Origin of the sequence: Thalassotalea sp. HSM 43, from assembly GCF_004752005.1 — a bacterium.
GTDB lineage: Bacteria > Pseudomonadota > Gammaproteobacteria > Enterobacterales > Alteromonadaceae > Thalassotalea_A.
The window spans coordinates 3,170,126-3,227,796 of sequence record NZ_CP038493.1 but is presented as its reverse complement, the minus strand read 5'-3'; the positions used below and the strand labels follow the sequence as shown (position 1 = coordinate 3,227,796).

The following is a 57,671-nucleotide window of genomic DNA, read 5'->3' as shown; positions in this document are numbered from 1 at the left end:
TGGTGATGGTTCCATCAGTCAACTATCGCCATTAAGTACGCCTATTCACTTAGGTGCAGAACGCATTTTTATTGTTGGTGTTAGCCAGCCACAGCAAAACATTCATCAAGCGGTTGATTTTAACCAACCACCAACCAGCGCTGAGATTGCCGGTCATTTGATGGATACCGTATTTACCGAAGCGCTTAACAGTGACCTTGAACGGCTACAACGCATCAATCGTACCCTGTCTTTGATCGAAGAAAGTAAGCGCAGTTTGCAGTCACCGTTAAAGCATATTGATACCTTTATGCTCAGCCCAAGTAAAAACTTCCATGTCATTGCCAACGAGCATTACGAAGAACTGAAGTGGGCGTTACGGTTTATTTTGCGTCTGATGGGCAGTGGTAAAGATTCTGATTCGAGTTTGATGTCGTATATCTTATTCGAACAAAATTACTGTAAACGATTGATTCAAGTAGGTTATGAAGATGCCATGATGCAAGAGCAAAACATTCGAGAATTTTTGCAATTGTAACCCCCTTGGCAAGCTGTTAATACGCTAGTGTTGAAACGATAAACGCAATGACGGCAAGGCTGATTATTGCTTATCTGCGCCAAGAGCGCGCGCCTTATTACGGCGCAATAACCAACTGGCGGTTAACACCGCGGCGACTTCAAGAATAAAATAAACATACATAATGATTGCAGCGTCAGGCATTAAGAGTAAACCGATAAGTCGTGTTGCTGCCATTGCCAGCATGAGAGTCAACACGGCAATTAAGGCAATTGGTAACAACTGTTGCTTGGCAAGTAGCCAAAATAACAGTATCGCAATCGCCAGCGATAAACCGCCATAGGTGGCACGCAAGTCAACAATCGCCGTGGCGCTGGTTAATGTTTGCCCAGTTGTCAGCGTTAAGGCGTATTCAGGAGCAAGGATAAAGGCAACAGCAAACAATAAGAATGCCAACGCCATTACCATAACAAACGCTTTATCTAACGCCATAAATCCCTCTTTTATTATTGCTTTTTACTGTCTATTTACGCTGCTTGGACTATTTAGCTGCGTCGTTTTCTTGCTCTAACAGTGACACAATCTCTAATGGATTAAAGCTGTGAGTATAATTGTACCAGCTAGACCAAATACCTATATCGTAACCGTAAGACATGGTCACTCGAATAACGTCTTTGTCTTTCGATTCAGGGTATGATGCAACCAATGACTTTGCCAATTGTTGCGCAATATAATTATCTTCTACGATATTCTTAAACATGTATGCTTGACTATCAATGTAATGACTGGTGCTTTCACCACTTTCTGATGAGGTAAAGGTTGAACTGCCGGAAAAAACACTGGCGTAGCGTACATGTTTATTACTGTTCATTGCATTTTGAGCAGCGGTTAAATTGTCAAACTCTTGCATATCAACCACGCTGGTCACCATCGCAGGCATCAGTAGACTGACTAAGCCAATGCACAGTACCGCAAAATAGTGAGGTCGCCAAACAGCTTGTACTGATGCCTGTTCAACTTGGCAATTTACCACATAACTACCCACCACAAGGTCATGCAGAGTTTGTCGCGTACGACGATTAAATAGATATAAATAGAGGATGGTAAACATGCCACCAATGACGATAAGCGACAATGGATAAACAATGAAAGAGGAGGCATCATCCCCTCCTATCGGTAAACCATTTAAGTAGGCCGGTATGCCCAAAGGTAAATATCTCAACATGGCACGTGGTAACGATAAGGTTTGGTTGTTCTCGTCAACCACGCGAATATTCATCGCTTGCTTGCCTAATGTTTGCCCAGCAAATAGACGTGAATTCATCACCGCAAAATAGCCAAACGAGACAACGAAGCCGAGAAGTTTTGCCCAACTTCCCCACTGCACAAATTGCTCTTCAAAAAACAAACCTAATCCGGCACCGAATATGGCGAGAATGATGGCATCAATAAATAATGCCGCAATGCGGCGCCAGAACCCGGCTATCCATGGTTGTTGTGATGGCTGTTGTGATGGATGTTGCATAGGCTGTTGCATAGGTGGTTGCGAAGAGTGTTCAGGTGCTTGTTCCGCAGGCTGTTCTGAGTTTTGATGAGAAGATTGCAAAATAACTCCTTTGCGGCAACACCTGTGGCACAACAAGTCGTCATTGTTGATTTACACGGCTGGTGTTGCAGTAATTTTTATTATGTTAAATGACAATAAATTATTGCACAGACCAACAATAAAAATAAACGTAGTTTTACATTATTACCGCGAGAGGTTTAGCGCATTAATGCTATAAGCCTTGTTGCAATAATCTTTCTAGGCGTTCAACCCGTCTCGGTTTACCTTGTAATATCAGGGTGTCCTGCGCTTGCATAACAAACTCGCCGTCAAAGTCGGTGATTTCGTCATTACCTCGACGAATGGCAAGGATATCAACGCGACGCCTCGGCAAGTCCAGCTCAGCGACACATTTGCCATTGGCCCAGGCATCATCAAGCAATAACGTTGGGTGAACAAATTCAAGGCGCTCAATAGCGTCAGAGCTCATATTGGTATCGACACCAGGGTAAAACCCGTGCAAGCGATTGTAATGGTTTTTCCGTTCTGTGCGCACACTGCGAACGATTCGAGTAAATGGCACACCAGATAAATTAAGGACTTGGGATACCAACATCAAACTGCCCTCAAGTGATTCAGGGACCACTTCATTCGCGCCGGCGTCTTTAAGCAAGGTTAGCGAATCATCATTGCGTGTTCTTACCAAAATTTGTACATCTTTTGAAATAGAGCGCACCTTGTGCACCACTTCAAGTGATTGGTCAGCCGCACCATAGGAGACAACGACCAATCTAGCTTTATGAATACTGGCAGCTTCAAGTACCTCTGTTTGTCTGGCAGAGCCAAACAAGACATGCTCACCGGATTCCCTTGCCTCATTGACCCGCAAAGGATCGATATCAATGGCAATACACGGTATTTTTTCTTGCTTAAGAAATCGGCTTACGGTTTGACCAACACGGCCGAAACCACAAATAACAACATGATTAGCCATATCTTTGGCATGATGCTTTTGTTGCTCATCCTGATCATCTTGTTTGCCATCATAAGCCAAAGCAACCGACCATTTACGAGCATTTTTGATCATATATGGCGTGATACCCATTGAGATAATACCAGCACCGAGTAAAATCGAAATCTGCTCTTGGCTCAATACGCCATGAGTTGCCGCCAAAGAAATCAACACAAAACCAAACTCGCCCATTTGCGCCAGCATAAACGCCGACGCCCACGCATCTTTTGTGGACTCGCCCGCTTTTGCCGCCAAATAACGGACAATAACGATTTTAACCGCCATAAAGCCAATCACCAGAAACAAAATGGTAAACGGTTGGGTGAGCAACGTTATCGGATTGAGCTTCATACCAACGGTAACGAAAAATAAGCCCATTAATATGTCACGAAACGGCCTAATATCCGCCTCTAATTGGTATTTATACTGACTTTCACCAAGCATCATACCTGCCAAGAACGCGCCCAAGGCCATCGACAAGCCAAAGGCTTGAGTAAGACCTGCGGTAAATAAGGTGACGAATAAGGTGGTCAGTACAAACAATTCATCGGTACGCACCGACGCCACTTGATTGTAAACCCGTGGCAATATCCACTTACCAACAATCATCAATAAGCCGATGACAAATACGCCTTTTAATAAGGCAAACAGTAAAGCGACAATCATCGAGTTGCCACTTTGATCCGATAATAAAGGAATGATGATTAACAATGGCACGACGGCAACATCTTGGAATAACAATACCGCGACGGATATTTGCCCAGACTTGCGCTTAATAGAGCCGGTTTCACTTAACTGACGGATAACGATTGCGGTAGACGATAAGGCGATAATGCCGCCAATGACCATCGCCGCTTCAAAAGAAATGCCGAGCAACAAAGCAATCAGCATGAACACCAACAGCGATAAACCAACTTGCTTGGAACCAACGCCGATTACCAAATGCCGCATGGCCATAAGTTTTGGTAAGGAAAACTCCAAACCCAAGGTAAACAATAAAAAGACGATGCCTATTTCGGCGATGTGGTCGTAATCAATGCTGTTGCCTGTGGCGCCTAAGACATGCTCCCCCACCAAGGTACCGGCAACAAGGTAGGCAAGTATCGCCGGCAAGTTAAGGCGTCTGAATATCCAAACGCAAATCACCGCGGCGACTAAAATAGCTAAGATTTCAGACAAATGCCCCACATTAGTTCCTTTAACAACTGATTAACAAAGCAACTTTACCATTAATCGCTGGCAATTGCAGATCAAAGTTGGCTAGGGCTATTGTTTACCAAAATATAGAGAGAGGCAATGAAGATGAAATAATTTCAATCACTTATAAATTGCAAATCACTAAGCAAATACCATAATTACTTAGTGCCAAACAGAAAATTGCACGGATGAACTAAATAATTGTCTGACGAATTAACGCCATCGAATAAAACTAATACGCCCGATACGTCTGCTGATGTGTCGCAGGATCCTGCGACCGTACAAAAGCTGCATCAAGGTTTTTGCTTGGGCAATGTTATTGTTGAGCCTGACTCAGGGATCATCATCCGCGATGGTGCTCGCTACCATCTTGCACCTAAAGCGATGGAAATATTACTGTTCCTATCAAGCCAGCAGTGCCAAGTAGTAAGCCGTGAAGATATTCTCAACTTTGGCTGGGGTGAAGGCGGGACCACCAGTACCAATGTCACCCATGTGATCAGCGAAATTCGTCATGCATTGGGCGATCATAAAGAATGCCCTACATTTATTCAGACTATTCCTCGTCGTGGTTATCGCATGATGTTACCGGCTGAGGATAAACCGTTAACCAGTCTATTTAACTTAGCAGAAGATAATGAACCCGTAGCCCGCAAACGCAAATGGAGCCTCACCTTTTCGATTCTAAAAAGTAGCCGGTTATTTAAAGCCAGTGTTGCTTACGTTATTTTTAGTTGGGTAATGCTACAGGTATTGTCTATTGTCTTACCTATCTTTCATGCCCCGCAGTGGGCATTAAAATTATCGACTCTTTTACTGATCATTTGTTTTCCAGTACTCATTAGCTTTCATTGGTTTAAAGAGCTGCGAAAACGGCGGCGCAGCGTTGCCGAACAACAACGGCGTACGCGTTTTTTCTATCAACAACTGGCGGTTGACTCATTGTTCGTTGCCATTGTTTTGGTGGTGATCTACTTTCTGTCGACCTATCTCATCGCCTATATCGACTTAGAGCAAGAGAATGAGTCTAAAAAATTAGCCGAGACCATCATAAGTAAACCGTTGACCAACAACGCCATCGCTGTGATGACCTTTCGTATGCCACCGAGTGTTAATAGAGAACACGACTATTTGGTCAACCAAATACAAGATGAGATGATAAACATCATCGCCAACAAACCTGAATTTAAAGTTGCCTCTCTTAGAGCAACCATGGGCATTAAAACCAACGCCTCGATTAACGATATAAAAGATACGTTAGGAGTACGTTATATCGTTGAAGGCCGAGCGCAAATCATCAAACAACAAATCGTTGTTGAAGCACAGTTAATTGATACGGTGTCCGGTTTTCAAGTGTGGGGGGCGAAAATAGAAGCGCAAGTTGATCAAGGTTTAGACTTGTATCAAAAATTGAGCCGAAAAGTGATCAACGCATTACATTTATTACTGCCTAGTCATTATGAGCCGAGTCAGAGTACCAATATACCAACCAAAAATTTCGAAGCGTTTGACGCCTACTTGCAAGGTAAGGATAAACTCAGTACCAGCAAAAGCATTGCTACTTTGGTTGAAGCCATAGCCTTTTTAAAGCAAGCGGTGAATGCCGATCCAAACTTTATCGAAGCCTCAGCATCCTTGTGCCAAGCGTATATGGAAGCCTACTTGCTGAGCAGTGAAATCAGTCATTATCAAAATGGCGTGCAAGTCTGTGAAATGACCGCCAACGTCGAGCGGACTAGTGTCAATTCACATTGGTCATTAGGGAAACTTTATTTGACCGATGGTCGCCTTATGCAAGCCGAGCAAGAACTGCGCAAAGCATTGTCCATTGACCCCGAATCAGCACCCGTTTTGATCACCTTAGCCGGCGTACTGGAACAGCAAAAGCACTTTACTCAAGCGGAAGACGTCTACCAGCAAGCACTGGCATTGGAACCAACATTTTGGAAAAATTATTACGATTATGGTCGCTTTCTCTACAACCATGGTAAATACCAGCAAGCCATCGAACAATTCAAAAAGTCGGTGTTACTTAAGGATGACGTCGCTATTGTCCACAATGCCCTGGGCGGTACCTATTATTTATTAATGGATTGGGAAAATGCCAGCGTCAGTTGGTCAAAAGCCATGGCAATTGAGCCAACGGGTATGTTGTATTCTAATTTGGCGACCAGTTTGTTTTTTAATAAACAATTTGATGATGCTGCTGAATTGTATCAGCAGAGCCTGAAGCTTTCGCCAGAGGACGATTTAATGTGGGCTAACCTTGGCGATGCCTATAAATACTCGCCAACGCAACATAATCGTGCCAAGCCGTCATTTGAGAAGGCTTTGTCACTGGCGAAAAAACAGGAAATCATCAACCCGAAAGACTTATCGTTGCAATCGCAAATTGGCCGTTATCATTCTGAACTTGGCGATTGTCAGGCAGCGAACTCATACCGGGTTAATATTCTCGAGGCGACAGTCTCTGACCCTTATATTTACTACTACTTAGCGCTGTTATCACTTAACTGTCGAGATATTATTTTAGCGGAGCAATATCTCATTAAATCAATAGAATTAGGCTACCCCAAACCGCTTATACTGGCGGATCCGCAATTTATAGCCTATAAAGAACAACTTAGCGAAGTTTTTAATTAACCCAAACTCTGCGGTATCGAGTTTTAATCCCGATAAACTGATACCCTCCACCAGGGAATGGCAACTGTGGCAGTTTATTAATAATAACCCTAGGAAACTGTTATGAGTCATTCATTCGCTGTAATCTTGCGTTTTATCGTCGTTATCGTCAGCATTCTTGGTGCGTCATGGGCGCTGATCAATGTTGCCGATGCTGCCGATGCCAATCAAGCAGAGCAAATCGACAAAATGAAGAGCACAACCATCACCATAAATCTTGATGCCGACAATTGCGTCATCGAACCACTCGAGCCTGATGTTGATAACTGTGCATTGCAATTTGGTGCGGAAAATAGCCCGTGTAAAGGTAAGAAAGATTGCATCTGTTCTAAGAAAGACAAACGCATAGTCTGGAAAACATCACCAGGTAAAGAATTTGAAATACTGTTTACCGCATCCACCAATGACAAACATAAAAAACCATTTCACAATTGTGACTTAAAAGCCGGTGGTGATGATATTGTCGACTGTAAAGTCAAACATAAAGGTACTTATACTTATGATGTTGCGGTTAAGGATTGTGCGGGTTCAAACTACGATCCAGTGATCATCATTCAATAATTTAATCTTGCTGATTCGCGGTAAGTTCATTTAGCAGCTGCTGGCGCTCTTGTGGGGTAAAACCAACACAAGTTCGCGCCAGTCGTATCGCTTTGGCAAATTGCTCGGTACCGATAATGTTAAGCACAGCGAGAATAAACGGGTTATTCAGATCATAAGTCTTAGCGAAAAAATCAACCGCATGGTAGATATCAGGATAAGTCACGCCATCAAATTGAAAGCTCATGCCTTGATAAATACTGTCGATTTGTTGTCCCGATACCACTAACGGCCAGGCTTTAAAATTAACTCTATCGCGAGCCACTTCAAACATAAACCACGCACTTTTGGCAAATCCAGCAAAGTTTCCATCTTCAAAACCGGCGTCAGCTAACTCTTGCTTGGTCCAGTTTTGCCCTATCGCTAAATCTTTTTGATAGGCTTTTAATAACGCTTGTTTAACTTCTTGGCGCACGGAAAAAATAGTATGGCCTTTGGCTTTTTTGGCAAACTTGGCACATTCACCACAAGCGTTAACGTTCAAGTGTGGGTGCGGGCAATTAAGGTGCTCACTATGAGTTGGCGGAAAGGAAAATACTTGCGCATAAGGTTCGCCGCAAAACCAGCATAAATGCCGAAAATGAAACGGTACTTCGATATCTTGGTAGTCCATCGCCAACTTAAATCCGCTTATTTGCTTGAATAACGACTGCGTTTTTTCGGTTTAACCGCTTTTTTCGTGGTCTTTTTGCTTTGCTTTTGCGCAACAGAGCGATTTTTCAATTGCTGTGATTGATAGCGATTCTTGCTCGACTTTTCAGGGGCTTGCGTCTCGGTCTGATAATCCGTTGGATCGAAATCATAGCCAGGTAACTTAACCTGAACAATTTTTTGACCTATGGTCTGTTCTATATTGGCAAGGAATTTATTGTCTTTTGGTGACAATAAAGAAATCGCCGTTCCTGTTTTACCGGCACGCCCTGTACGACCAATACGATGTACATAATCTTCTGGTAAAAACGGTAAGTGGTAGTTGACCACATACTGTAAATCCGCGATATCGATACCACGAGCAGCGACATCCGTAGCCACCATAACTCGCGCTCTACCCTCACTAAAATCCAGCAACGCTTTATTGCGTGCACCCTGTGATTTTTCACCATGACACAGCACCGCTTTGATGCCATCTAACTTGAGCTCTTTGGCGATTTGATTGGCACTTTCTCGAGTCCCGGCAAACACCATCACTTGTTGCCAGTTGTTAACACCAATTAACTCCGCCAGCATTTCACTCTTACGCTTTTCTTCCACCGGATAAACAAAGTGTTTTATCTTGGCGTTCGTTGCATTTTGCTTGGCCGTTTCAACGATACGCGGGTTCTGCAAAATTTGCTTAGTCAGTGTTTTTACTTTATTTGAAAAGGTCGCTGAGAATAAGCAAGTTTGATACTGGTGCTTAAGGGACGCTAATAGCTTTTCAATATCAGCGAAAAAACCCATATCCAACATACGATCGGCTTCATCGAGTACCACATGTTTAACTTGTGCCAGATTAACGTTGCGCATTTGCACATGTTCTAATAAGCGACCCGGTGTGGCGACCAAGATATCTGCGCCAGCCTTAAGTTTTTTCTCTTGTCCTGCAGAGCCAACGCCACCAAAAACCACCAAGGTTTTTAATTGCGTGTAACGACAATAACTTTCAATATTGTCGGCAACTTGCTGCGCAAGTTCACGTGTCGGCGTTAAGATCAAGGCTTTAACCACAGGGGTTGACGATGTATTCGTTTGCAATAGTTGCTCAATGATAGGCAATGCAAAGGCCGCGGTTTTACCGGTACCGGTTTGGGCACTGGCTAACACATCTTGACCACTTCGCACCGCTGGGATCGCCCGTTGTTGCACTGCCGTCATGTTTTTATATCCGCATTCCTTTACCGCTTTTAATACGGGTTCAGGTAAGCCTATGGTATCAAAGCTCATTGAGATCCTTGTCTATCGTCAAATTTCGGGGCAAGCATAGCAAAAACCCCCAATATAATAAAACAATAAAGCCGGCTTCTGACCGGCTTTATTACGATTGTATAGCCTGGCACCTACCTTATTTAGGCAAACGGGTATTTTCTTCGCTCCAGATACCAGCCGTTAGGTTCATGTCTTTAACTTGCTTCTCACTGGCGACAAAGCGCGGTACATCACCTTTATCAATATGTTCATTATAGTCTTTGGCTAAGGTGACTAAATGCTTACTCAAAAACATAATGGCGATAACGTTAATCACCGTCATCAAGGCCATAGCCAAATCAGCGAGACCAAGGACCTCGCCTAACGTGGCCACAGAACCATAAAAAATCATGCCTAAAAACACCGCTAAAAAGATGGCTCGGCCAATCTTATTGTTCATTTTTAAAAACGGCAGCGAATTTTCTGCATAGGCGTAGTTGGCGACCATTGAAGTAAAACCGAAAAAGAATATCGCTAAGGCAATAAAGTCACTCCCCCAAGAACCGACCTGATTTGCCAATGCTTGCTGGGTAAGCTGAATACCAAAGGTTTGGCCTAATTCAATACCGCTCAAAAGAATAATCATCGCCGTACAGGTACACAGTATGATGGTGTCAAAGAATACGCCTGACATTTGCACATAACCTTGCGATGCAGGGTGTGGTGGATACGGCGTTGCTGCAGCGGCAGCATGTGGTACCGAACCCATACCTGCTTCATTTGAATACAAGCCGCGTTTAATGCCTTGCATCATAGCGACACCAAGCATACCGGCACCGGCTTCTTGTAAGCCAAACGCTGAGTAGATGATTTGTTTAAAAACGCCTGGGATTTCAGGCAAACTGGTTAAGATCACCCACAGCGCAACAAGGAAATACGCTACCCCCATAAATGGCACAACCATTTCGGAGAAACGAGCGATTTTTTTCATCCCGCCCATAACAATGACACCCGCCAAAATGGTGATTACCACACCGGTAATATACGGGTCTACGCCATAGGAGTAGTCGAGAGCTTCAGCAATCGAAAACGCTTGCGGAGCTGAGAAAACCATGCCGTAACCGATAAACAAACAGACAGAGAATATCAACGCCATAGCGGGGCTTTTTAGACCTTTAAGCATGTAAAATGCCGGACCACCACGGTAGTTACCGCTGCTATTTTCTTCTTTGTACAATTGACCTAAGGTGCTTTCTGCAAACGCGGTGGCCATGCCGACCAAGGCAATCATCCACATCCAGAATATTGCCCCTGGACCACCTAAGGAAATTGCCACGGCAACGCCCATCAAATTACCGGTACCAACGCGTGCCGCTAAGGACGTACACAAAGCCTGAAAAGATGAGATACCATGACCGTCAGTATTACGACTATGTCGCATAACACTGAACATGTGGCCAAAGTGGCGAAACTGAATTGCTTTTAAGCGGATGGTGAACCACACACCGGCGATTAATAGAAGTGGTACTAAAATCTGCCCCCAAAGTAAGCCATTAAGAAAATTTACAACGTCAGTAAACAAAACCTAGCCCTTATAATTTAACGAGTGCCATAGGGCGTCATTTTGCTACCGACAACCACAGACAAAGCACCTGTCGCTACAGCTCAGGTGCAAGATAATGAGATTTAAACTTTGTTAATGATAGTGGTTGTTAATGTAAAATGATATAAATCAATTGTGCTTTTCTGTTATTAATTTTTGTAAGTCACTGATTTGGTTCTGTAACTGTTCAATTTGTGCACGGGAGGCAGGTTCTCCGCCATCGCCACTTTCGCCGTGTGCGCGAGCCCTTTCTAACTCGTGCTCTTCTGCCATTACTTCTAGAATCGTCCCCACCATCATATTAAGAAAAATAAACGCAGTGAAAAAGATAAAGCTAATATAGAAAATCCAACTTAGCGGGTACACTTCCATTGTTTCGTACATAACGTCGGTCCAATCTTCAAAAGTGGCAACCCGAAACAAGGTAAGCAGCGCGATGCTAACGTCACCCCACAGCACGTCATTAATACTGGCAAACATGATGCTGCCAATCGCCGCATAAATATAAAAGATTACGAACATTAATAAGGCGATGTAGCCCATTTTTGGGATGGCTTTAAGCAGTGCGTTTATCAAGGATCTTAATTCAGGGATCATCGATACCAAGCGCAACACACGGAACACTCGAAGTAAACGCGCCAACAGCACACCAGAACCACCGGCGGGAATTAAGCTGCCAATAACAATCAATGTATCGAAGATGTTCCAGCCATTCTTAAAAAACTCTTTATTTGAGTCCGTTGCTAAATAACGAATAACGATTTCGATAGCAAAGAATACCGTAATCGCCATATCCAGAATCAGTAAAAATGAAATGACTTGGCTTGGTAGGTCATGAGTTTTGGCACCAATCAATAATGCAGACAATACAATGACGGAAATGACAATACCTTGAAACAACTTGCTCGAATCAATGCGTTTTAGTTTGGTTTGTAAAAGGGAAAGACTAATGACCATGAGTTAACTTTGTTTATCGTAATTGAATTTAATTGAGTGTGAATTTAATTGATTGTGAAAATGCATAATGCTCGGCGATGATATAGGTGCTTGAGGTGTTTTTTCAATAGGCAAAATGTAAATAATGTTGTGTACAGGCCTAATAAATCAAAATTGTTGCTTACAAACCTAACCTAGACTCTATAATATCCCCACCCTAACGTTTTATCCTTGGTCAATGCAGGTATCACTTTATAGTGACCAGTGCTTGCCAATGATGACACCATAACATCACCATAATGACGTTTTCATGACTCTCAATCAAACATTGCTGTTGATACTACTGGCCGCCATATGGGGCGCTTCCTTTATGTTTATGAGGGTTGCAACGCCTGAAATGGGCCCGATTGCATTGATTGGTTTTCGAGCACTGATCGGTTTTGCCACGTTATTACCATTTTTATTGTTTCGACGCGGTTTTGCCGATTTACGTCGGCATTGGCAAGGTATATTCATTGTCGGTATGACCAATACTGCCATACCGTTTGTGTTATTGGCTTACGCCACGTTAACTTTATCCGCTGGCTTAACCTCTATTTTAAATGCCACCGCGCCTATCTTTGCCGCTTTGGTCGGCTTTGTTTGGTTAAAACAACGACTGACCATCAACAAGACGACCGGTCTGATGTTGGGCTTTATTGGTATTTTGACCTTATTCGCCGGCAAAGGTGATTTTGCCATTGATGCCACCGCCATCGCTATTTTTGCCGGATTAATTGCCGGCCTTAATTACGGTTTTGCTGCCTGTTATACCGGAAAATACCTTAGTAAGGTAAACTCTATGTCGGTCGCCGTTGGCAGCCAGTTTTTTGCGGCATTGGTGTATTTACCGATTTTGCCCTTTTTCATGCCCGAGCAGGCGATAAGTGAACAAGCGATAGTCGCCACCATAGTACTTGGCGCGATTTGCACCGCCCTTGCCTATATCATCTATTTTTATTTGATCAAAGAAGTTGGCCCAGATAAAAGCATCTCGGTGGCCTACCTTATTCCGGTATTTGGTGTTTTCTGGGGAATGATTTTCCTAGATGAGCAATTGACCATGTCAATGCTTATCGGCGCGGTGTTGATTCTTGCCGGTGTCGGCATGACCACAGGCGTGCTTAAGCGAAAGTCGAAGAAGGTGCTTGATTAAGCACAGCGTTAACCGTCCTTGCGATACGGTAAATATTGTTTAGCGCGCTCGAGTGCCATTTGTATATGACGATTTTGTTGGCTTAGGTGCTCTGTTATTGCCGCAGCAAACGGCTGCTGTGTAAATAAATAATTGCCATAACTTAATTTCGGTTCAAAACCGCGGATTAATTTATGTTCGCCTTGAACACCGGCATCGAAAAACGCTAGCTGGTGCTTAATGGCGTATTCAATGCCTTGGTAATAACAGACTTCAAAGTGCAGAAAATCATCCCCTGCCTCACAGCCCCAATAGCGGCCATACAAGGTATCATCACTGACAACAAATAAGGCCCCTGCGACGAACTCACCGGTTTGATCTGCGACCATCAACAAGCGCACATGTTGACGTAACACGGTCGATAAGCTTTGAAAGAAAGGTAGATTTAAATAGCCATCGTGACCTGAGCGATAACGGTAGGTATTGACGTAAAAACGATAAAACTGCTGCCAAAGGTCATCATTGATTTGCGCCCCATCTAACCATTGAAAGGTGAAATGTTGCTGAGCGATTTTAGCCCGTTCTTTTTTGATGTTTTTGCGTTTACGTGAAGTGAGCTGCGCTAGGAAGCCGTCAAAGTCCTGATAATTTCGATTATGCCAAAGGTAATGCAAATCAATACGTTGCGGGCAAGTCGTTGCCAATATGTCGGAGGTTGGCTTATCAATATACAACCACTGGCTATTGGATAGTTGCAATTTGTCTTGCAGATATTGGCAGCCCTTAATAACCGCCGAAATGATTTGCTCGCTGTGCTGCTGATGACTTGCCGCAATGGCGATGCGACGGCTGCTTACCGGCGTAAATGGAATAGCACTGATGTACTTAGGGTAATAGTCTTGACCAGTTTGTTGATAGGCGTCAGCCCAGTTCCAATCAAACATGTATTCGCCATAGGAGTGCGTTTTGATGTAACCAGGCATGGCAGCGACAATGTCGCTACCATCAAAGACTAAGATATGTTGTGGATACCATCCGCTACCTTGACCTAAACAATGTTGCTCAAGGGACAATAAAAACTCGCAGTGGCAGAACGGATTGTCCGCAAACAAAGCCTGCCACTGTTGTTTATCAACCTTTGTTAGGCTGTCAACAAACTCGAGTTTAAAGGTTGTGTTTGAACACTTTGCCATCTTTCATCACAAAGCTAACACGTTGCAAAGCACTGATATCTTTTAGTGGGTTATCATCCATGGCAATGATATCGGCAAATTTACCTTGCTCTAACGTGCCCAGCTGGCTGCTTTTATCGATTAAGTCAGCGGCATTTATTGTCGCCGATTTCAAAATATCCATAGGCGCCATACCGGCGTTATACATAAGCACCGCTTCATAGGCATTATTGCCATGCGAGGACACGCCAGAATCGGTACCAAAAGCAATGTTTACACCATTCTCATAAGCACGAGAAAAGTTGGCAATCATATCGGCGCCGACCCTACGGGCTTTGGCTCTAATGGCATCAGACATAAAGTCACTGGTCTCTGCCATTTTTAATACGGTGTCGCCCGCCAATAAAGTAGGTACTAAATACGCCCCTGAGTATTTGAATAGCTGAATAGAGTCTTCGTCGGCATAGCTACCATGTTCAATTGAATCAACACCTGCACGCAACGCAGCATTGATACCAGCTGCGGCATGGGCATGACTAGCAACTTTGCGACCGAGCGCGTGAGCGGCATCAACAATTTCTTTGATTTCATCGTCAGCCATTTGTTGTCCGGTTCCGGTATTGGTATCGGACAAGACACCACCCGTTGAGGTAATCTTGATAACGTCAGCACCATACTTAATGGCATTGCGCGTTGCCCCTCGGCAATCGTACGGACCGTCACAGATGGTCTTGCTGGTGTATTTTTCTAACAAATCATGACGCATGCCATCGACATCACCATGCCCCCCCGTCACCGATACACCACCTGAGGCGACAATACGTGGGCCTTCTACCCAACCTTTGTTTATGCCATCACGTAACGCATATAGCGGTTGTGGGTTAGCACCAAGATCGCGTACCGTTGTGAACCCTGATTGCAAGGTTTTCTCAGCAAAATAAACACTGCGCATAGCAACATCTTCGGCAGACAATTTCAAGGTTTCGCTATCGTTATTTGGGCCTAATTCAAATTGAATGTGCACGTGCATATCCATAAGCCCAGGCATAATAAATTTATCTTTTAAGTCAATAACTTCGGCATCTTTATCGACTTCTGACTTGGTGATGTATCCAGGCAGTATAGCGTCAATTTGATTGTCCTTTATGACAATCGATTGCTGACTTAACACCGTTTTCCCTGGCACAGGTAATACCTTACCAGCATGCAGTATCTTATAATCGGCGGCCATTGTTGATAATGGCATTAAAGCGAATAGCGCCAGCAGTTTTTTATTGTTAATTGGCATTGCAGGATTTCTCCAAAGTTGCAGGGGGAATAATTACTCTATTCCATCTTATTGAACTATTATTAACATAACAGCCTAACAAACTCAGTCGTCTAAGTTCAAGGATGCATAACAATGAAAACAGCCAGTGCCGTATTTCTCAAAGTTTTCGTATTTATAATGCTGATCTTTTTAAGCTTTCAAGCGCTTTCATCACAAGGCGACTGGTACTTAAAACCGAAAATAGGCATTACCTACATTGATGACACCGATGCCGAGGGCGAGGCATCAATCGACTTAGAAGATAAAATTCCAATTGAGCCCGACACAGGCTATGTTGCCGGTTTAGGTATCGGTTATTTTGTCTCTGATAATGTCTCTTTAGAACTCAGTTACAGCTACTTCGACAGTGATGCTGATGTCACCTTTGATGAATTCGACACCCTAGACGACCCTAAACTAGATGCTAACTTTAGTGTTTCTGTGATTTCGCTGAATGCCTATTGGCATGTGCAATTTAAAGGCAATATGCGTCCATATCTTGGCATTGGTATAGGTACGACAACCGATACAGAACTGGACATCGAAAACGACAATGACTCGATTACCTTAGAAAATGACTCTGACATTGCCTTTTCGATAATGGCGGGTATGGATTTTCGCATGAGCGAAAACTTATCGTTGTTGGCCGAGCTAAAATATACCAATTTAGAGCTCACCGATTTAGAGCAAAATTCTGCTTCAGTGCGTCTCGACACTATCGACTTTACCCCGGTCAGTGCCGAAATTGGCCTGCAATACAGCTTTTAAATAGGCTATAGCTCAGTCCTTCAAGCCGCATTACCAACCCTTTGTTTGTATGCTAGTGCTGATGTCCGCCTATGCCATGAGCGTGGCCGTGAGATATTTCACTCTCATCTGCTGCTCTAACATCTAGCACGTCAATATCAAAACTCAACGATTGACCAGCATACGGGTGGTTTGTGTCGACGGTAATCATAAAACGGCCTACTTTTAACACCGTGACTTGACGTTGACCCTGGTCTGTTTCGACCACCGCCACCATACCAGGTTTCCACTTCTTGGCACCTTGTAAATGTTTGGCTGGTACTCGTTGCTCAGCGCCGTCAATATACTCACCATAGGCATCTTCCGGCGCTACGGTGACACTAAAGCTTTCGCCAGCTTGCTTACCTAACAAGGCGTTTTCAACACCTTTGATCATATTGCGGTGGCCCATCAAAATGGCAATCGCCTCACTTTTATTTGAGTCTTCAATGACCTCACCTTGTTCATTCTTAAGCACATAGTGAAATTGTACGACGGTATTTTTGTCTATTTTCATAGCCTCTGTCCCTACCCCAAGTTAGATCATTAATAGGTTAGATCATTAATTGGTTAGATAATTAATTGTTTAACTTTAGTTGATTTATTTAATAGCGTTGAGAATATCTGTTCGCCAAAGGCCGCATCGCCGCTGGTTAAGAACACATCTTCAAGCGAATGTGTTTGTGGCGCTAAGCCGTCGACTTGTTGCAATCGACGTTGTAACTGTCGTGCTACTGCCTGTGCGGTATCATAAATATCGATGTGCTCTGGTAATATGTGGCGCAGTTGATGTTTGATAAATGGATAGTGAGTACACCCTAACACCAGAGCATCAATGTTATGTGATAATACCTGTGCGCTAAAATCGTTTAACAGTCGCTGAATGTGATTGTCGTCATGTGGCATGGTTTCGATCGCTTCAACCAAACCGCGACAAGCTACGGTATGAAAACAAGCGAATTGGCTAAGGTCTGCCATCAATTGATTGAAACTACGACTGGCTAATGTCGCCCGCGTAGCAAACACGCCAACGTGACCGGTTTTACTGTGCATAGCCGCAGGCTTTACCGCTGGCTCCACCCCGATAATAGGCAGACTAAATTGTGCTCGCAAACTGTCTATCACTGACACGGTTGCGGTATTACAGGCGACAACAATGGCTTTTACCCCTTGTTGTTGTAAATACTGGCAAATCTTATGGCAGCGCTGAAGAATAAACTCAGCGGACTTTTCCCCATAAGGAGAATGCGCCATATCACCGACATACACCACTCGCTCATTGATAAGTAAGTCTTTGACACCTTGATAAATGGATAAACCGCCAACACCTGAGTCAAAAATGCCAATGCTGCCATTAAGATCAGTTTGCGATTGCGGTGATTGTGTAGCAGGTAATGTAGACAACAATATGCGACATGAATTAGCGATAAGTACAAGGATTATAAACTGGCAAGAGATAAAAACAATCCCCAACAGAATGAATCTGTTGGGGATTGTTTTATTAAATACTCGCACCTATTGCAGTGGGTAGCGACACCTACTGCTACAGTGCTTTAGAAATTTTCTCGACACTGTCTTTAGCATCGCCAAATAACATGTCGGTATTTTCTTTAAAGAACAGTGGGTTTTGTACACCAGCATAGCCGGTATTCATCGAACGCTTAAAGACAATAACTTGCTTTGCGTGCCACACTTCACATACTGGCATCCCGGCTATCGGACTGGTTGGGTCTTCAGCCGCCGCGGGGTTTACCGTATCGTTAGCACCAATAACCAATACCACGTCAGTGTCGGCGAAATCATCGTTAATTTCTTCCATACCCAAGACAATGTCGTAAGGTACTTTAGCCTCAGCCAACAGTACGTTCATATGCCCCGGTAAACGACCAGCCACCGGATGAATCGCAAAGCGAACTTTAATGCCCTTTTGCTGCAGAGCTTGGGTAATTTCATATACAGGATACTGCGCTTGTGCCACAGCCATGCCATAACCCGGCGTGATGATCACAGATTTGGCCTGCGATAATAATTCAGCGGTTGCTTCAGCACTGATCTCTCTGTGCTCACCGTAATCGACATCGCTGCTGGTTTGAACATCGGTTCCGAAACCGCCAGCAATCACGCTAATAAATGAGCGATTCATGGCTTTACACATGATGTAAGACAGAATAGCACCTGAGCTGCCCACCAATGCGCCGGTAATAATCAATAAGTCATTACCTAGCATAAAGCCCGCCGATGCGGCGGCCCAACCCGAGTACGAATTAAGCATGGAGACGACAACCGGCATGTCCGCACCGCCAATAGATGCGACCAAATGATAACCAAACACAAAGGCGATTAACGTCATGACGATAAGTGGGAAAGCGATACCGCCGCCGCCAACAAACTCAACCATCAGGTATATAGAAAATAACACCATGGCAAGGTTTAACTTATGGCGATGTGGAAGCATTAACGCCGCGCTGTTTACAAGACCACGCAATTTCGCAAACGCGACGACAGAGCCGGTAAAGGTTACCGCACCAATAAACACGCCTAAAAACACTTCAACATTATGAATGGTTAAACTTGCGCCTATCATCAACGGGTCATGCTCTAAAAAGCTATTAAAGCCAACAAATACCGCAGCTAGGCCAACAAAGCTGTGCAAAATGGCGACCAATTCCGGCATTTCGGTCATCTCAACCTTTTTGGCAAAGTGCAAACCGATAGCGCCACCTATCACCATACAAACAATGATAATGGCCACACCACTGACCTGCGGTGCAGCAATGGTCGCAACCAGAGCGATGGTCATACCGATAATACCGTACCAGTTACCTGCTTCGGCAGTTTCCTGCTTGCTTAAACCAGCAAGCGATAAAATAAATAATACAGCGGCAATGATATACGCTGCACTGATAATTCCTTCAGACATCGTCATTACCCCTCTTTACGAAACATTTTCAACATACGCTTGGTGACAAAAAATCCACCGGCTATATTGATGGTGGCAATTAACACCGCCACCCCAGCCAGTATTTGCACCAGTAGATTGTCACTGCTGACTTGCAATAATGCGCCGACAATAATAATGCCGGAAATGGCATTGGTGACACTCATTAATGGCGTATGGAGTGCGTGGGTAACGTTCCAAACCAAGTGATAGCCGACCACACAAGCGAGAACAAACACCGTAAAGTGCGATAAAAACTCCGCCGGAGCGACGTTTGCGACCCAGGTAAAACCAACGGCACCTAGCAACATAGCAAGGTATTTGCCAACACCAGGTTTACTTGGTTGCTCAACAACCTCTTTTACCAGTTCGGGTTTTACCACAGGCGGCGCGGCTGAAACTTGAATAGGCGGTGGTGGAAAGGTAACTTCGCCGTCTTTTACCACGGTCATATTGCGTAACACCTGATCGTCAAAATCGATGTCGATATTGCCGTCTTTGTCCTTACATAATAACTTCATCAAATTGACTAAGTTATTGGCATACAATTGACTGGATTGATTCGGTAAGCGAGACACAAAGTCGGTATAACCAATGATTTTCACTTGGTTTATTTCTATCATTTCACCGGGTTTGGTCAATTCACAGTTACCGCCACCGGGTGCGGCTAAATCAACAATAACAGAACCAGGTTTCATCAAATACACCATGTCTTCAAGAATCAACTTAGGTGCAGGACGACCAGGGATCATTGCTGTTGTGATGATAATATCAACGTCTTTCGCTTGTTCACGAAACAATGCCATTTCAGCATCAATAAAGGCTTGGCTCATTTCTTTGGCATAGCCATCGCCTGCACCGGTGTCCTCTTCTTCCTCGTAATCGAGTTCAAGGAATTCGGCACCCATACTTTCTATTTGCTCTTTTACTTCAGGTCGAGTGTCAAAAGCACGAACAATGGCTCCTAAACTTCCTGCCGTACCTATCGCCGCAAGACCTGCGACACCAGCGCCAATAATCATCACTTTCGCCGGTGGAATTTTACCGGCGGCGGTAATTTGGCCAGTAAGAAAACGACCAAAATGGTTGGTTGCTTCGACTACCGCGCGGTAGCCGGCAATATTTGCCATAGAGCTTAATGCATCCATGGATTGCGAGCGAGTCATCCTCGGCACCATTTCCATGGCCAGAGTATCAACCTGTTTATCTTTTAATTTGCTGAGTAATGCGTCGTTTTGTGCTGGCGCTATAAAACTAACTAAAGTGGTGCCATCTTTGAGCATATCGACTTCAGCATCGTTAGGCGGATTCACCTTCAATACTAAATCCGCCTGCCAAGCTGCGTTTGCATCAACAATGCCCGCTCCAGCTTCGCCATATACCGTATCGTTGAAACTTGCTTTATCACCGGCTCCGCTTTCGACAACAACATCAAACCCTAACTTAGCCAGTGCTTGAATAGATGCGGGGGAAACAGCGACTCGGTTTTCACCCTTGAGTGACTCCTTTGGAATGCCAATTTGCATAGAATGAACCTTTATTATTGTTACCCTGAAAGTTCAGGTTTGTTTACTCACATGTCAGGCCGTAACCCTATGTAAGCAAACAATTAAATGGACATAATTGTTGTTTTTCCTGCACAAAAAAACGCTTAAGCGCACAGAGCATTTTGCAGCATCCTCGATAATGCCAAGGTTTAAATCTGTAACCGCTTGAATTTATTAGTAACACTATTTTGTTGAAAAAAGAATCAAAGGCGTTAATTTTTTGTTAATTTAAGGGCATAAATTATGCAAATTTTAAATAAAACTGGCTTTTTAAATAAAAAGTACGTTATCTTTATTAATGTAAGCATATATTGATAACAAAAATATACATCCCTGATACCGGAGAAGTTAAGTAGCACTCGCCATACTGTGACTTGGGAAGTGAACATGGATATTCACTTTGTGCTAATGGATGCGTTTAATGAGCTAGGTATGAGAAAATTTGTTTTATTGCTTATGATAATGGTCAGTTATCCATCTCAGGCGTTTGCCTTAGATGAGTTAACCGAAGACAGTATTAATCATATAGCACAACAGTTTATAGATTTTCACCGCACTGAAGATGAAACCCTACTACAAAGCGTTATGTCTAATGACGTTCAAGTTACGGTTAATCAAGGTTCCAGCGGTTTTGGTTTCGTATTGCAATACGATCGTGGTGAGTATCTTGACTATCTTAAAAAAGGACATCGTAGTAAGACGCGAGTCGGTACCGATGTATCTTTCATTTCCTCTGAATTTTTAGGCAATAGAGAAGCCAAAATAATCATTCGTTACCGTTCTAAAAAGCTAAACAAATACGTTTGGATGGAAGGACTTATCGAATTGATTAATGGTGAACCTAGAGTTATTTCGGTCGACGAATACAACTAGAACACTGAGTATTTTAGCAAAACGACAGAGGCAATAAAGATAGTCAGTAAGACCATTATCGATTTTATCGTTAATGGTCTTTGTCAGTTCTAGACTTTGTCGATTCTCGTAAAGGTTAGCGTAGTATCAGCTTTTCTTAGTGTCAGTAAACCAATTCGACAGAGACAACAGTAAATAACTCACTGCTGCCGTTATCACAAACTGGCCTGCCATCAGCAACACCAGTTTAAGCCCCATATCTAGCTCTTCCGTGAATAACTTCATAAACAAAATACCAGGTGATAGTGCGATTCGATAGCCCGGCATATCGTGGTCAAACACAAACCAACTGAGCGCAAAAAAAACCGCACCAATTAGCATCGCCACAGCGCCTATAACAAGCGCCCAATGCTTTTTACGATAATGATTCATAACAACAGATTTGCGCCTTGTGTTGCTGCCAATTAGACATTAAATACGTTCTCAACAAGCACAAAGAACTCGATTTGATCGCTGTCACCGTCAAACGTCGATAGACGATAACTGTAATCAGACTGCTTGCCTATTTTGATCCAATGCCAACCTGCCGCCGGTATGTTTATATCATGCTCAAACTGGTCTCTACCAATCGCAAATTGGCCGCTTATATGTGCTGATTTTGAGAAATACACCAGCAACATAAAGTCACCGCTTGGTTTGTGAATAAAGCCACCGCCACCAACGCTGTCTCGCATTGATGGAAATACATGAAACGTGCCCAAGCGCAGTACTTTAGTATCTGCTGGGGTGATCATTAAAGCTCCCCCTGTCAACCTTGAGGCGAGCGCATCCATGTCATTGGGTAAGGTTAATTCAAAGGTGAAATCATTATTGACCGAGCTAATATGCACCAACTCTGGTGACGGCATACCAAAAATAGAGCCGGGAATCGCCGGAAACAGCAGATTCAAATCAGCTTCTGCGGGGTAATTGTCAATTTTCTCATAGGTGTAGGAATAGAAGCCGTAATCGAGTTGATAAGATTCGCTTTCCGGTTCGACAGTGTCTTTAGAGTTTGGTTGCACGGTACAAGCCGAAACCAATACACACGCTATTAGCCACAACGTAAATCGCATCTTCTCTCCTGGCGCTTTAATAAAGCTTCTATGGTGCTAACGCGGTTAGCAGTCTTTGTTATGCTTGTTAGGCAGCAAACGTGTCGACATAAATACAAACTATCAATACCTTAATGAAAGCGCAAAGATTGCTGCAAGTAAATATAGCGACTATCAAATAAGTGATAAACATAAAAAAGCGCCACATTGTCAATGACAATATGGCGCTATTACAGCGACTAAAGCTTACTTGCTTGTCTGCTCACCTTTGAGTTTTTCCCTAACGCTTTGTACAACAACGTAACATACAGGAATGATCACCGTACCGACCACTAGGGCCATCGTCATACCACCAAAGATGGTAAAACCAAGGGATTTTTGGCTAAACATACCAGCACCTGTGGCGATAACTAGCGGTATGATACCAACAATGAAAGATACACCTGTCATACATACCGCACGGAATCGGAGAATACCCGCCTGATAACCGGCATTATGAATGGTCTCTCCTTCTTCACGCAGATTCTTCGCAAATTCGACAATCAAAATGGCATTCTTAGCCGCCATACCTATGAGCAATATTAAGCCCACTTGTGCAAACAAGTTTAATGGCAAGCCGACGGCATTGAGCGCCCCTATCGCACCAAGCAGCGCTAGTGGTACAACCAAGATAATCGCAATAGGCACCGACCAACTTTCATATTGGCCGACCAAGAACAGGTAAATAAACACTAACGCTAACGCATAAGCGTAAATCGCCATGTTACCCGCTTCAATCTCTTGATAGGTCATGCCGGTCCATTCATATTGGAAGTTCTGTGGCAGAATATCTTTGGCAACCTGCTCCATCGCCGCGATACCATCACCTGAACTGTAACCCGGTGCTGCTGAGGCACGAATACTCAGTGAATTAAATAAGTTATAACGTTCACTGATGTCCGGTCCGTGAATATCTTCTACATCAGCAATGGTCGACATAGAGACCATCTCACCACGCTGGTTACGCACATACAGATTTCGAATATCGCTGATGTTTTGTCGACTATCTGGCTTGGCTTGCATAATGACTTTGTAAGTTTGGCCAAACTTATTAAAGTCATTGATATAAAAGGAGCCAAGTTGCGATTGCAGTGTCACAAATACTTCATCAAGATTAATACCTAAGGTTTTTGCTTTGGTACGATCTACATCCACCAAGTACTGCGGTACATTGGCTCGATACGTACTGTAAACATTGGTTAGTGCCGGATGTTGGTTCGCTTCAATAATAAACATATTAAGCACACGTGCCATTTCAGCATTTGATGCACCGAGTTTATCCTGAAGAATAAATTCAAGGCCACCAACGGCGCCCATACCCGGTACCGCTGGAGGCGGAATAGCAAACACTTGCGCCTCAGGTATCTCTTTAAATGCGAGGAAGTTCACCTTCTGGGTTATGGCAAAGACGATATCGGATCGCTCCGGTCGTTCATCCCAATGTTTAAGAACAATAAACATAACACCAGCATTATTTTGCGCTGCACCAGATAAGATACTGTAGCCTGCGGCAGAGGTAATACTTTCTACTCGATTATCTTGTTGTAATTGATCTGTGAGTTTATCCAATACTTTTTGCGTTCTTGCCAAAGAGCTGGCGTCAGGCAACTGCACGCTGACAATGAAAATACCTTTATCTTCTGGTGGTACAAACCCCGTCGGCGTCTTGGCAAATCCCCAGCCTAACAGCGCTAACATGGCACCCAAGGCAATCACAACAATAATGCTCTTGCGAATGAAAAATGCGACACCCGCACCGTATTTGTCACGGATAAAGTCGAACATCTTATTAAATTTCTTAAACCAACCTGCCTGTTGCTCTTGGCGCTTTAATAACAATTTACACAAAGCTGGTGACAAGGTAAGTGCATTGAGTGAACTAAACAAAACCGCCACACAAATAGTCAACGCAAACTGACGATACATAATACCCGTTAAACCAGGCAACATGGCGACAGGAATAAACACCGCCAGCAATACCAAGGTCGTCGCAACGATAGGCCCACTGACCTCTTCCATGGTTCGTGTTACCGCCATTTCAGGGGTGATATTAGGATCTTCATCGAGATGCCGTTCGGTATTTTCGACCACTAAGATAGCGTCATCGACCACCACCCCGATGGCGAGTATCAAACCAAATAAGGTTATGGTGTTTATTGTCATCCCAGATAACAACATCACCGAAAACGTCGCGATTAATGAAACCGGGATCGCCACGGTAGGAACCATGGCTGCACGCACGCTGCCAAGGAAAACGTAGGTGATGATGATAACCAAACCAACCGCTTGCAACAAAGAAGAAACCACTTTGGCAATTGAGGTAGCAACATATCGTGTCGTGTCATAACCTATCGAGTAAACCAATCCTTTTGGAAACGATGGCGCTGCTTGGGCCATCATTTCTTTCACTTTTCGACCTGTCTCTAATGCATTAGCACCAGGTAACAGATACAAGGCAACCATACTTGCTGGATTACCGTCCACTTTCGTATCTATCGAGTAGTCTTCCTGACCCAACTCAATTTTAGCGACGTCTTTTAATGTGACTAAAGAGCCATCAGAGTCAGCCCTTAAAATAATGTCCTCAAACTCATCGACTTCAGTCAACTTACCCTTAACTTGTAAGGTATAACTGGTTTGCACGTCTGAATCATAAGGTGGCGAGCCGACGGTACCGGCGGCAACTTGAATATTTTGTTCGCTTAATGCCGCTTTAATATCCGACGGCGTGACTTTTAAACCCGCCATTTTTAGAGGATCCAACCAAATACGCATCGAATAGGCGGCCTCGCCCATGATGGTTGCATCGGAAATACCATCAACCCGCTTTAGCGCGCTGAGGATATTAATTTTTACATAATTGGAAATAAATGGGCGATCGAACTCGCCATTTTCAGAATAAACATTGACCAAAAACAACATATCAGGCGATTGTTTTTTCACTGAGATACCGACCAGACGTACATCTTGCGGCAACTTAGGCTCGGCCATAGCAACCAAGTTTTGTACGCGAACTTGCGCCATATCAGGGTCGGTACCGGTCGCAAACGTCACCGTTAACTGGTAACTACCGTCATTGGAGCTCTTTGACTGCATGTAAATCATGCCTTCAACACCATTGACCTGATCTTCAATGGGTTGTGCTACGGTTTCTTTAACGACAGACGACGAGGCGCCAGTATAGTTAGCATTAACAACCACTTGCGGCGGTGCGACATTTGGGTATTCAGATACAGGTAAGTTGATACCGGCAATGGTACCGCACAGAGTAAGTACGACCGCGATGACAAGCGCAAGCTTGGGGCGGTTAATAAACGTTTTACTAAACATTGAGCACCTTATGATTCAATAACAGATACAGAAGATGCTGCTTGTTCGATGTCATCCATGTGAATGGCTTTAACTTGCAGCCCATCCCTGACACGCTGCACACCACGAATAATCACTTGGGCGCCAATTTCAAGGCCAGTTTCAACAATCACTAAGGTATCGACACGACGCCCTAATTGTACGTTAACACGGTTAACGACACCTTTTTTATCAACCACCAAGACATAATCGCCTTGTTGATCAGACTGCACTGCCATTTGCGATATCATCGGCGTATCAACCGCAACAGGCACCTTAATATTGACCGTTACGTATTGCCCTGGTTTTAAAATGCCATCAGGATTTGGTACCGACGCTCTGACTTCCATTGAGCCTGTTTCAGGGTTTACACGGTTGGAGACAAAATTAATGCTGCCTTGATGTTCGTATATATCGTTTGCTGAAAAGGCGATTTCGACAATAGCTTTTCGCGAGCTTTTGCTTACTTCACCACGTTGCATTTTACGAACCATTCTCCAATACACTTTTTCGCTGACTTGGAACGGAATTTCCATAGTGTCTTCAGCAACAATGGAGGTTAATGACCCCACATCAGGACCAACCAAGTCACCAGAGGTAAATTTAGAGCGGTCAATCTTACCGCCTATTGGTGCGTGAATTTCGGTATAATCAAGGTTTACCTGAGCATTTCGTAAATTCGCTTTGGTCGCCTCTAATTGTGCGTTTGTTTCGGAAACTTTTGATTCTAACTGATCCAATTCGGACCCTGAGATATAACCATCAGGCGCAAGCTCTAAACCGCGATTATAATTCTTGCGAGCGATATCAAGCGCTGATGATGATTTGCCAACTTCTGCCTGTGCTTGGTCGTATTGAGCCTTCAATTCATCTTGATTCAAGGTGTACAGTACTTCGCCTTCGGTGACCATAGCCCCCTGCTTAAAATGTACTTTTTCGATCGGTGCTTTAACACGAGCAATAATTTCAACATCACTGACCGCTTCAAGTCGGCCAACAAACTCTTCGCCGCCTTGATATGGGTAGGTTTTAACGTCTTGCACGACCACCTCAATCTGCTGTTGGGCCCGTTGTTTTTGGTCGCAAGCGGATAATGACAGCACGAGGGATGCAGAAATACATAACACAGAGATAGCTTTCTTCATTGTTATTCCTGATAACTATTGGATTACAATTAATTAGTATAGATGACAATGATACATTGACGAGCATCAAATTCACCTTTGTTTAGTGTAACGTTTTGTTATCAGGAGGAAAATACAATTCAGTAAAGTCGTTAATGTATTTTAACAGGCACAAAAAAAAGGACTTGGGACTAAGCGTTTTTACTTAGCCCAAGCCCTTTTCGAGGGAGGAGGGGGGTTTATTTAGGGGTTACCAGCTACGCATTTTATGGCCTTTTACGGCGTAATAAAGGATAAATAAGTAACACGGTAAGCCTACCCAATAAGCAAACTGCGTACTGCCACCTTCGGCAACAAAGCCAAACAATAATGGTAATAATGCACCACCGGCAATACCCATAATCAACAACGCAGAGCCTTGCGCCGTGTATTTACCAAGACCTTCTAAAGCCAGTGGCCAAATTGACGGCCATACCATGGCGTGCGCCAGTCCCATCAAGGCAACAAAGGTTACGGCATCAGGGATCACTGGAATACCACTCCAGCCCCATAACACATCTGCAATAGCGCTACTTTGAGTGGACGCGGTTGTGGCGCCAATAACACATAAAATACCGGCGATAGACGATACCACTAGAGCCTTTTCTTGAGAGGCATACTTTGGAATAGCGATGATACCTAAGATATAGCCGATAACCATACAGACCATGGTATATGAGGTTAAGCTGGCAAAGTGTTCAACGCCAATGCCAGAGCCAAATAAGCCTATGGTGTCTGCGGCGATTACTTCGATACCCACGTAGGCGAATAAAGCAAGGGCACCAAGAATGGCTTGTGGATATTGTAAAATGCCAGATTTGTCTTCTACGTCATTGTCACTTTCTTCAAACTCAATCTCAGGTAGCGATGAATATTTAACTAGCGCAATCAGACCCGCCAAGACAATAGCCATATAAATGTATGGTGTAATAAGGCGATTTGATAGTGCCTCAATTTGGTCAGCACGAGTTTGTGCGTCGAGACTTGCCATGTACTCTTCGGAAAATTCACCCATGCCTGACAAGATTAATGCGGTGAATAAAATCGGCACGATAACACCAGCGCATTTATTGACAATGCCCATGATTGAAATACGCACTGCTGCGGTCTCTTTCGGGCCGATATGAACGAGATAAGGATTTGATGCGGTTTGCAGTATGGTTAAGCCAGTACCCAAAACGAACAAAGCCGTTAGGAAGATAAAATAATGGCCTGTTTTTGCCGCAGGGATAAATAAAATGGCACCGACAGCCATGATCGCCAGACCAACGGCCATACCATTTTTGTAACCGGTGCGACGCAGTATACCGGACATAGGCAAGGCCATAACGGTATAGGCGATATAGAACGCAAAGGTGACAAATAATGCCTGAAATTCATTTAAATCACAGATGATTTTTAAAAACGGGATAAGTGAGCCGTTAAGCCAGGTAACAAAGCCGAAGATAAAAAACAGCACGCCAATGATTACCATCGGCAGCAAGCTGTTCGCCTGTTGTTGAGTCGCAACTTTTGAAGTCATAGATTCGCCTATTTAAAGTACCGGGATTTTCTGAGCCCTATGCCCTGTCCCTTTTTATTGTTATTAATATGTTTTATTTAAATTCTTTATACGCTGGTTTTGTTTATATCCATGCTCAAGATTGAGCTGCACCGGTGAATACTTGCTCACCCGCAATATATGTTTCTAACACGTTTAAGTTATCATCAAGGATAACCAAGTCAGCTCGCATACCAACTTTCAAGCTGCCGTATTGCGCTGCTTTGCCTAAAAACTCTGCAGGATAACGTGACGCCATATTTAATGCCTCACCAAGCTCTATACCGACGTTATTAACGGTGTTTGCTACCGCTGATGCCATATCAAGACATGAGCCTGCCAATTCGCCAGTCGGCGCATTTAAGCGATCACCGGTACGAATAATATCAACACCGAAGAACGGAAAGCTTTGTTCGTCTGTGCCTACCACCGACATAGCATCGGTAACTAACATCATTTTACCTTGCGCTTTAGCACGGATAGCTATCGCTGCGGACTGATAATGCACATGATGTCCATCGACAATCAGACCGCACCAGGTCGAGTCATTTAGTAATGCAGCGCCAACCATACCTGGTTGACGAGAGGTAAATGCTGACATGGCATTAAACAAATGGGTGAAGCCAGTCGCTCCAGCATCAGTGGCTGCTTGCACCGTGTCAAACTCAGCGTTGGAGTGACCAAGACATACTTTAACGCCTGCCTTCACCAGAGTTTCAATATCACTGGTTGCAACGTTCTCGGGTGCAAGGGTAACGATAACCTGCCCTAAATCCTGACGAGTAAAAATCGCCATTTCTTGCGCGCTAATAGGACGGATAAATTCGGGGCTATGTACCCCTTTTTTAGCAACCGATAAGTGCGGCCCTTCAAAGTGAACGCCTAACACACCTGCCGCTTGAGTGGCGATCGCTTCAGCTATTGCATCGGCGGCATCTGCCATAATCGCCACATCGTCGGTAATTAAGGTCGGTAAAAAGCCCGTGGTGCCATATTGGGCATGGGCTTTGCCTATGGTGATGATGCTGTTAACATCGGTGCTGCTATTAAATAATGCGCCACCGCCACCATTGACTTGCACGTCAATAAAACCAGCCACCATAGTGCCACTCTTAAGCGCTTCGGATTCATTAGCGGCTTCAATAGCGACAATTTGGCCATGTTCGATAACGACAACAACATCTTGATGAAATTGTTCACCGTCGTAGAATTTTTCAATGGCAATACGCTGCATGATGGCTATCCTTTCTTGCGCTACAGAGTTTGGGTAACTTTTTTCAAGCCTTTCGGCTCATCAGGATTAAAACCTTTGCTCACAGCAACGTGCTCTACATCCAAATAAAAACGTTGTAATACTAACAATGGTGCCAGTCTTGGGTGCATATCGGCAACAATCTGGTTTAGGTGAATAACATCGGCCCCACGACTTTTTACTTCAGCAACTTGTTGTTGATGCGCGTCTTTTGATTCATCATTTACCAAACAATCGACAATGGTTAGTTGCTGCTCAACTAAGGTAACTGGACCGTGTAAAAACTCCGCACTTGAGAAGGCTTCGGCATGAATCGAACAAACTTCTTTTAATTTCAGCGCAATCTCTTTAGATACCGCATAACCTAAACCACGCCCCAGCACGACTAAGTTACGAGTGTTTTGCAAAGACTCGGAGGTCAATTGTACTTGGCTATCAACCGCCGCTTGCAAACCGCTTGGTAATTGCTCTAAAGCGTCAACTAAAGATGTATTATCAGTCCAGTGCGCCGTCAGTTGCAATAATGCCGATAAGGTTGCTAAGTAACTTTTCGTGGCCGCGACAGATTTTTCAGGACCGGCTCTAAGCGGTAACACATCGTCGACCAACGCCGCCAATGGTGAGCTTTCATCATTAACTAAAGCAACAACATAAGCACCGGCGTCTTTGGCCATTTGTGCTTGTGAAAGAATGTCAGGGCTGCGACCTGATTGAGAGATAACGATGACAAATGCGTTGGCGAGCTGTAACGTTTTGCCATATACAGAGGCAACCGATGGCGCCGCTGCAAATGTTGGAATACCGGCTTCAATTTCAATCAAATACTTGGCGAATACACCGGCATGATCTGACGAGCCACGACCTATGATCATCACCATCTTCGGCGCAAATTCAGTTAATTTGGCACCTATTTTTGCAGCGATAGGCGCGTTTTCATGAATCTGTTGCTTTATAACGTCTGGTGCTTGTTTTGCTTCTTGTTGCATTAAAGAGATCATAGTGTCTTCCATAAAGTAATGAAATTGATTAGCTGTTAACTTGTTTAATCGCAAACAAAACGGCGCCGTATTCCGGAGGATTGACAGGTTCTATAACTTGCTCATGAATACGCTTTGGTAAATAAGGCATTAGGCGAGTTTTGATGCCGCCTATCAAGGCAACTTTGCCTTGTTGAAAAGCAATAAGTCGATCAAATACTTGGCAGAAATATGCGGCGCCTTGTTCTATGATTTGCAGTGCTATGGCGTCACCCGCTTCAGCACAATCAAATACATCGATAGCAAACTGACCATAAAAGGTCGCACCTTGACCAGCAATCGCTTCAATTAACGTATTCGCGTCCTTCACCGCCAGCTTTTTGAACAACTTATCGGTTAATAATGTGTCTTCAATAAGCTTATCGTCACTTAGTAACACTTGCTCAACAGCACGAAAACCTAACCATGCACCAGAGCAAATGTCGCCGTGTGGGAAGCCATGACCACCGATAACCAGTGATTCAACACCACTTGTTACATAACCGACTGAGCCCGTACCATTGATCATGATTGCGCCTTTCGCTTCACCATGAGCACCAAGGCAGGCAATATGCAGATCGGTTGCCAAATGCATTTGCTTAAATGGGTGTTGCCATTCTTGCATTAACTGAAAGTATTTCGGCAGATTAACACCAGCCAAGCCAACACCTGCAATGAGGCTGTGCATAGCGCTGCGTTCTAAACCGGCGTCAGATAATGCCAATACACAGGCATCGATTATCGACTGTTGGGCACGCTCTAAATTATGAAACGGGTTTGCTGCCCCTGCGATCCCCTCGCCTAGAATCTGCATATCGGTATTCATGATCACAGCTTTACACTTGCTGCCACCACCATCGATACCCAAATATAATTGTTGATTCTTGCTATCCATTCTTGCCTCATTCTACAAAGTGCCAAACCATCTGTGATCAGCAGTTTGCGATTTTGTTATTAGAATATTAACGGTAAATGACAGCGCTGTCATTTACTTTTTTCATTTTTTTGAAATTAATTGCTAAACCATTGACCTAACTAGCCTTTAGGCACTTTAACAAGCAACTTGCGCCCAGCTCTATCGCCATTTACCGACAACAACCTAACTTCGACATCGGAGTCTATCGCCACCGGTGCTGTCCATTGTTGCCATTGCTCATTATAACGATATTGCATGGTTAACCCTGGGTAAGGGCTGTTCATATGCAATTGTCCGTCAACCACTTTAGCACCAGGCGTCGGTAGTCGATAAAAAATATCCGCTAGCTCTAATTTAGCAAGCTCTTTATTGGCTATCGTATCGGCAAAATTTGCCCACAGTTGATCTCGTTGTTGGCGCTTTTCAGCGCTAAAGCGACCACTGTTCTGATCAAAGGTAGCGCCATTGTAATCGTAAGCTACCGCCCATTCTGGGCTGTGCCATGCGCGCTCTGCTAAAGCAAATAGGCGCGGAAAGATTTTGTACTCGGCTAAATCGTCGTTACGGGTATTCTCGCTCCACAATTGACCTTGAATACCGGCAAAACGAACACCTGCCTTTAATGGTCCTGAAACCACCTTGCCCTGCTCATCTTTTTGCAATGTGTCATCGGTTTGGTACGGTAAATCTTGGCGGTCTAACCAAAACTCGGCGTGAACCGGCAGATTATCTGGCATAAATTGAAACAGTTTTTCGGTGTTGCTGTGGCGTGACGCCCAATAATAGCCGTGCTCCTTAGGATCCGCCTCATAAGGAAAATCAAAATAAGTCACATCTGGGCTCGACACCACAAGATCCCAACCATTGTTGGCTAACTTATGAGCAACTTGATGGCCTTGCCAGTAGGTCAATCCCCAACTGTTGGCTTGAGCAAAACTCGGCATTTTTTCAAAGCGGGTATGGCTCATGCCATCACTCCAGCCAGCGGTTTCGATGCCACGTTCAGATAATATCTTGGCAACGCGCTCAACAAAGTAACCACCCAATTGTTCGGCTTTGGTGATGCCTTCATCATTATTGGCAAGAAATGCCTGACAAATTGGAGACTCGACCCAAGCACCGGCGGTTTCATCGGCACCAATGTGATAGCGTGTTAATGGCTGGCCCGCTTCTGCGTGTAGCGCTTTGACTTCATCCATGACTTTAGCGACAAACGCATACGATGATTCCATACAGGCGTTAATGGTATTGTCGTTGTAATACTGAATTGAAGAGTACACCGTGGTATCGTTTTCATCGTGCAATAAGTATTGTTTTGCTGCTTGCTCATCCCCTTCTGCCATAAGGCGCTTATAGCGAGCTTTCATCGCTACAATAGATGAACGAGAGTGGCCTGGCATATCCAGTGATGGAATCACTTGGATCTGATGTTGATCGGCATATTGCAATATCTCAATGTAATCTTCGCGGCTGTAATAACCGTTAACAACTGACGTTGGGTCTACGCCCGCACCTAATTGCGGCAATAAACAACGTTGTTCGGTCAAATCAAAGCATCGTTTTGAGCCAATATCGGTCAGCTCAGGTAAATCGTTAATTTCTAAGCGCCAACCTTCGTCATCACCAAGATGAAGGTGCAATTTATTCAGCTTATAAGCAGCCATTTGCTCAATTAAATCAAGCACAAACTGTTTCGAATGGAAGTTTCGAGCAACATCCACCATCATGCCACGAAAACCATAATGCGGCGCATCATCAATATTGACATGCGGCATGGTCAATTTCGTCACATCAACAAGCCCGGCGATTGATTGCACACCATAAAATAGACCGCCGATTGAACTTGCTGCAATGGCAATGCCCTGCTCTGAGCTTTTTAATTGATAGCCTTCATTGGCGATGGCTAATGACGCATCAAGTGTTAGGTTAAGCTCAACACCTGAATCGCTTTCGCTAATGCCCAATTGCTGCAAGCGCTTAATTGCCATGGCTAATTGCGTTTTATCAACGCCAGTAACGTTCAGCTTAATGCCTTGTTGCAAGTCAATACTGCCGGTAGAGACGATAACTTGCGATGGTGTCGGAATAAGTGCCGTGGCCAACTGGTGATCACTGGCGCTTAATTTTTCGTTACGTTGATACAGACGTTCTGCGGTGGCCCATTGTGTGGCATCGTCTTTGGTTCGCTTAAACTGGGTCGTTTCATCGGCAAAACTTTTTACGAACGGGTATCGCTCCAGGCCTGTTTCCGCATCGATTTGGGTTTGTGTACTGACAATAACACGCGCCTCGGTACCATCAAGATGGGCAATGTAATTTGGTAGAGCATCGGTTTCAGACAAGGTCCAAAAATCAACCCAGTAATCTATGGTGTAGGTTTGTCCCGCTTGCAAGCCGTTAAAATCAGCCTTTGTTTGCAGACGATGCAAGTCGCCATTGATGTGTTCAATAGTAAAGTGCTCTGATGCAACACTTTGCACAGGGTTTATTTGGGAAAAGTAAATATGTAAGTCATCGGCGGCGTAATCCGCGGCCGGAGTTATATGTAATCGACCATGAAAACAATTGCCATCGGTGCGTGCCGAGTCACATTTATCGCTTGGCACATTGCTTACCAATTCGAATTCAATCTTGGCGCTATCAGCAAATTTGTCGACTTCAGCTTGTTTGTCTATTTTGACATTGCTTACCGGCTCAGAGCAGCCAAACAGCAAAGACGAAGCAAGCAAACTTAGTGCAAAAGCGTTTTTCATCATGGTATCTCTTTTGTTGTCGTTATTATGTGAAAAGGCTAGCTAGTGAGCCTTCGAGGTTATCGGGTCTGCAACCCGAATTTATTTATTTTGTTCAGCAATTCTGCGTGATCAGGCATTTGCGCTGTTAATGTGTTGCCATGCTCAGCAACACGGGCAAAAAAGGCTTGCGCCTGCGCCTTATTTTGCTCTAGGTCAGAATTGTTAGGCACTTGGCTGTCGAATTCCATGCCATACAGTACATACAAATAATTTTCTAGATTGAATATCTCGAATCGACTGGCAAAGTCGTAGGCGCTAGGTGCTTGATGACGCCACAATGCTAACCTGTCTTGTAGTGATTGTGGGCAGCTGCTTGGGTCTCGATTGGCTCGCCAAAATTCACTGTCGTCGCGGCGACTTAGACAGTAATGTAACTTGATAAAATCGATGACTCTTAACCAGCTTTCGTTTACTCGGCTATTAAACTGTTTAGCGACAATATCCATATGGCTGCGATTGGCTGGAAATTGACTCGCCAATAGTTTTGCGGTGGCATCAAATACCAGTAGTCCGGTCGCTTCAAGTGGCTCGACAAAGCCCTGAGATAAACCTATCGCCGCACAATTGCGTGACCAAAATTTTTCTCGATAGCCTATTTTCATATCTATAGTGCGCAGCTTAATCTCGGTTTGTGCGTCATGCTCACCGGCATTTATATAATCAATTAACGTCGCCTTGGCCTCTTGCTCGCTGCAATAGCGCGAGCTGTAGACATGGCCGACACCGCGACGTGATTGCAAACCGATATCCCATATCCAGCCATGTTTTTGTGCAGTAGATAAGGTGTAAGATGGTATGTCTGGTTGCCCTTCAGGGTAAGCAATTTGCGCAACAACGGCTTTATCAACAAACAACACATCGCTTTTATCAATAAAATCGACGCCAAGCGCTTGGCCTAATAATAATGAGCGAAAGCCACTGCAATCGACAAAAAATTGCGCTGAGATAACACCCGCACAATCGGTTTCAAGTGCCTCAATATCACCGTTGTTAGCCAGTTTGACGTCAGTCACATTGGCTTTAACATGATGCACACCTTGTTTAATGGCATGCTCTTTTAATAGTTCTGAAAATTTTCCGGCATCTAGGTGATAGGCGTAATGCAATTGGCCCTGATATTCTGGCGTGGTTATGTCTTTTGGCGCACGATGTTGGTCACACACCTTACCTTGGAACGCAACCGCATCAACAAAACTGGTTTGCTTTGGTGCATGCCCTGAGAGGTAATGTTCGGTTAAATCGTTAAACTCATGGATTAATGGGTAATCAAATATATGGTGATAATAAGGCTTGTCAGCATTGGCTAGGCTGTCATCAGGGTTATCCAACCAGTCGATGAACTTAATGCCTTGTTTAAAGGTGACGTCACATCGTTGAATAAATTCGGTTTCACGAATTCCTAATTCTTGCAGGGTTTGGCGCATCATCGGCACTGTGCCTTCACCAACACCTACCGTGGCTATGTCTGGCGATTCGATTAGCGTAATGCGTATATTGCGCTTACCAAGTTGCTTTAGCAAATGATTGGCGCTCAGCCAGCCTGCGGTGCCACCACCAACAACGACTATATGTTCGATGGCGCCATCAGCACCATGATTTGCTTGCTTGTTTTCCACAATCGTCCCTTAATAACCGTTAGTTTGCACTGACGGTGCGCTCACCATGCATCATTTGTAACCAGTCGTAGTTGGAATACACTACCGACTGAGCTCGTGTTGCCATCATCTGCAACCTGGCAAACATTTGCTGGCATTCTTGCTCATCAAACGGCATGTGCAATTGCGGTAAATAGTCCATGCCATATAAAATGAAACGATAGTTTTCGTCGGTAAACGTCGTTGCAAAACCACCACTTAAGTCCATAAATTCACAGGTTTTATGGCGCCAAATCTGCAATTGACGTTGCAGGTCATCGCTGTATTGCGCGGTCGTTTGTGCATAACGCCAAAATTCGCTATCATCACGATCCGTCAAACAATAATGCAAGACAATAAAGCGTTTGAGATCATCATAAACACCATTCATCAATCGGTTATATGAATCACGAGTCGATTGCTGAGTATGTTTTTCATTGAGATGGGTCGCCAATAATTTGGCGCCGATATTGATGATATGCAGTCCAGTTGACTCTAACGGCTCAATAAAGCCGCCCGATAAGCCGATGCTAATGCAATTGCCAACCCAAAACTCTTTACGACAGCCAACTTTCATATCAAGGTGCAGGGTTTTTACCACTTCTATATCACCGCTTTGCTGCAAAAACTGTTTCAGTTCCTGCTCAGCTTGTTCAGCACTGATTCGGTCGCCATCATAGACATAGCCGGTGCCACGGCGATTATTAAGATCGATTTCCCATACCCAGCCATTGGTCAATGCCGTGGCCGTGGTATAGCTACGTGGAATTTGCTTATCGGCAAACTTAAGTTGCATCGCCACCGCTTTAGTGCACGGCAATTCTTTTTTGAAGCTCTGCCAGTTATTATCTTTTAAACGCTCAATCAACAAGCCCTTAAAGCCACTGCAATCAATGAACAGATCTGCTGAAAATTCGCCCTGCTCAGTGATAACACGCTCGATGTTGTTACCAACAGTTATTACATCGGTTACTGTCGCTTCAACGTGTTCGACGCCACGTTGCTTCGCTTTATCACGTAGAAAGCGTGCCATCATAGTGGCATCTAAATGGTAGCCGTAAGGGACAACGCCTTGATAAGGTTTAGATTGCGCCATTTTTGGCGTCAGGTTATTTTTCATCAAATGCGCCGACACACTAACGCCTTGATCATAGCGTTCAAATAGTTGGCGCGAACTCAAGATCCACGCAGATGATATATCGGTAATGCTACCAAGAGCTTGATGCTCAAAAGGATGGAAATATTCGTGGCTATTGCCTTGTTTTGGCTTCATCCAGTTACGAAACATAATGCCCGTTTTAAGCGTCGCATTTGTTGCTTGGATTAACTCGTTTTCATCGATGCCCATGGCGGCAAAGAAGAATCGAATTGAATGAACCGTGGCTTCACCAACACCGAGGATACCAATGTCTTTGGACTCGATAACGCGAATAGCTACGCGTTGTTGTTTGTGATTATAAAGCTGGTTTAAATAAAGGGCCGTCATCCAGCCCGATGAACCACCACCTACTATGGTGATAGATTGCACGGATTCGTTCATAAAGCATCCCTGGAAGGAGTCAGGTTATAAGCCTGACTCCTATGTCAGTTAACTGCTTAATGACACTTTCTTTTTAACCAGACGATGTATTTGGTTAACAGAGTTCAGGTGTGCGTAGATTGGGCCAATCATGCCGCGTTTACGCAACGTCAGAAACTCTTCATCTGAAAGTTCATTAAGTTTCTTTTCATCGACGATGTACAAACCGTTAATTTGAATCTTCTCGCCATTTGCTTGGATATCCAAGTTTTGCGGGATAAGCAGCTCACGATCAACCAATTCTTTGGTGAAAGCTTTGGTAATATGAGAGTTTTCAAAAAACTTACCAAGTGCTTGCTTACGACGAGCTAGATATTCGGTTTCTTCGCCATTGTCTTGGAACAGGGCATTACCCTCTTCTTCATTTACAACACTGTTTTCAGTAGCAATAACTACCATAAACTTGTCAGATTCCTGGCTTTCAGGAACCAACGCCAGAGGAAAATGGGTCAATGCTGCTGGTACATAGGTACCTTGCCAGTTTTCTTCGGCGGTATATAAGTTTTCACCGGGCTTAACACCAAATAGTGCTACCGGTTGGAATTCACCTGATTCAGAGTTTTTAACAAACACTACTGGGAATTCAGCACCTGCACGTGAGAACTCCTGTACAACAACAGGCGCCAAATGCTGGCCGCTTACGTGAGGGAAATTAGTTTGGTTTTTAATCTTTGTTTTGCCGTGAACATTTTTGTTCAAAGGCTGAATATTTGCTTGGCTCATTTTACTACTCCCAAAATGCTGCCTGATTTCGAATTTATAATTATGCGTCGATAAGACTAAACCGGTTAAACAAGCCAATACAAGTGATATTTACAAATTTTCTAAACAAAGGGGAGAAATCTCCCCTTTTTTAACGTGTGATTAACGCGTTTGTGTTTAGAAACGTACGCTAGCGCCTACATTTACACGACGTGCCATCTCATATTCATATAATGGGAAGCCACGTGTGAAGCCGCTGTATGACGTTGGGTAGTTGTTATTACCGAACTGTTTAGCGTCTTCTTCAGTCAAGTTAACTGCATCTAGACGGATGTCTAGGTAATCAGTAACATGCCAAGTTGCACTCAAATCAAGTGAACCGAAGTCATCGTGTAAACGGTTACCGTATGAACCTGTTTCGCGAATCATGTACTCACTACGCCAGTTATATGATAAACGCACTGAAATCGTGTCATTTTCGTAGTAACCAGTGATGTTGTACTGATCTTTCGAGCTGTCGCTCAAGAACGGGTTACCATCAACGTAGGTGTCTTCATCGGTATTCGTATCTGTGTAGGTATAGTTGATAAGGGTACCAAAACCATTACCAAAGTCCTGTTGATACTGAAGTTCAAGACCTTCGATTTGCGCATCTTTACCGTTAGACTTCTCTTGTACAGTCCAACCGTTTGCCGCTTCATCACCTTCTAGTGGGAAGTCGATGTCTGCTGCATCAGCGTGATACTCGTTAAAGGTTACGAAGTTCTTAACGTCTTTCATAAACAACGTCGCACTTAGTAATGAACTTTCGTTGAAGTACCATTCGATACCGATATCAAACATATCAGCGATGAACGGGTCTAGACCAACGTTACCAACAACCCAGAACTGGTTATCAGGCAAGTCATCGTTGGTACCAACAACATTTGGGTTTACGTACATATCGACGTACTGTGGACGAGCCATCGCACGAGATGCAGCAACACGCATGATTACGTCATCGGCTAGGTCCATCTTCAAGTTAAAGCTTGGTAAGAATTCAGCGTAATCAGAATCAGTGTTTGTTTTCTCGCCATCTACATAGTAGATAGACTTCGCATCTGTCGCGGCATAACGTACACCAAAGTTACCGGCAAAACCGTCACCTTGGAATTCAGCCATAACGTAAGCTGCCCAGTTATCTTCTTCAATGTGGCTGTAAGAACCTAGGTCTTCCGTCTCACCAACGATGCTGGCTTTTGCCCAATCTTTCAATGCATCGGCATCAAACTTCTTGATTTGGTAGTTACCTGCGCCAACATCAATAGTGCCATCTTGGATACCATCGGTGCTGATCACATTGTTGAAATCATCTGATTGAATGTACTCATAACGACGTGAGGTAGTTTCATGCTCAGCGAACTTAAAACCGGTCTTAATCGCAGTAACCAAACCATAGTCAACGTCGAACGTTACGTCAGCTTGAAAGTAGCTTTCTTCGTCGGTTTTCGGTGTACGGTTAAAGTTAGGACCTGTACCCATTGCCAATGAACCTGGATCATAGGTTTTCATATCAAACCCAGCAGGGAGGTCCCAGGTTTGATTGCCACCAGTAAAATCGTAAGAACCACCGGCAAGGGAAGGTACAAGACCGTCGTCTAGAACCATTTCAAAGTCAGTACCACCAGTTGATTCGGTCGTACCTGCTTGGAATTTAAATGTGTAACCATCGCCTTGATAGTTGAAGGTTAGATCAACAACGTCAGAGTCCATGGTCGCTTCACGTGGACGCATTTGATAAAACGCTACGTTTAGAGGACCTGCTACTTGCGTACCTTGGTTAGTAATATTACCTTCGGCATCCGTTTCTTGACCTAACCATGTTGTGTTAGACGAATCGCCCCAACTGGTATCAGCTTGCGTTAACCATAACGCGTAGTTGGTGTTATCCGCTTCCATTTCCATGTCGATGTAGTTCAACACGAAATCCATGTTATCTGTTGGTGCGTACTGTAATGTCGCAGTGATAGCGGTACGTTTACGTTCTTGTTCGAACGCAACAGGGCCTGCACCCCACTCCCAGAATGCTTCATTACCTTGACGTTGTAGTGAGCGTTCTTGAGCAACACCGGATAGTAAGAAACCGATGCTTTCAGATTCATTCTTCCAGCTGTACATAGCTGACGCTTGTGGGTCAGTTTCTTCTGAATCTTCTTGATAAGACGCTTCAGCAGATGCGAAAATTGTATTGGCGTCAAGATCAAGCGGCTTACGGGTGTGAACGATTACCGTACCACCGATACCACCTTCGGCCAAATCGGCGCGAGATGTCTTATGAACTTCCAAATCACCAACGATTTCCGAAGGCAACAACTCATAGTTAAAACTACGTTTTGCTGGCTCAAGTACAAACCAACCGGTTGAGGCGACGTTTTGACCATTTAGTGTGGTGAGTGTCAAATCTTGGCCTGCACCACGAATCGATACTGCGGCACCTTCACCAAATTGACGCTGAATAGTTACACCAGGAATACGTTGCAATGACTCAGCAACGTTTTTATCTGGAAACTTACCGATATCTTCTGCAGAGATGACATCAACAATTGAATTTGAGAAACGCTTAGCGTTTAGGTTTTTCTTGTTCGAGCCACGGATACCCGTAACCTCAATAACTTCGATATTCTCATCAGCGTTTGCCTGTGCATCATCAGCAGCAATTGCTTGTGCTGAAGCACCAGCTAAGACCATAGCTATAGAGCTGGCCAAAACGTGCTTTTGGAATTTCATAGACATTTTCTTTCCCTTACTTTTTTTTAGTTTTTACTTTTAATCAGGGCCGATTTTGAGAAGCAATGATCACTAACTTCCTATCTTGTCCACCAAAATGACAGCGCTGTCAAAAGACTTGAAATAACCATACAATGAAATTAACGTTTTGGCTACAAAAAATTACACATTTTTGTAATATTTGCCCTTAACCAATTAACAATTGATTTACAACAAACTAAATTTAAACAACAATATCAACGACATATAAAACACCTGAAAATTTTTAACTTAACAAAAGTTTTCACTTACAAAATCAAAAAACGGCGCTAAAACTCATATTTTATGACCGATATTAAAAATTTATTGACGAATTTAAGGAAACTTTTTCAATGTCCGACTAAATTTATTAAGGACAAAGGTAAACAACTGAAAACAAATGATTTATCTTTGCTATAAAGTTCTTAATACGATGTTTTCGCGAACGTCATAGTCATGCGTGCCATGCCACTGTCATGACAAACATAAAGGTCAATATTTTGCTGAAGCTTTAACCAAGGCAAAACCTAACTTGGCAGATGCGGACATAATCAAATTATGTCGCAAGCCGTTAAACAATAAGGAAAACAAGATGACTTTAACGAACAAATTAGCCGCCGAATTCTTTGGCACGTTTTGGCTCGTTCTTGGCGGTTGCGGCAGCGCGGTTTTAGCTGCGGGTTACCCAGAACTGGGCATTGGATTCGTTGGTGTTTCATTGGCATTTGGTTTGACCGTGCTAACTATGGCTTTTGCTATTGGCCATGTATCAGGTTGCCACTTAAACCCAGCGGTATCTTTTGGTTTATGGTCAGGTGGCCGTTTTCCAGCGAATGAGTTAGTCCCCTATATCATCGCCCAAGTCGCCGGTGGTATTGTTGGCGCAGCCATTTTGTATGTCATTGCCTCAGGCGCTCCTGGTTTTGATGTCGCCGGTGGATTTGCATCCAACGGTTACGGTCAGCATTCTCCAGGCGGTTACTCGATGGTCTCTGTTTTAGTTGCCGAAGTGGTTATGACGTTTATGTTCTTAATGGTTATTCTTGGCGCAACCGATAAACGCGCTCCGGCGGGTTTCGCTCCTATTGCTATCGGCCTATGTCTGACTTTGATTCACCTTATCACCATTCCTGTCAGTAATACCTCAGTAAACCCGGCACGAAGCACTGGTGTCGCGGTATTTGTTGGTGATTGGGCGACAGCGCAATTATGGCTATTTTGGGTCGCGCCTATTGTAGGTGCCGTGCTTGCCGGTAAAGTCTATGGTTGGGTAAGCGCTGAAAAAGACAGTTAAACTCTGTTATATACATCTAAATGCAGGCTAATTCCCTTTTAGCCTGCATTCCCCTTCTCCGCTCGTTGGCTTTGCTGTCATTGATTTTTCTCCTAGGCCGATTTTCTTGGTTAACTGTAATCCACATTTATCGTTGTTCTACGCCTATCAAGTTTGATTTTTTGGCAAAATAAACAATGCTTTATGTATAGCAATTTATAATTTTTTTTGCGATATCTTTGGAGTAAGCGCATATGCTTGAATACGTCGCCCTATTTTTAGTGTTTTTTGTATTTCTTGTGCTTTTTTACGGCATTATTGTCATCCATGACATACCTTATGAAATCGCCGAGAAACGCAATCACCCGCATCAAGATGCCATTCATGTAGCGGGTTGGGTGAGTCTATTTACCTTGCACGCCATTTGGCCGTTTTTGTGGATTTGGGCGACTTTGTATAAAGAAGACGTTGGTTGGGGTGTAGGCTCTAAGCAAAATGATATTCAACAGCAGTTAAGCGATCTCAAAGACGAACTAAACGCGCTTAAACAACAGATTGATAAGGATAAATAATTATGGATATGCTGATTATTTTAACCTATACCGCGATCTGTGTTTTTATCTTCAAAGTATTTAAAATCCCATTAAATAAATGGTCTGTACCGACCGCTGTGCTCGGTGGTGTATTGGTGTTATCAGCCATTATGGTGATCATGAATTACAACCACCCGTATGCGAAATACGCCAAAGAAGTGTTTGCCAGTGTGCCAATCGTGCCACAAATAGCGGGCACAGTTAAAACAGTAGAAGTACAACCTAATCAACACGTTAAACAAGGTGATGTGTTATTTACTTTGGTCAATGATGAGCAAGTTATTGCCCTGCGTAAAGCCGAAGCGGCACTCGCCGATGCGCGCAGCGGCGCGTTTCAAAAAGACGAAGCATTGCAAGTTGCTATGGCCTCGACTGACGAAGCGAAAGCCAATCGAGATCGCGCTAAAACCACCTATTTACGCTATAAAGAAGGCTTTGATAATGGTGGCGAGAATTCACCTTTCACACCGCAAGAGATGGATCAGCGCTTAAAGCTTTACGAAGCAAGTGAAGCCAAACTAAAAGCAGCATTAGCGGATCAACGCCGACTGGAATTTGCTGCTGAGTCTTTAATTGCCGGTGAAGATACCGAAGTAGCGCAACTTATTGAAGCACGAAATAAAGCGCAATTAGACTTAGAAAGAACGACCGTAAGAGCTCCTACCGACGGCATGGCGACACAAATAGCACTGCGACCTGGCGTTAGAGCGACCAAACTGCCATTGCGACCAGCAATGACATTCATCCCTAAAGAAAAACGCCGCATTGCCGCCATGTTTTGGCAAAATTCATTACAGCGCATGGAAGTTGGCTTAGAAGCCGAGGTGATTCTAGACTCTATTCCTGGCAAAGTATTTACTGGCAAATTAGTTTCCATTGTGCCGGCAATGCAAGAAGGTGAGATTCAAGCCACTGGTGCTTTGATCCAGGCAAACGTCATTTCTCGTCATGGCTTTGTTATAGGCCTAATTGAGCTAGATGAAGATCTGAACGATTATAACTTACCGCTAGGCATACAAGGGCAAGCTGTAGCGTTGAATCACGATGGCGACTTTTTGCATACCTCCATTGTCAGACGAATTTTATTACGCATGATGGCGTGGTTGAAATACATTTACCCCATCAAATAATGTGCTAAAAACATCATAAAAAAAGCCGCTTTATAGCGGCTTTTTCAAACTAGAATTAATCATTATATAGGCGGCTTAATCGACGTCCCAAACAATGTCTTTGACAACCCCATTGCGCAGGAACTTAAACGACACTTTCTCTCCTTTTTTGAACTTGCCAAACTTATTGCGCACTGAGATTATATTTTCAATGCTATCGAGTTTGACACCGTCAATTTCAAGGATAATGTCGCCACCTAATAATACATTTTGCCGACCGATAACAACATTGATATAACCGCCTTTAAAGCCGAGCTTGTCAGCAAGGGTTGCCGGAATAACATTTTGAATCAACAAACCATAGCCAAATGGATTGTTTAGTGCTTTAGCCTGCTTTTCTTTTAGCATATAAGGGATAAAGCCTAAAAATTCTGGCGGCTCTGATTCGATCACGCTGTGAATGGTATCAACTGAGACTACGAAACCTAAACCATTGCTACCACCTGAACGCGACAGAATATGACTGACAATACCTATGATATCGCCATCTAAATTAAACAATGGGCCGCCCGAGTTACCTTGGTTAATCGAGGCATCAGTCTGCAAGAACTTTGCCTTGATATTTGAGCCTTGCAAAAATTCACGTTCACGCACCGCACTTAAATAACCAACCGATAAACTGTGGCTGGCACCATAAGGCGCACCAATGGCGATAACCTGCTCACCGATATTGTAACTACCTGGGGCAGCGAGTTTTAATGGCTCCACATCATCAGGTACTTTTCTAGCACGAATCATTGCTAAATCAAGAGTCTTATCGACCCAAACAACGTGCCCTGACGATTTGCTGCCATTAGCAAATAGCACTTCAATTTTTACCGAACGACCAACCACATGCGCGGCGGTTAAAATATTACCGTTTTTATTGATTAAGGCACCTGATCCTAACGTTTTCTCTTTGGTTTCTTTATAAAGCACTTGTCCGGTTTTAGGAGCTGCGATGGCTATAACATGTAACTCTACAACACCATTGTTAACCTTTTTAAACAGGTCTTTAACGGCACTTTCGGCCCTAGCCGTAAAACTCATCATAAGAGTTAAAATAGTGATAGTAAGTATTTGTCGTTTAAGCATTAATCCCCCAAATATAAGTATGCTTTCTATTAAGGAGGATAGTTGAAATAACGCAGACAACAAACAAAACCCACTTACAAAGAGAATAAATAGGTTACCAACATTCGACGTTAAGTGTGTTTCGCGGCTCACATATTCGCCAATATTGCGCTCCTCTTGGCGATAACTTAATTAATGACAAGAAAATAATTATTAACATCAAGGTAAATGCGATATAGTTGCCCTAGCAATGACGCGTGAAATATAACAATAAGCATGAAAGTAACCATTAATGACGTCGCCAAGTTATGCGGCGTTTCTATGAAAACAGTCTCTAGAGTCATCAATAACGAATCATCGGTACGACAAGCGACCCGTGATAAAGTGATGACTGCGGTTCGTGAGTTAAATTATCAACCCAATCTGGCTGCTCGCTCTCTAGCGGGAACCAATTCATATACTATCGCTTATATATACGACAACCCGAATGCTTATTATATTATCGACATGCAAAACGGTATTCTTAATGAGTGTCGCAAGAAAAACTTTGAATTGCTGATTCACCCTTGTAACGCAAAATCAGCCGGTATCATCGAAGAAATCACGGATATGATCCGCTCATCTCGCATTGCGGGTGTGGTATTAACACCGCCTTTTTCAGAAATGCCTGAAGTCACCTCGGCATTAAATGACATGGATGTTAAATTTGTTCGTATTGTCTCTGGTCATGAAAAGACCGATGACGTTTCCCCTAGCATCATGGTCAATGACTTTGTTGCTGCATATGATATTACCCAGCATTTAATCGATTTAGGTCATAGCGATATCGGATTTATCAGCGGTGGCAAAGAGCATAAATCAACCACTGAACGTATCGATGGCTATAAAGCAGCCCTTAATGATAATAACATCAAGGTGCAAGCGAATTTGATTATAGATGGCGAATACGATTTTGAATCAGGGGTACAAGGCGCCAATAAGTTACTGAAACAAAAACAGGCACCGAGCGCGATATTTGCTTGTAACGATGAAATAGCGGCAGGCGCCCTATTTGCTTCTCGCCTACAAAATGTGCAAATCCCCGATAAGCTGTCAATTGTTGGTTTTGAGAATTCACCGTTTTCAAGACAAACTTGGCCGAAAATTACCACCGCAGACCAGCCAAACCAAACCATCGCTGAACGAGCAACTAACTTGCTGATAAACACCATTCAAGGTCAGGAAATAGACGAGTTGTGCGAACAATTTACGCCATCGTTACTGGTTAGAGATTCGAGCGGTAAAATCAGTTAAACACAGCTTCACTAAACACTGCTTTGTAAAACACTGCTTGGTTAAAATTAACTGGTTTTGAATCCGTAGCCACTTAGAAACAAGGCGACCGATGCTTCAATGTAATCGCGAGTTTGTTGTTGTGTGGGTTGCCATTGGGTGTTGTATTCTCGGCGCATAACCGCTTCACCTTTAACCAAAGATAAAAACTGTAACGACGCTAGATGTGTATCCTCAATATCGAGAAGATTTTGTTGCTTATAACCTTGCAGTAATTCAGACAAGCCTTTAATGACTGGCTCAGGTCCCGCCTGATAAAACAGTTGCGATACTTTTGGGTTTGCTTGCGATTCAGACACACACAATCTGTGTACAGACATGCCTTCGTCAGATAGCAACAAGCGAATAAATTCAACCGCGAAATTAACCAAGGCACCGCTTACATCGATATCTTTGTCGGTATCAAATGCCGCTTGGCGAAATTCTTGACACTTTTTACTGACCGAGGCCATAAACAAATCGTCTTTGCTGCCAAAGTGACTGTACACCGTTTGTTTAGAAACGCCGGCTTGCTTGGCGATATAATCCATACTCGTATTAGCAAAGCCTTTTTCACAAAAACAGTTTACCGCTGCTATTAATATGCTTTCACGCTTTTCTTCACTCTTACTACGTGTGCGAATCTTTTGCGTCAAAAGGACCCCCAAAGTCATTGGTTGGCAGTTAATATTGTGCATATTACCTGATCCCAACCTGTCATTTCTATATATAGTGTAACAAATCAAACTGGACAGTCTAGTTTAACTTAACTAAACTGGACTTATTAGTCTATTTTAATAATTTATCGTCAATAACTATGAAGTATTTAACTGCCCTTATTAGTAAGCAGAAAAAGTTAACATGTCGCAAACCGCCTTTCGCTTTGTTCGCCGCCTGTATACTGGCTTTTACCAGCAGTGCCTGCTCAGAGCAACAAGCCATTGCTGAGGTGGAGCACCCGTATCATCACGCGGTTGTCGCCGCCACACTAAAGAAAACGGATCATTACGTTGTCAGCCGCAAATTTGCGGGTCGAGTGGTAAGTAAGCAACAAGCAAGTTTAAATTTTGAAGTGTCTGGGCGTGTCGCCAGTATTGCGGTTGATGATGGTGATAAAGTGGCTGCAGGTCAGTTATTAGCGAGTCTTGACAATAAACTGCTGCATATCGAATACAAGCAATTGCAAGCGCAACTGCAACAAGTCAAAGCCGAAAGCGAACTCAACCAAGCAAATATTAATCGCATCAGTAAATTGCTGGCAGAAGGTTATGCCTCAGAGCAAAACATTGATGAATTGGCGGCACAACAAAAAGTATTGCAAGCCAATGAACAACAACTTAACGCGACCATTGAAGCTAAACAATATCAAATTGATCGTTCGCAAATTTACGCCCCATTTGCCGGTACGGTGAATCAACGTTTGATCAACATGGGCGAAGTGGTATCGCCATCGCAAGTGGCGTTCGAACTTAATCAAGATCAAAGCATGGAAGTTAAAGTCGGTGTACCGATACATATGGCACAGCAATTATTGCAATTGCAGCAGCAACAACATCAAAAATTCACTTTAAAAATCGATACTAAAACCATTGAAGTCGATAACGTCAATATCAACAGCGACATCAATCAAATGTCTCGCACGGTGCAAGCTCGCTTTACCATACCGCCAAACACCATCGCTTATAACAATCAACTGGCGTATTTGGTGCTCGAACAACAATACCAACAAGACGGTTATTGGGTACCACTAAGTGCTCTAACCGATGGTGTGCGTGGTACTTGGAATGTCTATACCCTTGAGCCACAACAAGATCAACTATTTATGGTTAAGCATCACAGCGTTGAGGTCATTCATACAGAACAAGACAAGGCGTATATTCGTGGTGACTTGCCAGCGACACAACAAATTCTTGCGGCGGGTTTGCACCGCATCGTTCCAGGCCAAGTGGTACGGGTTGAGCAACAACACTCTATCAACACAGGTAATTAGTGATGATTGAAGTATTTGTTCGCAATGGTCGTATGATGGCACTGCTGATGGCCATCATTATCGTCTCAGGTTTGGCGTCTCTTAGTGTATTGCCGCGCAGTGAAGATCCGACATTAGAAAACCGTTTTGCCATTGTCGTGACCAACTACCCTGGCGCCAGTGCAGAGCGTGTTGAGTCGTTAGTGACCGAAAAGATAGAGCAACGTCTGCGCCGCATTGCCGAAATTGATTACATTGAATCAACCTCTAGACCAGAAATTTCCGTCTTAAAGATCAAGCTAAAAGGCTCAGTCACCAATGGTGAACCGATATTTAGTCGTGTACGTGACCAACTTGGTGATATTCAAGGCGAGTTACCGGCTGAAGCCAGCCAACCCATCCTCGATGAAGAGCGCAGTTTTGCTTACACCCAATTAATCGCCTTAAATTGGGTTGCCAGTGAGCAGCCAGATTTATTATTGCTAGGCCGTTATGCCCAAGAGTTAAAATCAGAGCTGCTGCTGGTTGCCAATACTGATATTGTTTTGATCCACGGCCAAAACCAAGAACAAATTTTGGTAGAGCTCGATCAAGACAAAGCTGCGCTGGCGGGCATTTCAATGCAGCAATTGATTCAATCGATCAATAAAGCCGATGTAAAAGTACCAGCTGGCAAGCTGGTGAATGCCAGTAATCAACTGCAGATAGAGTTGACGGGTGCGCTGGACTCCTTAGATAGAATTCGCAACATCCCTATAATTTCTGATCAATACAGTCCTTTACTTTTGGGTGATATTGCGAGCGTCAAACGCGACTTGGTCGCGCCACTTAAACGACTGGCGATCGTCAATGGCAAACCGGCCATCGTCATTGGCAATCGTATGCTCACCGATGTGCGCATTGATAAATGGACCAAAGCTGTTGAACAGCAATTAGCGACTTTTGAACAGGCGCTTCCCGACAGCATCGAATTGGAAATGTTGTTTAGCCAAAACGATTATACCAATGAACGTTTAAGTGATTTGGTGAACAACATATTTATTGGTTTTGCTCTGATTGCCATCGTGCTGCTGTTTACCTTAGGTATACGCGCAGCCACCATAGTCACCCTATCTCTACCGCTAACCGTGTTCTTTACTCTGGCGGTAATGAATTTTTATGGTTTGCCTATTCATCAAATGTCAGTAACTGGCTTAGTCGTCGCTTTAGGTATCATGGTCGACAACGCCATCGTTATGACCGATACCGTGCTACAAAAGAAGAAACAAGGCATTAACGGTCGCCAAGCTGTTATTGAGTCTGTACGTCATTTATGGATGCCGTTACTTGGCTCGACCATGACCACAGTGTTGGCGTTTATGCCAATCGCCTTAACCCCAGGAGATGCCGGTGAGTTTATTGGCGGCATTGCCCTTAGTGTTATTTTTGCCTTAATTGGCTCGTATCTTATTTCCCACACAGTCGTGGCAGGTATGGCGGGACGCTTTTTGAAAGTGCAAAACGAGTCCAGATTACCATCTTGGCTGGCGCAAGGTGTTCATCTGCCACGCTTGCATGCCGCCTTTAACAAAAGCCTAAGCCTAGGTCTTGCCAAACCACGATTTACCATAGCCTTGATATTGGTGTTACCTATTGCCGGATTCTTTAGTGCGAAATTCCTCGATGAACAATTCTTCCCGCCATCAGACAGGGATATGTTCCACATTGAAGTGTATCTACCTGCACAAAGCAGTTTAGCTGCGAGTCGCGACTTAACTGAACAAATCAGTGAATTTTTAGCCCCTTACGATGAGATAGAACAGGTGCGTTGGTTTATTGGTGAAAGTTCGCCTTCATTTTATTACAACCTCACCGGCGCCAAAGATGGCATGCAAAACTATGCTCAAGCTATGATCACAGCACAAGACTTTGCTGCAGCCAATGCGTTAATTCCGCAACTGCAAATTGCTCTGGATGATGCATACCCACAAGCCAAGATACTGGTGCGCAAGTTAGAACAAGGCCCACCATTTAACGCACCGATTGAGATCCGATTGTATGGCCCTAACCTAGATACCCTGAAAGAATTGGGCGATGAGTTACGTTTGGTGTTTAACAACACCGAAGACATGATTCACTCACGAGCAACGTTATCTGCTGGTACACCAAAAGTGTGGGTCAAAGCCGATGAAGAAGTGCTTAATAGCCAAAATATTACCCTCGCTGATATCGCCGCACAATTACAAGCAGGTCTTGATGGTCAAGTGGCGGGTTCGGTTATCGAGGCGACAGAGTCTATCCCGGTGCGTGTGCGCCGCCCAATTGAGCTGACGCAAAGCGCCAACGACTTATACAGTTTTCCGGTGATCAACGCCCAAGAACAGAATTTTTTGCCGTTGTCGGCGATATCGCAAGTATCGATTGCGCCAAGCAGAGGCGCCATTCCACATCGTGATGGACGCCGAGTCAATGTTATTGAAGGCTATCTTCGCGCAGGTGTGTTGCCATCGGTAGCGTTAAGCAAAATTAAAGACAGTATTGAACAGAATGGCTTTACCCTGCCAGCGGGTTATAGCATGGAAATTGGTGGGGAATCTGGTGCCAGAGACGATGCGATAACCGACCTTATGAGTAGCATAGGCATCATTGTTGTTTTACTCATTACCACAGTAGTGTTGTCGTTTAACTCGTTCAGGATCTCCAGCATTATTTTTATCTCGGCATTTATGTCGGCTGGATTAGGCCTGTTAAGTATCTGGGTGTTTAATTATCCGTTTGGTTTTACCGTTATTGTTGGCCTGCTCGGCTTATCGGGTTTGGCGATCAATTCAGCCATCGTTATATTGGCTGAACTCAAAGCCGATGCCGATGCGATACAAGGCGATAAACAAGCCATTATCATTGGCGTCACCAGTTGTACTCGACACATTGTGTCGACCACTATAACCACGGTAGGTGGCTTTTTACCGTTAATTATTGCTGGCGGCGGGTTCTGGCCTCCCTTTGCAATTGCCATCGCTGGTGGCACGGTATTAACCACAATGTTGTCTTTTTACTTGGTGCCGGTCGCTTTTTATAGCATGAGTCGCCGTAAAGCGTTTGAACAGACCAGTGCTGATCGTCGTTAGCCGACTCAGCATTGCCTATACAAAGTGCAATTAAATGTAACTTTCACGCTGCAAAGCGTCGATATATAAAGCAATATGACCACTCTTTGTACAAACGAAAAAAAAGTATCACTTTTTTTCAAAAAACAGTTGACGAGTCCAAGGCAGATTTGCATAATACGCCGCACTTGTCGAGGGCAACCAAGACAAGCGATGGAATGGCTACGTAGCTCAGCTGGTTAGAGCACATCACTCATAATGATGGGGTCCCCTGTTCAAATCAGGGCGTAGCCACCATATCATCGCGGGAGTGGCGGAATTGGTAGACGCGCTGGATTTAGGTTCCAGTATCCTAGGATGTGAGAGTTCAAGTCTCTCCTCCCGCACCATGATATGGCAAGCATAGTTTTGCATTTCCATGAAATTACATTGTAGGGGTATAGCCAAGCGGTAAGGCAGCGGGTTTTGATCCCGTCATTCAGAGGTTCAAATCCTCTTACCCCTGCCAATTTCATTTGAGATTGGCGGAGAACACAATGTAATAAGAAGCCTTTGCAGGGGTATAGCCAAGCGGTAAGGCAGCGGGTTTTGATCCCGTCATTCAGAGGTTCAAATCCTCTTACCCCTGCCAACTTCTTCTTTGTCTACTAAAGAAGAAGGGGGAACAAAAGACTTCTAGCTTTTATTAGCTGACAAGTAACTTTGATGGCTACGTAGCTCAGCTGGTTAGAGCACATCACTCATAATGATGGGGTCCCCTGTTCAAATCAGGGCGTAGCCACCATAATTGCGGGAGTGGCGGAATTGGTAGACGCGCTGGATTTAGGTTCCAGTATCCTAGGATGTGAGAGTTCAAGTCTCTCCTCCCGCACCATTTGTGAAGTTTGCAAAGCAATAAGAAAACTCTGAAAAGGTCATACTTTTTCAGAGTTTTTTTTCGTCTTAAATTTGTCGTTAAAACAGCGAACAAGAAAATAGTTAGCATGCCAAAGTGCGGATAGACTTGAGAGTTCAAGTCTCTACTAAACCTCAAGCGCACCACTTGTGACGTTTGCAATGCAATAACAAAGCTCTGAAAAGGTCATACTTTTTCAGAGTTTTTTTTCGTCTTAAATTTAATAGTTAAAATCAGAAACAGGTAATCAAGTTAAACTTACTTGGTATCAATGCACGAAAAAAGGTGCGGATAGACTTGAGAGTTCAAGTCTCTACTAAACCTCAAGCGCACCATTTGTGAAGCTTATAAAGAAAGCTCTGAAAAGGTTATACTTTTTCAGAGCTTTTTTTCGTCTTAAATTTAATAGTTAAAACCAGAAACAGGTAATCAAGTTAAACTTACTTGGTATCAATGCACGAAAAAAGGTACGGATAGGCTTGAGAGTTCAAGTCAAATACCAAGGTCAGTCTTGCTTTTCTGGATCAATCTCGCCTCTTTTATTTACCATTAAATTCCATTATCATGTTCGCTCTTTTGGAAGTAAGGACGACCTTACCACTCCACCTCATAGGGGACGGCCCCATAATTCTATTTTTTAATGGAGGCCGACTTGCTAGCTTACACCTATTTAATTATTGCATCTTTATTTGAAGTACTTTGGGTACTTTTTCTTGGAAAATCCATCGGATTTACTGCGTGGCGACCATCTGCCTTGGCCGTTTTCTGTATGATGTTAAGTCTATTTTTTCTTGCCAAAGCAACCAAAGATCTGCCCTTAGCCACCGCCTATGGCACTTGGGTGGGACTCGGTATATTAGGTACCGCATTACTGCAGCACAGCTATTCGAACAATCAATTAACAACTCAGAGTTGGTTTTGCCTGATTATGTTGGTACTCAGCATCATTGGCTTACACATCAGCATGCAACGCTAACAAGCAAAGGAAAGATCATGAAACAACTAACAACGATATTTTTGAGCTTATTACTGATACTAACCTCTAGCTACGCTACGGCACAGACACAACAGTTAGAACAGACTAAGCAAACAAAACCGACAGAAGCTACGCTTCACCATAAGCAGCGCCAAGGGTTACACGGCATGTTACTGTTCTCCAATGGTGCAGAGCTTTTCGCATCGCATCTACCTATGTTCCACGCACCTCATGACATGCAGGTTATTTTTAGCCTAACGGTGCAGGACAAACAGTTGCAACACAGCCTAATAAGTCAATTGGCACAACAAAATACTATTTGGAGCATTGAGCCAGAAGCCTTTGATTTATCTAATCTCGGTAGTGCTCAGCAGCTATCCATTAGTCAGTTTACGGCTAATATTTATCAAGGTCATTTTGAGCGAGGTGGTGTAAAGCGTTACACGCAACAAATCACCGTTAATAGGCTCATTGTCAAACAGGTATTATCTAAATCTTTACCATCACAAAGACATTATCAAAAAATCACCCCGGATAATCAGCCGATTCAATATTATGCTTTGCGTATTGAAGGCCGTCCTGGTATCGATCATATTATAAAAGTTGAGAGCGAACCGACGGCCAATAATCAGCGTAACTTGGCAGATGACTTTTCTTTTCCTTTCGCCCCGCAAGCACCATCTGACCATGCGATTGCAGAAAAATTGGCAATCAAACCCGAAAAGGTTAACACCCTATATTTAGAAACCGGGGATTTAAAATGAGTGCAGATATTTTAATTATTCAGCATCATATCGCCGAAGGGGCTGGCAATATAGCTAAATGGCTTGCTTTAAATAATCTGAGCTACCATATCAACTTATTACCTGCCGCATTGCCAGAGAATATTGATGATTATCAAGGAGTAATTGTATTGGGCGGTCCAATGCATGTAGATAAAGACAACCCAAGACTCGCGCAAGAATTAAAGATAATTAAGCAGTTTATCGACCTTGATAAAGCCGTCCTGGGTATCTGCCTCGGTGGCCAATTAGTCGCTAGCGCCTTAGGTGCCAAAATCGTTGCAATGCCGACACCAGAGCATGGTTGGCTAAATGTGACAACTCACAATACAGAGCAATTGATGGAACATTTGGATGAGCAATTGGAGGCGCGACTTGGAGAACAATTATTAGTACCGCAATGGCACCAACAACAGTTCACCTTACCTGAAGGGGCAACGTTATTGGGCAGTTCTGAGCAATGCCGAAATCAAATGTTTCGCTATAAACAACATGTACTGGCTTTACAGTTTCATCCCGAATGGAACAACAGCTCGATTCAGGAACTGCAAGAGTATTTTGTCGAACAATGCCCATTACAGACCGTATCAAACACCCATATCGATGGGTTAGAGGTTTGGTGGTTTAAAGTCCTCGATACATGGTGGCAAGATGCATCAGTAAGCAATGTATAAGCATTGCTGAAACAATCTTGTTTAGCCTATGAAGCGCAGCGAGTCGTTATCTACAACTCGCATGCTTTATCGGTTTCTTTCCACACCACTGGCTGCCAATAGTCATTTTCATAGACTTTGTATTTTTTATCACGGAAAAACTCCGCCCCTAAGTAATAAGACGTATTCGCTTTGACATCGATAACGATAGATTTTGCTTCTTTCGCGCGAGTCGGACGAACATTAAATGAAAAGTCATTCAGGTTTATGTGATCTATAACCTCAACTGTATACTGGCCAACAGGCAAAGTGACTTGATTGCGGTCACGAATTCGGTGCTCGCCATTTATCTTGTCAAACCTAACCGTATAAATTTCTTTTGCTTCAGGTGGTTTAAGAAAAATACTGACATAACCGCATTCGATGATGCCATCTTCGGCAGGAAAGTAGCTCGAAGAGCAACTCATCAGTGCCGTCAACGAACAAAGCAGTAGCGCTTTGGGAAATCTTGAATGTTGCATAAACATACCCTCTTCACATTTCATTTCGTTAGAATTAAGTCTAATTCATTATCTTTGTTTTACTGACCAAGAGACTTTTTGGCTCAATGACGAGACAAAAATAGGCCGGCGATGAACAAATAAACAAGCCATGGTAAAATTTTCTACTTTGCCAAAAAAACGCTTGCGCTTTAACAAACGATCTCTATAATGCAACTCCACATCGCGGGAGTGGCGGAATTGGTAGACGCGCTGGATTTAGGTTCCAGTATCCTAGGATGTGAGAGTTCAAGTCTCTCCTCCCGCACCATTTTAATTAATGACGATGTATAGAAAACTCTGAAAAGGTTCTGCTTTTTCAGAGTTTTTTTATGTCTGAAAATCAGTACGGATAGACTTGAACTTTCAAGTCTCTGCTAAACCTCACGCGCACCATTTTAATTAATGACGATGTATAGAAAGCTTTAAAGCGTGTTTCATTAGAAATATCCTTTAAAGCTTTTTTTATGCCTGAAAATCAGTGCGGATAGACTTGAACTTTCAAGTCTCTGCTAAACCTCACGCGCACCACTTTAATTAATGATGATGTATAGAAAGCTTTAAAGCGTGTTTCATTAGAAATATCCTTTAAAGCTTTTTTTATGCCTGAAAATCAGTACGGATAGACTTGAACTTTCAAGTCTCTGCTAAACCTCACGCGCACCACTTTAATTAATGATGATGTATAGAAAGCTTTAAAGCGTGTTTCATTAGAAATATCCTTTAAAGCTTTTTTTATGCCTCAAAATCAGTGCGGATAGACTTCGCTAAATCCTAGCCCCTAGTCCCTAGTCCCTAGAACCTTCGCTCTTAGTCCTTAGCCCCTAGTCCCTAGAACCTTAGCCCTTAGCCCTTAGTCCTTAGCTCTTAGCCCTTAGCCCTTAGTCCTTAGCTCTTAACCCTTAGCCCTTAGCCCTTAGTCCTTAGCTCTTAGCCCCTAATCCAATTCACACTCTTTCTCAGACTGCTTCCAAATCACCGGTTGCCAGTATTCATTACTGCTAACCTTGTACTTTTTATCTCTAAAGAACTCTGCCCCAAGGTGATAAACCGTATTTGCTTTAACATCGATAATGATCTTTTTAGGCTTTTTGTTCGGTGTCGAACGCACATTAAAGCTATTGATATCAATTGCTTCGAGTACATAAATTTCATGGAGGCCAACGGCTAGCTTTACACTGGTTCGATCGCGTATACGATGATCGCCATCGACCTTAGTAAAAATTGCAGGATGATATTCTTTACTGCTAGGTGGCTTAAAAAATACCGATACGACACCACATTGATTACTGTTTACAAGTTGAGCAGGCTCTGCGGGTTGTGCCGCTAAAACGTTTGGCCCTAACGCCAGAGTAAACTCTGGTACATACTGACCAGATAACTTGGTCGACACGGTTTTACGCTCATTGCCGCTAACAATGTCTAGCGCCAAGGTTTGCCCTGGCTTTACCGATAAAAATTCGCTCATCGCCTGTTGATGATTAGCACTGTTCACAGGCTGCCCGTTTATTGCCAGCACGTGGTCATTACTTTTGATGGCCAAAGACTGCGCGGCACTGCCTGGGGTTACCGACAGCACTCGAAAACCATTATCGGCATTACTTAAATCAACGGTTAAACCAAGGTTAGTAAATTCTTGTCTCGGTTTAGTGATCACGTATTGAAATTCTTCAACGTTATTTCCTGCCGCTTTTTCTTTCTCAGCCACTAATCTCAATGTTGCTTGTATATCGGTTGCAAGTTGCTCAAGCAAAACTTTAGATTCTGTGCTCACAG

At 43.7% G+C, this 57,671-nt stretch carries 45 protein-coding genes and 7 tRNA genes (2 of these 52 running past the window's edge); 22 read left to right on the top strand and 30 right to left on the bottom strand.

Translation table 11 applies throughout. The annotated features are described in order from the left end of the window. Window positions 1-517, top strand: partial view of a patatin-like phospholipase family protein gene (locus E2K93_RS14120; protein ID WP_135439715.1) — the 3' end only. The gene continues 641 nt to the left of window position 1, outside the view; the window shows 517 of its 1,158 coding nt (coding positions 642-1,158); the start codon falls outside the window, past its left edge; the stop codon is at window positions 515-517. Between the two features lie 63 nt (window positions 518-580). Here the strand turns inward: E2K93_RS14120 and E2K93_RS14115 are convergent, their stop codons facing one another. From E2K93_RS14115 to E2K93_RS14105, 3 genes are all read right to left on the bottom strand, one after another. After that, window positions 581-988: a DUF4345 family protein gene (locus E2K93_RS14115; RefSeq protein WP_135439714.1), complete on the bottom strand. Its 408-nt coding sequence runs from the start codon at window positions 986-988 to the stop codon at window positions 581-583. Between the two features lie 49 nt (window positions 989-1,037). Continuing rightward, window positions 1,038-2,102 (bottom strand): RDD family protein, encoded by a 1,065-nt coding sequence (locus tag E2K93_RS14110; RefSeq protein ID WP_228445321.1) that lies wholly within the window; start codon window positions 2,100-2,102, stop codon window positions 1,038-1,040. A gap of 172 nt (window positions 2,103-2,274) precedes the next feature. After that, on the bottom strand, window positions 2,275-4,242 hold the full coding sequence (locus tag E2K93_RS14105) for a cation:proton antiporter (protein ID WP_135439713.1): 1,968 nt from the start codon (window positions 4,240-4,242) through the stop codon (window positions 2,275-2,277). 210 nt (window positions 4,243-4,452) lie between these two features. Between E2K93_RS14105 and E2K93_RS14100 the strand changes: the two genes are divergently transcribed. Next, the gene (locus tag E2K93_RS14100; protein WP_135439712.1) at window positions 4,453-6,894 is read left to right on the top strand and encodes a tetratricopeptide repeat protein; all 2,442 of its coding nucleotides are present in this window, start codon (window positions 4,453-4,455) and stop codon (window positions 6,892-6,894) included. Between the two features lie 102 nt (window positions 6,895-6,996). Beyond that, a complete protein-coding gene (locus E2K93_RS14095) occupies window positions 6,997-7,494 on the top strand; it encodes a hypothetical protein (RefSeq protein ID WP_135439711.1) in 498 nt (165 codons plus the stop codon). A 1-nt stretch (window position 7,495) separates the two neighbouring features. Here the strand turns inward: E2K93_RS14095 and E2K93_RS14090 are convergent, their stop codons facing one another. The 4 genes from E2K93_RS14090 to E2K93_RS14075 all read right to left on the bottom strand — a co-directional run bounded on the left by E2K93_RS14090 (window position 7,496) and on the right by E2K93_RS14075 (window position 11,977). Further along, complete coding sequence (locus tag E2K93_RS14090; RefSeq protein ID WP_135439710.1) at window positions 7,496-8,146, bottom strand: hypothetical protein; 651 nt, start codon at window positions 8,144-8,146, stop codon at window positions 7,496-7,498. A 17-nt stretch (window positions 8,147-8,163) separates the two neighbouring features. Further along, window positions 8,164-9,456 carry a DEAD/DEAH box helicase gene (locus E2K93_RS14085; protein WP_135439709.1) on the bottom strand — a complete coding sequence of 431 codons (1,293 nt, stop codon included), beginning with the start codon at window positions 9,454-9,456 and terminating at the stop codon, window positions 8,164-8,166. A 118-nt stretch (window positions 9,457-9,574) separates the two neighbouring features. Beyond that, window positions 9,575-10,999, bottom strand: a complete 1,425-nt coding sequence (locus E2K93_RS14080) for an alanine/glycine:cation symporter family protein (RefSeq protein ID WP_135439708.1) — start codon at window positions 10,997-10,999, stop codon at window positions 9,575-9,577. Between the two features lie 150 nt (window positions 11,000-11,149). Then, entirely contained in the window at window positions 11,150-11,977 is an 828-nt protein-coding gene (locus E2K93_RS14075) for an ion transporter (protein ID WP_135439707.1), read from the bottom strand. 289 nt (window positions 11,978-12,266) lie between these two features. On the opposite strand from E2K93_RS14075, the gene E2K93_RS14070 reads away from it, so the two are divergent. After that, window positions 12,267-13,151: a DMT family transporter gene (locus E2K93_RS14070; protein ID WP_135439706.1), complete on the top strand. Its 885-nt coding sequence runs from the start codon at window positions 12,267-12,269 to the stop codon at window positions 13,149-13,151. Window positions 13,152-13,159: 8 nt separating this feature from the next. Here the strand turns inward: E2K93_RS14070 and E2K93_RS14065 are convergent, their stop codons facing one another. Next, complete coding sequence (locus E2K93_RS14065) at window positions 13,160-14,323, bottom strand: GNAT family N-acetyltransferase (RefSeq protein WP_135439705.1); 1,164 nt, start codon at window positions 14,321-14,323, stop codon at window positions 13,160-13,162. Beyond that, window positions 14,295-15,590: a metal-dependent hydrolase family protein gene (locus E2K93_RS14060; RefSeq protein ID WP_135439704.1), complete on the bottom strand. Its 1,296-nt coding sequence runs from the start codon at window positions 15,588-15,590 to the stop codon at window positions 14,295-14,297. Before E2K93_RS14060 ends, E2K93_RS14065 begins: the two co-directional genes overlap by 29 nt. 114 nt (window positions 15,591-15,704) lie before the next feature. Between E2K93_RS14060 and E2K93_RS14055 the strand changes: the two genes are divergently transcribed. Continuing rightward, window positions 15,705-16,379, top strand: a complete 675-nt coding sequence (locus tag E2K93_RS14055; RefSeq protein ID WP_135439703.1) for a porin family protein — start codon at window positions 15,705-15,707, stop codon at window positions 16,377-16,379. Window positions 16,380-16,431: 52 nt separating this feature from the next. On the opposite strand, the gene E2K93_RS14050 is transcribed toward E2K93_RS14055, so the two are convergent. The 4 genes from E2K93_RS14050 to E2K93_RS14035 form a co-directional block, all read right to left on the bottom strand. Then, on the bottom strand, window positions 16,432-16,914 hold the full coding sequence (locus E2K93_RS14050; RefSeq protein ID WP_135439702.1) for an FKBP-type peptidyl-prolyl cis-trans isomerase: 483 nt from the start codon (window positions 16,912-16,914) through the stop codon (window positions 16,432-16,434). Window positions 16,915-16,967: 53 nt separating this feature from the next. Further along, window positions 16,968-17,801, bottom strand: a complete 834-nt coding sequence (murI, locus tag E2K93_RS14045) for a glutamate racemase (RefSeq protein ID WP_189637784.1) — start codon at window positions 17,799-17,801, stop codon at window positions 16,968-16,970. A gap of 139 nt (window positions 17,802-17,940) precedes the next feature. Beyond that, the gene (pntB, locus tag E2K93_RS14040) at window positions 17,941-19,317 is read right to left on the bottom strand and encodes a Re/Si-specific NAD(P)(+) transhydrogenase subunit beta (protein WP_135439700.1); all 1,377 of its coding nucleotides are present in this window, start codon (window positions 19,315-19,317) and stop codon (window positions 17,941-17,943) included. Between the two features lie 5 nt (window positions 19,318-19,322). Next, window positions 19,323-20,861 (bottom strand): Re/Si-specific NAD(P)(+) transhydrogenase subunit alpha, encoded by a 1,539-nt coding sequence (locus tag E2K93_RS14035; protein ID WP_135439699.1) that lies wholly within the window; start codon window positions 20,859-20,861, stop codon window positions 19,323-19,325. A gap of 408 nt (window positions 20,862-21,269) precedes the next feature. Here E2K93_RS14035 and E2K93_RS14030 point away from each other — a divergent pair, with 408 nt between their 5' ends. Further along, window positions 21,270-21,755 (top strand): hypothetical protein, encoded by a 486-nt coding sequence (locus E2K93_RS14030; protein WP_135439698.1) that lies wholly within the window; start codon window positions 21,270-21,272, stop codon window positions 21,753-21,755. A 126-nt stretch (window positions 21,756-21,881) separates the two neighbouring features. Here the strand turns inward: E2K93_RS14030 and E2K93_RS14025 are convergent, their stop codons facing one another. From E2K93_RS14025 to E2K93_RS13965, 13 genes are all read right to left on the bottom strand, one after another. After that, a complete protein-coding gene (locus E2K93_RS14025) occupies window positions 21,882-22,166 on the bottom strand; it encodes a hypothetical protein (protein WP_135439697.1) in 285 nt (94 codons plus the stop codon). Window positions 22,167-22,198: 32 nt separating this feature from the next. Then, window positions 22,199-22,849 carry a hypothetical protein gene (locus E2K93_RS14020; RefSeq protein ID WP_135439696.1) on the bottom strand — a complete coding sequence of 217 codons (651 nt, stop codon included), beginning with the start codon at window positions 22,847-22,849 and terminating at the stop codon, window positions 22,199-22,201. Window positions 22,850-23,074: 225 nt separating this feature from the next. Continuing rightward, the gene (locus E2K93_RS14015; RefSeq protein WP_135439695.1) at window positions 23,075-26,197 is read right to left on the bottom strand and encodes an efflux RND transporter permease subunit; all 3,123 of its coding nucleotides are present in this window, start codon (window positions 26,195-26,197) and stop codon (window positions 23,075-23,077) included. A gap of 8 nt (window positions 26,198-26,205) precedes the next feature. Next, complete coding sequence (locus tag E2K93_RS14010; RefSeq protein WP_135439694.1) at window positions 26,206-27,360, bottom strand: efflux RND transporter periplasmic adaptor subunit; 1,155 nt, start codon at window positions 27,358-27,360, stop codon at window positions 26,206-26,208. A 229-nt stretch (window positions 27,361-27,589) separates the two neighbouring features. After that, the gene (locus tag E2K93_RS14005; protein ID WP_135439693.1) at window positions 27,590-28,900 is read right to left on the bottom strand and encodes a sugar MFS transporter; all 1,311 of its coding nucleotides are present in this window, start codon (window positions 28,898-28,900) and stop codon (window positions 27,590-27,592) included. A 115-nt stretch (window positions 28,901-29,015) separates the two neighbouring features. Continuing rightward, entirely contained in the window at window positions 29,016-30,152 is a 1,137-nt protein-coding gene (gene nagA / locus E2K93_RS14000) for an N-acetylglucosamine-6-phosphate deacetylase (protein ID WP_135439692.1), read from the bottom strand. Between the two features lie 20 nt (window positions 30,153-30,172). Continuing rightward, the gene (gene nagB-II, locus E2K93_RS13995) at window positions 30,173-31,168 is read right to left on the bottom strand and encodes a glucosamine-6-phosphate deaminase NagB-II (RefSeq protein ID WP_416316097.1); all 996 of its coding nucleotides are present in this window, start codon (window positions 31,166-31,168) and stop codon (window positions 30,173-30,175) included. A gap of 28 nt (window positions 31,169-31,196) precedes the next feature. Beyond that, complete coding sequence (nagK, locus tag E2K93_RS13990) at window positions 31,197-32,081, bottom strand: N-acetylglucosamine kinase (RefSeq protein ID WP_135439691.1); 885 nt, start codon at window positions 32,079-32,081, stop codon at window positions 31,197-31,199. A gap of 140 nt (window positions 32,082-32,221) precedes the next feature. Then, a complete protein-coding gene (locus E2K93_RS13985) occupies window positions 32,222-34,858 on the bottom strand; it encodes a family 20 glycosylhydrolase (protein ID WP_135439690.1) in 2,637 nt (878 codons plus the stop codon). 56 nt (window positions 34,859-34,914) lie between these two features. Then, window positions 34,915-36,513, bottom strand: coding sequence for a tryptophan halogenase family protein (locus E2K93_RS13980; protein WP_228445319.1), 1,599 nt, complete (start codon window positions 36,511-36,513; stop codon window positions 34,915-34,917). Between the two features lie 19 nt (window positions 36,514-36,532). After that, window positions 36,533-38,071 carry a tryptophan halogenase family protein gene (locus tag E2K93_RS13975; protein WP_135439689.1) on the bottom strand — a complete coding sequence of 513 codons (1,539 nt, stop codon included), beginning with the start codon at window positions 38,069-38,071 and terminating at the stop codon, window positions 36,533-36,535. Between the two features lie 48 nt (window positions 38,072-38,119). Continuing rightward, window positions 38,120-38,833: a SapC family protein gene (locus E2K93_RS13970; protein ID WP_135439688.1), complete on the bottom strand. Its 714-nt coding sequence runs from the start codon at window positions 38,831-38,833 to the stop codon at window positions 38,120-38,122. A 156-nt stretch (window positions 38,834-38,989) separates the two neighbouring features. Next, window positions 38,990-41,584 carry a TonB-dependent receptor gene (locus E2K93_RS13965; protein ID WP_211183539.1) on the bottom strand — a complete coding sequence of 865 codons (2,595 nt, stop codon included), beginning with the start codon at window positions 41,582-41,584 and terminating at the stop codon, window positions 38,990-38,992. 604 nt (window positions 41,585-42,188) lie between these two features. Here E2K93_RS13965 and aqpZ point away from each other — a divergent pair. The 3 genes from aqpZ to E2K93_RS13950 all read left to right on the top strand — a co-directional run bounded on the left by aqpZ (window position 42,189) and on the right by E2K93_RS13950 (window position 44,592). Beyond that, a complete protein-coding gene (gene aqpZ / locus E2K93_RS13960; RefSeq protein WP_135439687.1) occupies window positions 42,189-42,890 on the top strand; it encodes an aquaporin Z in 702 nt (233 codons plus the stop codon). A 233-nt stretch (window positions 42,891-43,123) separates the two neighbouring features. Further along, window positions 43,124-43,441 carry a DUF3302 domain-containing protein gene (locus tag E2K93_RS13955; protein WP_135439686.1) on the top strand — a complete coding sequence of 106 codons (318 nt, stop codon included), beginning with the start codon at window positions 43,124-43,126 and terminating at the stop codon, window positions 43,439-43,441. A gap of 2 nt (window positions 43,442-43,443) precedes the next feature. Continuing rightward, entirely contained in the window at window positions 43,444-44,592 is a 1,149-nt protein-coding gene (locus tag E2K93_RS13950) for an HlyD family secretion protein (protein WP_135439685.1), read from the top strand. Window positions 44,593-44,667: 75 nt separating this feature from the next. Here E2K93_RS13950 and E2K93_RS13945 read toward each other — a convergent pair whose 3' ends face one another. Continuing rightward, on the bottom strand, window positions 44,668-45,705 hold the full coding sequence (locus E2K93_RS13945; protein ID WP_135439684.1) for a S1C family serine protease: 1,038 nt from the start codon (window positions 45,703-45,705) through the stop codon (window positions 44,668-44,670). A gap of 255 nt (window positions 45,706-45,960) precedes the next feature. On the opposite strand from E2K93_RS13945, the gene E2K93_RS13940 reads away from it, so the two are divergent. After that, window positions 45,961-46,977: a LacI family DNA-binding transcriptional regulator gene (locus E2K93_RS13940; RefSeq protein ID WP_135439683.1), complete on the top strand. Its 1,017-nt coding sequence runs from the start codon at window positions 45,961-45,963 to the stop codon at window positions 46,975-46,977. 47 nt (window positions 46,978-47,024) lie between these two features. Here the strand turns inward: E2K93_RS13940 and E2K93_RS13935 are convergent, their stop codons facing one another. Then, window positions 47,025-47,651 carry a TetR/AcrR family transcriptional regulator gene (locus E2K93_RS13935; protein WP_189637783.1) on the bottom strand — a complete coding sequence of 209 codons (627 nt, stop codon included), beginning with the start codon at window positions 47,649-47,651 and terminating at the stop codon, window positions 47,025-47,027. A 161-nt stretch (window positions 47,652-47,812) separates the two neighbouring features. On the opposite strand from E2K93_RS13935, the gene E2K93_RS13930 reads away from it, so the two are divergent. From E2K93_RS13930 to E2K93_RS13880, 11 genes are all read left to right on the top strand, one after another. Next, window positions 47,813-48,985: an efflux RND transporter periplasmic adaptor subunit gene (locus E2K93_RS13930; RefSeq protein WP_135439681.1), complete on the top strand. Its 1,173-nt coding sequence runs from the start codon at window positions 47,813-47,815 to the stop codon at window positions 48,983-48,985. 2 nt (window positions 48,986-48,987) lie between these two features. Next, on the top strand, window positions 48,988-52,071 hold the full coding sequence (locus tag E2K93_RS13925) for an efflux RND transporter permease subunit (protein ID WP_135439680.1): 3,084 nt from the start codon (window positions 48,988-48,990) through the stop codon (window positions 52,069-52,071). Between the two features lie 199 nt (window positions 52,072-52,270). Further along, window positions 52,271-52,347: transfer RNA gene (locus E2K93_RS13920), tRNA-Met, on the top strand. 7 nt (window positions 52,348-52,354) lie between these two features. Continuing rightward, a tRNA-Leu gene (locus E2K93_RS13915) sits at window positions 52,355-52,439 on the top strand. Between the two features lie 44 nt (window positions 52,440-52,483). Beyond that, window positions 52,484-52,558 (top strand) — tRNA-Gln (locus E2K93_RS13910). Between the two features lie 48 nt (window positions 52,559-52,606). Continuing rightward, window positions 52,607-52,681 (top strand) — tRNA-Gln (locus E2K93_RS13905). A 76-nt stretch (window positions 52,682-52,757) separates the two neighbouring features. Continuing rightward, a tRNA-Met gene (locus E2K93_RS13900) sits at window positions 52,758-52,834 on the top strand. Window positions 52,835-52,839: 5 nt separating this feature from the next. Further along, window positions 52,840-52,924: transfer RNA gene (locus E2K93_RS13895), tRNA-Leu, on the top strand. Between the two features lie 661 nt (window positions 52,925-53,585). Beyond that, window positions 53,586-53,921, top strand: coding sequence for a DMT family transporter (locus E2K93_RS13890; protein ID WP_135439679.1), 336 nt, complete (start codon window positions 53,586-53,588; stop codon window positions 53,919-53,921). 17 nt (window positions 53,922-53,938) lie between these two features. Beyond that, window positions 53,939-54,685, top strand: coding sequence for a hypothetical protein (locus E2K93_RS13885; RefSeq protein ID WP_135439678.1), 747 nt, complete (start codon window positions 53,939-53,941; stop codon window positions 54,683-54,685). Continuing rightward, on the top strand, window positions 54,682-55,377 hold the full coding sequence (locus tag E2K93_RS13880; RefSeq protein WP_135439677.1) for a type 1 glutamine amidotransferase: 696 nt from the start codon (window positions 54,682-54,684) through the stop codon (window positions 55,375-55,377). Before E2K93_RS13885 ends, E2K93_RS13880 begins: the two co-directional genes overlap by 4 nt. 50 nt (window positions 55,378-55,427) lie before the next feature. Here the strand turns inward: E2K93_RS13880 and E2K93_RS13875 are convergent, their stop codons facing one another. Beyond that, on the bottom strand, window positions 55,428-55,877 hold the full coding sequence (locus E2K93_RS13875) for a hypothetical protein (protein WP_135439676.1): 450 nt from the start codon (window positions 55,875-55,877) through the stop codon (window positions 55,428-55,430). Between the two features lie 204 nt (window positions 55,878-56,081). Here E2K93_RS13875 and E2K93_RS13870 point away from each other — a divergent pair. Beyond that, window positions 56,082-56,166 (top strand) — tRNA-Leu (locus E2K93_RS13870). Between the two features lie 666 nt (window positions 56,167-56,832). Here the strand turns inward: E2K93_RS13870 and E2K93_RS13865 are convergent. Continuing rightward, on the bottom strand, window positions 56,833-57,671 hold the 3' portion of the coding sequence (locus E2K93_RS13865; RefSeq protein ID WP_135439675.1) for a PDZ domain-containing protein. 82 nt of this gene lie beyond the right edge of the window; the window shows 839 of its 921 coding nt (coding positions 83-921); its start codon lies off the right edge, out of view — the gene reads right to left on this strand; its stop codon occupies window positions 56,833-56,835.

Coding starts and splice junctions, on each gene's coding strand:
- E2K93_RS14015 (WP_135439695.1), bottom strand. CDS start 26,197: ATGTTTAGTAAAACGTTTATTAACCGCCCCAAGCTTGCGCTTGTCATC.
- aqpZ (WP_135439687.1), top strand. CDS start 42,189: ATGACTTTAACGAACAAATTAGCCGCCGAATTCTTTGGCACGTTTTGG.
- E2K93_RS13875 (WP_135439676.1), bottom strand. CDS start 55,877: ATGCAACATTCAAGATTTCCCAAAGCGCTACTGCTTTGTTCGTTGACG.
- E2K93_RS13970 (WP_135439688.1), bottom strand. CDS start 38,833: ATGAGCCAAGCAAATATTCAGCCTTTGAACAAAAATGTTCACGGCAAA.
- E2K93_RS13885 (WP_135439678.1), top strand. CDS start 53,939: ATGAAACAACTAACAACGATATTTTTGAGCTTATTACTGATACTAACC.
- E2K93_RS14050 (WP_135439702.1), bottom strand. CDS start 16,914: ATGAAAATAGACAAAAATACCGTCGTACAATTTCACTATGTGCTTAAG.
- E2K93_RS14070 (WP_135439706.1), top strand. CDS start 12,267: ATGACTCTCAATCAAACATTGCTGTTGATACTACTGGCCGCCATATGG.
- E2K93_RS13930 (WP_135439681.1), top strand. CDS start 47,813: ATGAAGTATTTAACTGCCCTTATTAGTAAGCAGAAAAAGTTAACATGT.
- E2K93_RS13925 (WP_135439680.1), top strand. CDS start 48,988: ATGATTGAAGTATTTGTTCGCAATGGTCGTATGATGGCACTGCTGATG.
- E2K93_RS14095 (WP_135439711.1), top strand. CDS start 6,997: ATGAGTCATTCATTCGCTGTAATCTTGCGTTTTATCGTCGTTATCGTC.
- E2K93_RS14025 (WP_135439697.1), bottom strand. CDS start 22,166: ATGAATCATTATCGTAAAAAGCATTGGGCGCTTGTTATAGGCGCTGTG.
- E2K93_RS13955 (WP_135439686.1), top strand. CDS start 43,124: ATGCTTGAATACGTCGCCCTATTTTTAGTGTTTTTTGTATTTCTTGTG.
- E2K93_RS13940 (WP_135439683.1), top strand. CDS start 45,961: ATGAAAGTAACCATTAATGACGTCGCCAAGTTATGCGGCGTTTCTATG.
- E2K93_RS14055 (WP_135439703.1), top strand. CDS start 15,705: ATGAAAACAGCCAGTGCCGTATTTCTCAAAGTTTTCGTATTTATAATG.
- E2K93_RS14075 (WP_135439707.1), bottom strand. CDS start 11,977: ATGGTCATTAGTCTTTCCCTTTTACAAACCAAACTAAAACGCATTGAT.
- E2K93_RS14090 (WP_135439710.1), bottom strand. CDS start 8,146: ATGGACTACCAAGATATCGAAGTACCGTTTCATTTTCGGCATTTATGC.
- E2K93_RS14060 (WP_135439704.1), bottom strand. CDS start 15,590: ATGCCAATTAACAATAAAAAACTGCTGGCGCTATTCGCTTTAATGCCA.
- E2K93_RS13985 (WP_135439690.1), bottom strand. CDS start 34,858: ATGATGAAAAACGCTTTTGCACTAAGTTTGCTTGCTTCGTCTTTGCTG.
- nagB-II (WP_416316097.1), bottom strand. CDS start 31,168: ATGATCTCTTTAATGCAACAAGAAGCAAAACAAGCACCAGACGTTATA.
- E2K93_RS13975 (WP_135439689.1), bottom strand. CDS start 38,071: ATGAACGAATCCGTGCAATCTATCACCATAGTAGGTGGTGGTTCATCG.
- E2K93_RS14035 (WP_135439699.1), bottom strand. CDS start 20,861: ATGCAAATTGGCATTCCAAAGGAGTCACTCAAGGGTGAAAACCGAGTC.
- E2K93_RS13950 (WP_135439685.1), top strand. CDS start 43,444: ATGGATATGCTGATTATTTTAACCTATACCGCGATCTGTGTTTTTATC.
- nagK (WP_135439691.1), bottom strand. CDS start 32,081: ATGGATAGCAAGAATCAACAATTATATTTGGGTATCGATGGTGGTGGC.
- E2K93_RS13880 (WP_135439677.1), top strand. CDS start 54,682: ATGAGTGCAGATATTTTAATTATTCAGCATCATATCGCCGAAGGGGCT.
- E2K93_RS13890 (WP_135439679.1), top strand. CDS start 53,586: ATGGAGGCCGACTTGCTAGCTTACACCTATTTAATTATTGCATCTTTA.
- E2K93_RS14005 (WP_135439693.1), bottom strand. CDS start 28,900: ATGACTTCAAAAGTTGCGACTCAACAACAGGCGAACAGCTTGCTGCCG.
- nagA (WP_135439692.1), bottom strand. CDS start 30,152: ATGCAGCGTATTGCCATTGAAAAATTCTACGACGGTGAACAATTTCAT.
- E2K93_RS13945 (WP_135439684.1), bottom strand. CDS start 45,705: ATGCTTAAACGACAAATACTTACTATCACTATTTTAACTCTTATGATG.
- E2K93_RS14085 (WP_135439709.1), bottom strand. CDS start 9,456: ATGAGCTTTGATACCATAGGCTTACCTGAACCCGTATTAAAAGCGGTA.
- E2K93_RS14065 (WP_135439705.1), bottom strand. CDS start 14,323: ATGGCAAAGTGTTCAAACACAACCTTTAAACTCGAGTTTGTTGACAGC.
- E2K93_RS14030 (WP_135439698.1), top strand. CDS start 21,270: ATGGATATTCACTTTGTGCTAATGGATGCGTTTAATGAGCTAGGTATG.
- E2K93_RS14020 (WP_135439696.1), bottom strand. CDS start 22,849: ATGCGATTTACGTTGTGGCTAATAGCGTGTGTATTGGTTTCGGCTTGT.
- pntB (WP_135439700.1), bottom strand. CDS start 19,317: ATGTCTGAAGGAATTATCAGTGCAGCGTATATCATTGCCGCTGTATTA.
- E2K93_RS14115 (WP_135439714.1), bottom strand. CDS start 988: ATGGCGTTAGATAAAGCGTTTGTTATGGTAATGGCGTTGGCATTCTTA.
- E2K93_RS14010 (WP_135439694.1), bottom strand. CDS start 27,360: ATGAAGAAAGCTATCTCTGTGTTATGTATTTCTGCATCCCTCGTGCTG.
- E2K93_RS13965 (WP_211183539.1), bottom strand. CDS start 41,584: ATGTCTATGAAATTCCAAAAGCACGTTTTGGCCAGCTCTATAGCTATG.